The sequence below is a fragment of the Shinella curvata genome, from assembly GCF_022899935.1.
Taxonomy (GTDB): Bacteria; Pseudomonadota; Alphaproteobacteria; order Rhizobiales; family Rhizobiaceae; genus Shinella; species Shinella curvata.
The window spans coordinates 1-57671 of record NZ_JALJCJ010000006.1; the positions used below are offsets into that span (position 1 = coordinate 1).

At 61.3% G+C, this 57671-nt stretch carries 52 protein-coding genes and 1 pseudogene (1 of these 53 running past the window's edge); 20 read left to right on the top strand and 33 right to left on the bottom strand.

What is annotated here, in order from left to right; genetic code table 11:
• From MUU55_RS20840 to MUU55_RS20860, 5 genes and pseudogenes are all read right to left on the bottom strand, one after another.
• Window positions 1-137, bottom strand: a pseudogene (locus MUU55_RS20840) (electron transfer flavoprotein subunit beta/FixA family protein); the annotation flags it as partial.
• A 16-nt stretch (window positions 138-153) separates the two neighbouring features.
• Window positions 154-1011: a sugar phosphate isomerase/epimerase family protein gene (locus MUU55_RS20845; protein WP_244762705.1), complete on the bottom strand. Its 858-nt coding sequence runs from the start codon at window positions 1009-1011 to the stop codon at window positions 154-156.
• Between the two features lie 2 nt (window positions 1012-1013).
• Window positions 1014-2162, bottom strand: coding sequence for a dihydrodipicolinate synthase family protein (locus tag MUU55_RS20850; protein ID WP_244762706.1), 1149 nt, complete (start codon window positions 2160-2162; stop codon window positions 1014-1016).
• A gap of 11 nt (window positions 2163-2173) precedes the next feature.
• A complete protein-coding gene (locus MUU55_RS20855) occupies window positions 2174-2953 on the bottom strand; it encodes a 3-ketoacyl-ACP reductase (protein WP_244762707.1) in 780 nt (259 codons plus the stop codon).
• Window positions 2950-4092 carry an acyl-CoA dehydrogenase family protein gene (locus tag MUU55_RS20860; RefSeq protein WP_244762708.1) on the bottom strand — a complete coding sequence of 381 codons (1143 nt, stop codon included), beginning with the start codon at window positions 4090-4092 and terminating at the stop codon, window positions 2950-2952. The genes MUU55_RS20855 and MUU55_RS20860 overlap by 4 nt, the downstream gene beginning before the upstream one ends.
• A 156-nt stretch (window positions 4093-4248) precedes the next feature.
• Here MUU55_RS20860 and MUU55_RS20865 point away from each other — a divergent pair, with 156 nt between their 5' ends.
• Window positions 4249-5265, top strand: coding sequence for an aldo/keto reductase (locus MUU55_RS20865; protein ID WP_244762709.1), 1017 nt, complete (start codon window positions 4249-4251; stop codon window positions 5263-5265).
• Between the two features lie 106 nt (window positions 5266-5371).
• On the opposite strand, the gene MUU55_RS20870 is transcribed toward MUU55_RS20865, so the two are convergent.
• Entirely contained in the window at window positions 5372-6145 is a 774-nt protein-coding gene (locus MUU55_RS20870) for an enoyl-CoA hydratase/isomerase family protein (protein WP_244762710.1), read from the bottom strand.
• On the bottom strand, window positions 6142-7713 hold the full coding sequence (locus tag MUU55_RS20875; protein WP_244762711.1) for an acyl CoA:acetate/3-ketoacid CoA transferase: 1572 nt from the start codon (window positions 7711-7713) through the stop codon (window positions 6142-6144). Before MUU55_RS20875 ends, MUU55_RS20870 begins: the two co-directional genes overlap by 4 nt.
• Window positions 7714-7851: 138 nt before the next feature.
• Here MUU55_RS20875 and MUU55_RS20880 point away from each other — a divergent pair, with 138 nt between their 5' ends.
• Window positions 7852-8670: an aldo/keto reductase gene (locus MUU55_RS20880; RefSeq protein ID WP_244762712.1), complete on the top strand. Its 819-nt coding sequence runs from the start codon at window positions 7852-7854 to the stop codon at window positions 8668-8670.
• Window positions 8671-8723: 53 nt separating this feature from the next.
• On the opposite strand, the gene MUU55_RS20885 is transcribed toward MUU55_RS20880, so the two are convergent.
• From MUU55_RS20885 to MUU55_RS20915, 7 genes are all read right to left on the bottom strand, one after another.
• Window positions 8724-10319: a GMC family oxidoreductase gene (locus tag MUU55_RS20885; RefSeq protein ID WP_244762713.1), complete on the bottom strand. Its 1596-nt coding sequence runs from the start codon at window positions 10317-10319 to the stop codon at window positions 8724-8726.
• Window positions 10319-11815 carry an aldehyde dehydrogenase family protein gene (locus tag MUU55_RS20890; RefSeq protein ID WP_244762714.1) on the bottom strand — a complete coding sequence of 499 codons (1497 nt, stop codon included), beginning with the start codon at window positions 11813-11815 and terminating at the stop codon, window positions 10319-10321. Before MUU55_RS20890 ends, MUU55_RS20885 begins: the two co-directional genes overlap by 1 nt.
• Window positions 11816-11839: 24 nt before the next feature.
• Window positions 11840-12874 carry a zinc-dependent alcohol dehydrogenase gene (locus tag MUU55_RS20895; RefSeq protein ID WP_244762715.1) on the bottom strand — a complete coding sequence of 345 codons (1035 nt, stop codon included), beginning with the start codon at window positions 12872-12874 and terminating at the stop codon, window positions 11840-11842.
• Between the two features lie 9 nt (window positions 12875-12883).
• Window positions 12884-13825 (bottom strand): ABC transporter permease, encoded by a 942-nt coding sequence (locus MUU55_RS20900; RefSeq protein ID WP_244762716.1) that lies wholly within the window; start codon window positions 13823-13825, stop codon window positions 12884-12886.
• 8 nt (window positions 13826-13833) lie between these two features.
• Window positions 13834-15339, bottom strand: a complete 1506-nt coding sequence (locus MUU55_RS20905) for a sugar ABC transporter ATP-binding protein (RefSeq protein ID WP_244762717.1) — start codon at window positions 15337-15339, stop codon at window positions 13834-13836.
• 8 nt (window positions 15340-15347) lie between these two features.
• Window positions 15348-16313 carry an ABC transporter permease gene (locus tag MUU55_RS20910; protein WP_244762718.1) on the bottom strand — a complete coding sequence of 322 codons (966 nt, stop codon included), beginning with the start codon at window positions 16311-16313 and terminating at the stop codon, window positions 15348-15350.
• Between the two features lie 70 nt (window positions 16314-16383).
• Entirely contained in the window at window positions 16384-17499 is a 1116-nt protein-coding gene (locus MUU55_RS20915) for a sugar ABC transporter substrate-binding protein (protein ID WP_244762719.1), read from the bottom strand.
• A 274-nt stretch (window positions 17500-17773) separates the two neighbouring features.
• Here MUU55_RS20915 and MUU55_RS20920 point away from each other — a divergent pair, with 274 nt between their 5' ends.
• Window positions 17774-18427 carry a TetR/AcrR family transcriptional regulator gene (locus MUU55_RS20920; RefSeq protein WP_244762720.1) on the top strand — a complete coding sequence of 218 codons (654 nt, stop codon included), beginning with the start codon at window positions 17774-17776 and terminating at the stop codon, window positions 18425-18427.
• A 209-nt stretch (window positions 18428-18636) separates the two neighbouring features.
• Here MUU55_RS20920 and MUU55_RS20925 read toward each other — a convergent pair whose 3' ends face one another.
• From MUU55_RS20925 to MUU55_RS20995, 15 genes are all read right to left on the bottom strand, one after another.
• A complete protein-coding gene (locus MUU55_RS20925) occupies window positions 18637-19140 on the bottom strand; it encodes an RrF2 family transcriptional regulator (protein ID WP_244762721.1) in 504 nt (167 codons plus the stop codon).
• 387 nt (window positions 19141-19527) lie between these two features.
• Window positions 19528-20541, bottom strand: a complete 1014-nt coding sequence (locus tag MUU55_RS20930) for a metal ABC transporter solute-binding protein, Zn/Mn family (protein ID WP_244762722.1) — start codon at window positions 20539-20541, stop codon at window positions 19528-19530.
• Window positions 20538-21443: a metal ABC transporter permease gene (locus MUU55_RS20935; protein WP_244762723.1), complete on the bottom strand. Its 906-nt coding sequence runs from the start codon at window positions 21441-21443 to the stop codon at window positions 20538-20540. Before MUU55_RS20935 ends, MUU55_RS20930 begins: the two co-directional genes overlap by 4 nt.
• Window positions 21440-22135 (bottom strand): metal ABC transporter ATP-binding protein, encoded by a 696-nt coding sequence (locus tag MUU55_RS20940; RefSeq protein ID WP_244762724.1) that lies wholly within the window; start codon window positions 22133-22135, stop codon window positions 21440-21442. The genes MUU55_RS20935 and MUU55_RS20940 overlap by 4 nt, the downstream gene beginning before the upstream one ends.
• A gap of 59 nt (window positions 22136-22194) precedes the next feature.
• Window positions 22195-23142, bottom strand: a complete 948-nt coding sequence (locus tag MUU55_RS20945) for a metal ABC transporter solute-binding protein, Zn/Mn family (RefSeq protein WP_244762725.1) — start codon at window positions 23140-23142, stop codon at window positions 22195-22197.
• A complete protein-coding gene (locus MUU55_RS20950) occupies window positions 23139-23741 on the bottom strand; it encodes a DUF6162 family protein (RefSeq protein WP_244762726.1) in 603 nt (200 codons plus the stop codon). Before MUU55_RS20950 ends, MUU55_RS20945 begins: the two co-directional genes overlap by 4 nt.
• Complete coding sequence (locus MUU55_RS20955) at window positions 23738-24061, bottom strand: hypothetical protein (RefSeq protein WP_244762727.1); 324 nt, start codon at window positions 24059-24061, stop codon at window positions 23738-23740. The genes MUU55_RS20950 and MUU55_RS20955 overlap by 4 nt, the downstream gene beginning before the upstream one ends.
• Entirely contained in the window at window positions 24058-24603 is a 546-nt protein-coding gene (locus MUU55_RS20960; RefSeq protein WP_244762728.1) for a thiamine pyrophosphate-binding protein, read from the bottom strand. The genes MUU55_RS20955 and MUU55_RS20960 overlap by 4 nt, the downstream gene beginning before the upstream one ends.
• Window positions 24600-25805, bottom strand: a complete 1206-nt coding sequence (locus MUU55_RS20965; RefSeq protein ID WP_244762729.1) for a PepSY-associated TM helix domain-containing protein — start codon at window positions 25803-25805, stop codon at window positions 24600-24602. Before MUU55_RS20965 ends, MUU55_RS20960 begins: the two co-directional genes overlap by 4 nt.
• Window positions 25806-26161: 356 nt before the next feature.
• Window positions 26162-28666: a TonB-dependent siderophore receptor gene (locus MUU55_RS20970; RefSeq protein ID WP_244762730.1), complete on the bottom strand. Its 2505-nt coding sequence runs from the start codon at window positions 28664-28666 to the stop codon at window positions 26162-26164.
• A 149-nt stretch (window positions 28667-28815) separates the two neighbouring features.
• Entirely contained in the window at window positions 28816-29754 is a 939-nt protein-coding gene (locus tag MUU55_RS20975) for a FecR family protein (RefSeq protein WP_244762731.1), read from the bottom strand.
• An 81-nt stretch (window positions 29755-29835) separates the two neighbouring features.
• Window positions 29836-30363 (bottom strand): RNA polymerase sigma factor, encoded by a 528-nt coding sequence (locus tag MUU55_RS20980; protein WP_244762732.1) that lies wholly within the window; start codon window positions 30361-30363, stop codon window positions 29836-29838.
• Window positions 30364-30529: 166 nt separating this feature from the next.
• Window positions 30530-33025, bottom strand: a complete 2496-nt coding sequence (locus MUU55_RS20985) for a TonB-dependent siderophore receptor (protein ID WP_244762733.1) — start codon at window positions 33023-33025, stop codon at window positions 30530-30532.
• Between the two features lie 110 nt (window positions 33026-33135).
• On the bottom strand, window positions 33136-34149 hold the full coding sequence (locus MUU55_RS20990; RefSeq protein ID WP_244762734.1) for a FecR family protein: 1014 nt from the start codon (window positions 34147-34149) through the stop codon (window positions 33136-33138).
• Between the two features lie 145 nt (window positions 34150-34294).
• Window positions 34295-34810 (bottom strand): RNA polymerase sigma factor, encoded by a 516-nt coding sequence (locus tag MUU55_RS20995; RefSeq protein ID WP_280519060.1) that lies wholly within the window; start codon window positions 34808-34810, stop codon window positions 34295-34297.
• Between the two features lie 222 nt (window positions 34811-35032).
• Here MUU55_RS20995 and MUU55_RS21000 point away from each other — a divergent pair, with 222 nt between their 5' ends.
• The 3 genes from MUU55_RS21000 to MUU55_RS21010 all read left to right on the top strand — a co-directional run bounded on the left by MUU55_RS21000 (window position 35033) and on the right by MUU55_RS21010 (window position 39264).
• The gene (locus MUU55_RS21000) at window positions 35033-35539 is read left to right on the top strand and encodes an RNA polymerase sigma factor (protein ID WP_244762736.1); all 507 of its coding nucleotides are present in this window, start codon (window positions 35033-35035) and stop codon (window positions 35537-35539) included.
• Between the two features lie 93 nt (window positions 35540-35632).
• Window positions 35633-36631 carry a FecR family protein gene (locus MUU55_RS21005; RefSeq protein ID WP_244762737.1) on the top strand — a complete coding sequence of 333 codons (999 nt, stop codon included), beginning with the start codon at window positions 35633-35635 and terminating at the stop codon, window positions 36629-36631.
• 137 nt (window positions 36632-36768) lie between these two features.
• A complete protein-coding gene (locus MUU55_RS21010) occupies window positions 36769-39264 on the top strand; it encodes a TonB-dependent siderophore receptor (RefSeq protein WP_244762738.1) in 2496 nt (831 codons plus the stop codon).
• An 83-nt stretch (window positions 39265-39347) separates the two neighbouring features.
• Here MUU55_RS21010 and MUU55_RS21015 read toward each other — a convergent pair whose 3' ends face one another.
• The 3 genes from MUU55_RS21015 to MUU55_RS21025 form a co-directional block, all read right to left on the bottom strand.
• Window positions 39348-40418, bottom strand: a complete 1071-nt coding sequence (locus MUU55_RS21015; protein WP_244762739.1) for a DUF1176 domain-containing protein — start codon at window positions 40416-40418, stop codon at window positions 39348-39350.
• Between the two features lie 232 nt (window positions 40419-40650).
• Complete coding sequence (locus MUU55_RS21020; protein WP_244762740.1) at window positions 40651-42069, bottom strand: hypothetical protein; 1419 nt, start codon at window positions 42067-42069, stop codon at window positions 40651-40653.
• Between the two features lie 149 nt (window positions 42070-42218).
• Window positions 42219-43142 (bottom strand): AraC family transcriptional regulator, encoded by a 924-nt coding sequence (locus MUU55_RS21025; protein ID WP_244762741.1) that lies wholly within the window; start codon window positions 43140-43142, stop codon window positions 42219-42221.
• Between the two features lie 243 nt (window positions 43143-43385).
• Here MUU55_RS21025 and MUU55_RS21030 point away from each other — a divergent pair, with 243 nt between their 5' ends.
• The 9 genes from MUU55_RS21030 (at window position 43386) to MUU55_RS21070 (ending at window position 51320) form a co-directional block, all read left to right on the top strand.
• Window positions 43386-44816, top strand: coding sequence for an extracellular solute-binding protein (locus MUU55_RS21030; protein WP_244762742.1), 1431 nt, complete (start codon window positions 43386-43388; stop codon window positions 44814-44816).
• Between the two features lie 135 nt (window positions 44817-44951).
• A complete protein-coding gene (locus tag MUU55_RS21035; RefSeq protein WP_244762743.1) occupies window positions 44952-45830 on the top strand; it encodes a carbohydrate ABC transporter permease in 879 nt (292 codons plus the stop codon).
• The gene (locus MUU55_RS21040) at window positions 45827-46660 is read left to right on the top strand and encodes a carbohydrate ABC transporter permease (protein ID WP_244762744.1); all 834 of its coding nucleotides are present in this window, start codon (window positions 45827-45829) and stop codon (window positions 46658-46660) included. Before MUU55_RS21035 ends, MUU55_RS21040 begins: the two co-directional genes overlap by 4 nt.
• A 4-nt stretch (window positions 46661-46664) precedes the next feature.
• Entirely contained in the window at window positions 46665-46862 is a 198-nt protein-coding gene (locus MUU55_RS21045; protein ID WP_244762745.1) for a DUF2160 family membrane protein, read from the top strand.
• A 4-nt stretch (window positions 46863-46866) separates the two neighbouring features.
• A complete protein-coding gene (locus MUU55_RS21050; RefSeq protein ID WP_244762746.1) occupies window positions 46867-47907 on the top strand; it encodes an NAD(P)-dependent alcohol dehydrogenase in 1041 nt (346 codons plus the stop codon).
• 1 nt (window position 47908) lies between these two features.
• Window positions 47909-48679 carry an SDR family NAD(P)-dependent oxidoreductase gene (locus MUU55_RS21055; RefSeq protein WP_244762747.1) on the top strand — a complete coding sequence of 257 codons (771 nt, stop codon included), beginning with the start codon at window positions 47909-47911 and terminating at the stop codon, window positions 48677-48679.
• A gap of 66 nt (window positions 48680-48745) precedes the next feature.
• Window positions 48746-49816, top strand: coding sequence for an ABC transporter ATP-binding protein (locus MUU55_RS21060; RefSeq protein WP_244762748.1), 1071 nt, complete (start codon window positions 48746-48748; stop codon window positions 49814-49816).
• Window positions 49817-49841: 25 nt separating this feature from the next.
• Window positions 49842-50570: an SDR family oxidoreductase gene (locus MUU55_RS21065; protein WP_244762749.1), complete on the top strand. Its 729-nt coding sequence runs from the start codon at window positions 49842-49844 to the stop codon at window positions 50568-50570.
• A 21-nt stretch (window positions 50571-50591) separates the two neighbouring features.
• Window positions 50592-51320, top strand: coding sequence for an SDR family oxidoreductase (locus MUU55_RS21070; RefSeq protein WP_244762750.1), 729 nt, complete (start codon window positions 50592-50594; stop codon window positions 51318-51320).
• A gap of 253 nt (window positions 51321-51573) precedes the next feature.
• Here the strand turns inward: MUU55_RS21070 and MUU55_RS21075 are convergent, their stop codons facing one another.
• Entirely contained in the window at window positions 51574-52287 is a 714-nt protein-coding gene (locus tag MUU55_RS21075; RefSeq protein ID WP_244762751.1) for a GntR family transcriptional regulator, read from the bottom strand.
• 258 nt (window positions 52288-52545) lie between these two features.
• Here MUU55_RS21075 and MUU55_RS21080 point away from each other — a divergent pair, with 258 nt between their 5' ends.
• From MUU55_RS21080 to MUU55_RS21100, 5 genes are all read left to right on the top strand, one after another.
• The gene (locus MUU55_RS21080; protein WP_244762752.1) at window positions 52546-53430 is read left to right on the top strand and encodes a dihydrodipicolinate synthase family protein; all 885 of its coding nucleotides are present in this window, start codon (window positions 52546-52548) and stop codon (window positions 53428-53430) included.
• A gap of 4 nt (window positions 53431-53434) precedes the next feature.
• On the top strand, window positions 53435-54781 hold the full coding sequence (locus MUU55_RS21085) for an NAD(P)/FAD-dependent oxidoreductase (RefSeq protein WP_244762753.1): 1347 nt from the start codon (window positions 53435-53437) through the stop codon (window positions 54779-54781).
• 93 nt (window positions 54782-54874) lie between these two features.
• Entirely contained in the window at window positions 54875-55876 is a 1002-nt protein-coding gene (locus MUU55_RS21090; protein WP_244762754.1) for an ABC transporter substrate-binding protein, read from the top strand.
• Between the two features lie 132 nt (window positions 55877-56008).
• Window positions 56009-56896, top strand: coding sequence for an ABC transporter permease (locus tag MUU55_RS21095; RefSeq protein WP_244762755.1), 888 nt, complete (start codon window positions 56009-56011; stop codon window positions 56894-56896).
• On the top strand, window positions 56889-57671 hold the 5' portion of the coding sequence (locus MUU55_RS21100; protein WP_244762756.1) for a quaternary amine ABC transporter ATP-binding protein. The gene runs 252 nt beyond the window's last position; only the first 783 of its 1035 coding nucleotides appear in the window; it begins with the start codon at window positions 56889-56891; the stop codon falls past the right edge of the window. The genes MUU55_RS21095 and MUU55_RS21100 overlap by 8 nt, the downstream gene beginning before the upstream one ends.

The window sequence follows — 57671 nt, forward strand, 5'->3', positions numbered from 1 at the left end:
GCTTCCTCGACCGAGATCTCGTCGAACGGGTTCATCGACATCTTCACATTCGCAAGTTCGACACCCGAACCATCCGACTTCACGCGGATCTTTACGTTGTAGTCGACGACACGCTTGATCGGTACGAGCAGTTTCATAAAATTCTCCTTGTCGTCAGCAGAGGGTGCGAAAACGATCGACCATCACGTCGAGAACCTCGCCGGGATCGCGCCTCCACCAGTTGTTTGCGGAAAAAATCTCGACCTCGCAGGGGCCGGCATACCCTGCGCCTTCGACGCTCGCGCGGATCGCCTTGAGATCCGCGACACCATCGCCCATCATGCCGCGGTCCAGCAGCACGTCACGCGTGTCGGCAAGCCAATCGCAGAGATGATAGCCGAAAATCCTGTCCTTGCCGGCACGCCGCAACTGCGCGTCCAAATCACTGTCCCACCAGACATGATAGACATCGACGGCGATGCCAAGGTTGGGCGCTTCGACCGTGTCGCAGATATCCAGGGCATCCCGCACCGTTGTCAGGCAGGAACGGTTGCCGGCATAGACGGGATTGAGGGGTTCCAGCGCCAGTTTGACATTGCGCCCCGCCGCATAGGGCGCGAGGTCGGCGACGCGGTCCGCCACAATCTTCAGGCTCTCTGCCGTGCCCTTGCTGCCCGGATGCACGCCGCCCACCACGATCGTCAACACGGCGGCTCCGAGGCCGGCAGCCATCTCGATAGCGGCTTTCGCCTCATCGAGAACAGCTGCTTTATCAACGGCATCCGATCCGACCAGAAACGGTGTGCGGCAAAGGCCCGCGACGGAAAGACCCGCCTTGCGTGCACGATCACCGATCTCCAAGGCGCGCGAACCGATCTCCCGACGCCAGAAGACGATCGAGCCAAAACCGCGCGCTGCGCAAGCGTCGATGACACGCTCCGGTTCCCATTCGGCGCCATGGCCTTCGAGATTATGGCCTAGGCTGGCGGTGTTGAGCGCGAGCGCCGAATGGTCGTGTAAAAAATCACGCATCGTCACGCGCCATAGACGGCGAGCAGCTTCTTCATGCGCGTGATCGCACGTTCCGGATCACGCAGGAGCCCGCATTGATCAGCGAGGCGGAAAACCTCGACAAAATAGGGCAGCGGCCGCATGGCCTGGGCGCCGTTCAGCATCACGAAATGATCCTGGAAGCCGTTCAGCCAGGCGAGGAAGACGACGCCCGTCTTGTAGTATTGCGTAGGCGCGCGGAAAATCAGGCGGGCAAGCGGTACTGTTGGATCGAGTGTCGCGCGGAAGCCTGCCTTGTCGCCCTCGCCCAACCGTTCGACCGCATGGGCCGCGGCGGGTGCGAGCGGGTCGAAGATGCCGAGCAGCGCATGCGAAAACCCTTCGCTGTCGCCTTCGATGAGTTCAGGATAGTTGAAGTCGTCCCCCGTATACATTTTGACGCCGGCCGGAAGCCGGCGGCGCATCGCGATCTCCTTCTCCTTGTCTAGCAGGGAAATCTTGATGCCATCGACCTTGCCCGCGTTCGCTTCGATGACGGCAAGGGCCGTCTGCATGGCGGGCTCAAACGCCGTGTCGCCCCAGTAACCAGCGAGCTGCGGGTCGAACATATCTCCAAGCCAGTGCAGGATTACCGGTTCGTCACAGGCGGCGAGCACATCGGAATAGACCTTGAGATAGTCTTGCGGACCCTTCGCAACCCGCACCAGCGCGCGCGAGGCCATGAGGATCAGGCGGCCGCCGAGTTTCTGGATGGCCTCGGCCTGCTCCAGATAGGCGCGGCGCACGTCATCCAGGCATTTCACTGTTGATGGGTCGAGATGATCCGTGCCGCAGCCATTGGCGACGAGGGCATCCGGAAGCTCTTCGCGCGTGCGGCGGATCAGCTCCAGCGCACCCGGCCAGTCGAGCCCCATGCCGCGCTGGGCCGTGTCCATCGCCTCGGCAATGCCAAGGCCAAGCCCCGCGAGGTAGCGGCGAAACTCCATCGTCTTTGCCCAGTCCACCGTCGCGCGGCCCGAGGGGTCGTTCGCGGTAAAGGGGTCGGCGACGACATGGGCGGCGGAATAAACGACGCGCGCCGGGTTTTTGCCAAGCGTTGCGGCCGCAATCGGCGTGCCGGTCAGGACATAATCGGCGTAGCGACCGGCGGCGTCGGGAAGAGCGATTTTCATGGCGAAGGACCTCAGAAGCGCGGAACGAGCATGCCGGCATCGGCCGGGATAGACAGTCCGGTGGTGTAGGGAAGCCGCCCGGTGGCAAGCGACGCGATCAGCGTACCGACTTCGGCCGGCTCCCCGACGCGCGGGAAGAGCGTGAGACCCAGGGCGGCGCGCTCGCGGTAGGCCTCGATGACGGGGGCCGTCATTTCGGTCGCGATCAGGCCGGGCTGGACATCATAGACGGCGATGTTCTCCCGCCCGAGCCGAACGGCAAGTGTCTTGGACACCATCGAGGCGGCGGCCTTCGAGGCGCAATATTCAGCGCGCTGTTCTGCGACCGCAACGGCGTTCGACGAGGTGACGTTGACGATCGAATGGAAGTGGGAGGAGCGAGGAGGCGCAATCACGCGGCGCGCGAAGGCCTGGCTCAGGAAGAACATGGCTTTCGTGTTGACGGAAAAGCAGCGGTCCCAGCTTTCCTCCGAGACCTCAAGCATATCGCCGCGTCTGAGCACACCGACGCCGGCATTGTTGACCAGCGTGGTGAGTGGACCGAGTTTTTGCTCGATCGCATCGAGTGCCGAATCGTGGCCGCCGATCGCCGAGACGTCGAATGCGGCAGCAGCGACCGGAACATCATAGGCGGCGATGCGCGCTACGGCAGCTGTAAGCTCGGCGTCTTCGACCGGCCCATTTATGGCAATCGCAAATCCTTCGCGCGCAAGCGCTTCGGCAACGGCAAGACCGATACCGCGGGACGAGCCGGTGACCAGTGCAACCGGCCGAGCGTCTGACGCGCTCATGCCCTTGCCCCCTTCTTCAGGAGTTCGCGCGCGATGATCATGCGCTGGATCTGGTTCGTGCCTTCATAGATCTGCGTGATCTTCGCATCACGGTAAAGACGCTCCACCTCGAAGCCGCGGATGTAGCCCGAGCCGCCAAAGACCTGCACGGCATCTGCGGTGCGCTGCACGGCCATATCGCCTGCAAAGCACTTCGCGATGGAGCAGGCTTTCGTCGCATCCGCACCGCTGTCGATCTTCGATGCCGCGGAATGGACCAGCAGGCGCGCGGCCTCGATGTCCTTCGCCATGTCGGCGAGAAGCCACTGCACACCCTGAAAATCGGAGATCGCCTTGCCGAATTGCTTGCGCGTGCCGGCATAATCGAGCGCGGCCTCAAGACCGGCCTGCGCGATGCCGACAGCAAGCGAGGCAATACCGACACGCCCCTTGTCGAGCACCGACATCATCATGTGGAAGCCACGGCCCTCCGTGCCGAGCAAGGCATCGGCCGACAGGCGAACATCCGAGAAGTTCAGCGCGCCTACCTGGCTCGCGCGCTGGCCCATCTTGTGTTCCTTCGGCCCCTTTTCGACACCGTCAGCATGCAAATCGACGATGAAAATCGACATGCCGCGGTTGCCGGCATCCTTGTCGGTCCGAGCCAGAACGAAACCGTAGTCGGCCACCGGCGCGTTGTGAATCCAGATCTTGCCACCGTTCAGCCGCCAACCGTTTCCGTCACGCTCCGCGGTGGTGCGAATGCCGGAAACATCCGTGCCGGCTTCGGGCTCCGTGATGCAGTAGGCAACCTTTGAGCGCATGCCGAGAATTTCGGGCAGCAGCGCCTGCTGGCTTTCCGTGCCGTGGCGCACCAGGAGGCTCGATATCAGCTCGATCAGTCCGCACTGGTCGGCGACAGAGGCATAGCCGCGGCTCAATTCCTCCATCACGAGCGCGTAGGTCAGCGTATCGAAGCCAGGCCCGCCAAGGGCTTCCGGCACGCCGATCCCGAAAAGACCGAGCTTCGCCATTTCGTCATAAAGCTCGGCGGGAAAGCGCTCTTCCCGGTCAAGTTCCTCGGCCAAAGGACGGATCGTTTCGTCGGCAAAGGCGCGCGCCATCTCGCGCACCTGCTCCTGCGTTTCGGTGAGATACATTTGCCTCGTCTCGCAACTAGTAACTATCTAGTTACATACATTCGACCAATGGAGAACGTCAAGACGGAAAAATTCACGCGGGCTGAATGTCACTGCTTGCACAGCCCTTTGAGGCTGTGCATATTATTCACTATTCAGTTACTTAAGGAGGAAGACATGCACCCTGGAGAAAAGCGGAAATTTGGCCGGACAGACCTTGAGATCACCGCCTTCGGCTTTGGCACGGCGCCGCTCGGCAACATTTTTCGCGAGATCGACGAGGTGACCTCTCAGGAAATGTTCGCGCGCGCCTGGGAAGCTGGCGTGCGGTTCTTCGACACCGCCCCAATGTACGGCCACGGCCTTGCCGAACTGCGGACAAGCCATGCTCTCCGCTGGAAGAACCGGGACGATTTCGTGCTCGCCTCCAAGGTTGGACGCCTGCTGCGTCCGGCGCGCCGTGACACGATCAACTTCGCGCCGTGGACGAATGCCGCCCCCTTCACCATGCATTTCGACTACAGCTACGATGGCACCATGCGCGCCTTCGAGGACAGCCTGCAGCGGCTGGGACTGGAGCGGATGGATATGTGCTTCATCCACGACATCGACGTTTTCACGCGCGGGAGCGAGCAGCCGGATGTTTTTGAGCAGGCCATGGACGGCGCCTGGCGGGCGCTGGAGCGGCTCCGCTCGGAGAAGGTTGTGAAGGCAATCGGTGTCGGCGTCAACGAATGGCAGGTCTGCCATAAAGCGCTTCTACGCCACGATTTCGACTGCTTCCTGCTGGCTGGCCGCTATACCCTGCTCGAACAGGAAGCGCTGGACGCCTTTCTTCCGCTCTGCGAAGCACGTGGTGCGGCAGTCGTTGTCGGCGGCGGCTTCAACTCGGGTATTCTTGCTACGGGGGCAAAGGACGGCGCGAAGTACAATTATGCACCCGCACCCCGCGAGATCATGGAAAAGGTCGCGAAGATCGAAGCCGTATGCGCGGCGCATGGCGTGCCGCTTGCCGCAGCAGCGCTGCAATTCGTCGTCGCTCATCCCGCCGTGCCGTCCTTCATGGCGGGCACGCGTACAATCGAGCAGCTCGACCAGAATCTCGCTTGGTTCTCCCACGCAATCCCAGCCGACTTCTGGGCGGACCTCAAGAAGAAGGGGCTGTTGCGCGAGGATGCACCTGTTCCGGTGTAAATAGACATCAGCCCGCGTTGCGAGAGCGAGGCGGGCTTCCAGCGGGGCGCAATTGCCCCGAAATTTCAGTGTAGCCGCAAGGATTTGGATTTCGGATCGCTGGAAGCTACTTGCCAAAACGGGCAGGCCGCTTCTGCCGATAGGCAGCAAGTCCTTCTGTCAGATCGTCGGACGCTGCCGCCACGGCGCCGGCCAGGGCCTCCACGACCCGTTCGCTCTCCTCGCCTTCTGCGGCATTGATCAGCATCTTGGTCAGTTCTGTCGCGCGCGGCGAGCGTCTCAACACACGCGCCGCGGCGGCCTCAGCAGCAGCAGCCCCCTCGCCCGTCGCCACGACCTGATCGACGAGACCGAGCGCAAGCGCCTCCTGCGCCGCATAGACCTCGCCGAAAAGCGCCATGCGGCGAACAAGCTGCGCGCCAAAGCGGCGTGATGCGCGTTGCGTGCCGGACCAGCCGGGAATGATACCGAGGCCCGGCTCGGGCTGGCCGATCTTCACATGCGACTCGGCGATGCGCAGGTCTGCACAGGCGGCAAGCTCCAATCCGCCACCGAGCGCGTGCCCATTCAGCACCACGATCAGCGGCACGGTAAGGCGTGCCAGTGCGTCAAAGGCACCATGCCCGTCACGTAACCAGCGGCGCGAAAACGTTTCAGCGTCGAGGCTGCTCCACGCTTCGATATCACCGCCCGCACAGAAGGACTCGCCGCCCTCGCCCGCAAAAATTGCGACCCGTGCATCCGAGCGTTCGATGATCCGGCACGCCTTCAGCAGCGCGTCGATCATCTCCTCGTCGATCGCATTCAGCTTTTCCGGACGGCGCAGAGTAATCCTTGCGACATGGTCCTCCACGGAAAGATCGACACGCGGATCGCTCACAGCACCAGCCCCATGGGCTGCGCACGAAACAGCGCATCGTCCATCACCTTGAGCGACGTCGAAACCCGCAACGGGGTTGCTGCCTGATTGAGAACATCGCGCTGGAGATCAAGACCCGGAGCGATCTCGGTAACGATCAGCCCATCCGTATCGAGCTCGATCACGCAACGTTCGGTGACATAGGTGATCTCCTGCCCCTGCGCACGTGCGCGCCTGCCGGAAAAGCTGACCTGATCGACCTTCGACACGAATTTGGCAATACGACCTTCCTTGTCGATCACCAGACGGCCATCCTCGATATGCATCTTCGCGCCGGCATTGAAATTACCCGAGAAGACGATCTTTTTCGCGCGTGAGGTGATGTCGACGAAGCCGCCGGCTCCCGCCGTGCGGTGCGGCGTTGCCGCGAGGCGGCTGACATTGACCGAACCTTCGGCATCGATTTCGAGGAAGGACAGAAGCGAGCAATCAAAGCCGCCCGCCTGAAAATAACAGAACTGGTGGGGCGAGGCGACGAATGCTTCAGCGTTGGAGGCGCAGCCAAACTTGAAATCGAGAAGTGGCACGCCACCCACAGCGCCCTGCTCTATCACCCAGGTGACCTTGCCGTGCAGTCCCTCCTCGATCAGGATACGCGGCACATTGGCAGAAATGCCGAAGCCGATATTGACGGCCCAGCCATCCTTCAGTTCCTGCGCCACACGACGCGCGATGACCTTGCCCACATCGAGTTCCGGGAGGCGGAACGTTTCGAGCGGGCGGAAGAGTTCACCCGAGATTGCAGGATCATAAGGCGTCGCTGTCGTCTGCAGCTGGTCGGGCGCTTCGACGATCACATCGACGAGAATACCGGGGACGCGAACATCATGCGGACGCAACGTGCCGCTTGCCGCCACGCGCTTGACCTGCGCGATAACGATGCCGCCGGAGTTGCGCGCCGCGAGCGCCATTTCCATCGCGCCGAGCGTCGCGCCTTCCTGTTCGAAGGTGAGATTGCCCTTTTCGTCTGCGGTCGTTGCGCGGATGATCGCGACATCGGGACGGATCGCCGGAAAATGCAGCCAGTCCTCGCCTTCGAAGGCAATGCGCTTGACAAGCGGAGCGGCACGCGCGCTGGCGTTCATCGCGCAACCGTCCTGATCGGGATCGACGAACGTTTCCATGCCGACCTTCGTCAGCACGCCCGGCCGCTTAGCCGCCCCTTCGCGCAGCATGTCGAATACGATGCCAGACGGCACGTTCCAGGCGGCCAGCTCCTCCTTGAGGATCATCTGCCAGATGAGCGGCGGCTCGGCATTGCTCGGGCCGGAAGGATAGGAACCCCCAATGATCTTCACCAGCATGCCGGGCTTGGCGATGTGATCCACACCGCGCGTGCCGAAAAAGTCGCCGGCGGCAATCGGATGGATGGAGGTCAGGCCACGCGGATGACCTTCGTTATCGAAGCGCTCACCCAGTGCCTTCAGCACGGCGTCGGGGCAGCAAAGGCCGGAAGAAGAATTCACAGCAACGACCGCCCCATCCCTGACAAGCCGGACAGCCTCCTGCGCAGTCTTCACCTTCTTCATCGCCGAAATCTCCGTTACCGATTGCCTTAAGTAACTAACTAGTTATAGATTAATCGCAGATGAGGCAATCCGGCAAGCGAGATTTTCGTGCTGGATGAGAACCGGAATGGGACCAGATCGGTCCACAAAGGAGGAGGCATGAACATCTATTTCCAGAAGGGTTTTCAGCGTGGTTTCGGCACCTATCCATTGAAAGGAGAGGAGCTCCGCAAGGCCATCGACGCTGCGATCGATGCCGGCTATCGGGCTTTCGATACGGCACAGATGTACGGCAACGAGGCCGAGACGGGCACTGCCCTCGCAGCCTGCGGTGTTGCACGCGAAGAACTGTGCATCACGACGAAGGTGCATCCGGACAACTATTCGGAAGAGAAATTCCTGCCGTCGGTCGAGGCCAGCCTGAAAGCGCTGCAGATCGACCGCGTCGATGCGCTTCTGCTGCATTGGCCGCCCGTCGGGGGAGACGTGGCGCCATCCTTGCGCCTGCTACAGGCTGCGAGGGATCGGGGCCTCGCGGACACCATCGGCGTGTCGAACTACACGGCGCGTATGATGCATGTGGCACGCAATGTGATCGATGGGCCGCTCGTCACCAACCAGGTCGAGTTCCACCCTCTCGTCGACCAGCGGAAACTGCTTGCCGCCGCATCGGAGACCGGCATTCCGCTGTCGTCCTATGCTTCGATTGCCCGCGGCGAAGTGTTCAAGCACGGCCTTTTCGCCGAAATCGGCAAAATATATGGCAAGTCGGCCGCGCAGATCGTCCTGCGCTGGATCCTTCAAAAGGGTGTGCCGCTGAACACGATGTCGACGAAACAGGAAAACATCAAAGCGAATTTCGACATCATGGATTTCACGCTGTCATCGATCGACATGGACAGAATCGATGCTCTGAACACCACCGGCTACCGGATCATCAAGCCAGGGCAGCTCCCCTGGGTTCCCGAATGGGATTAACGCAAAAGGGCGGCCGCAAGGCCGCCCTTTCACGTGCAGGCCAGCGGGCACAATCAGGCGTTGCCGCGGATCATGTCCGAGGCCTTTTCCCCGATCATGATCGTCGCCGCATTGGTGTTGGAGCCGACAAGGCTCGGCATGGTGGAGCTGTCGCAGATGCGGATGCCGTCAAGGCCGTGCACACGCAGTTGCGGATCGACCACTGACATCTCGTCGCGGCCCATCTTGCAGGTGCAGGTCGGATGATAGGAGGTGCGGCCGTACTGGCGCGCATAGGCCACATAGTCCGCTTCCGTCCGCACATTGCGGTCCGGGAAATGCAATGTCTTGATATATTTTTGCAGCGACGGCTGCGCGAAAATCTCCTGGCTGATCTTCACGCCCTCGACCGAGATTTTTACATCGTCCGGGTCCGCAAGGAAATTCGGATCAACGATCGGCAGGGCGCTCGGATCGGCCGAGCGAAGGCTAACCGTTCCACGCGATTTCGGCCGCAGCGTGTAGGAGTTGAGCGTGATGCCGGAAGACCCCTTCGGCACACCGGGAACGCCGGCCTCAGCGCCTGCACCTGCGAGGAAATGGAATTGCAGATCGGGCGTCGAGTTTGCCTTGTCGCCATACCAGAACGCACCGCCCTCAACGACGTTCGACGTGATGGGGCCGGAATTGAAAAGGGTATATTGAATGCCCGCCCAGATCGACCAGTGCAGCTTGTTGTACTTGTCCAGGCTGTCGTGGTTCTTCAGCTCTGCGACGATATCGACACCAAAGTGGTCCTGCAGGTTCTGCCCGACGCCAGCCATATCCTGCACGACATCGATGCCTTGGCCGCGCAGATGATCCGCCGGCCCAACGCCCGAGAGCATCATCAGCTTCGGCGTACCAATAGCGCCTGAGGTGAGAAGCACTTCGCTGTCCGCCCGCGCCACCGTACGGCTGCCGCCGGCTTCATATTCAACACCAACGGCACGACGCCCTTCGAAAACCACACGCAGGACAAGCGCACCGGTGACGACAGTCAGGTTTGGACGTTTCAACGCCGGCCGCAGATAGCCGACGGCCGCCGAGCAACGCCGGTTGTTGCGCGTGGTCGTCTGATAGACGCCCGCCCCCTCCTGCACCGGACCGTTGAAATCCGGGTTGTAGGGAATCCCGGCCTCCTGGCAGCTCTGCACGAAGGCGCGCGTCATACGCTGTGGTTCGGGAATGTTCGAAACGCCGAGCGGACCATCCGTTCCATGCCAGGTGCCGGAAAGGATCGAATTGCCTTCCGAGCGCAGGAAATACTTGTGGATGTCCTTGAAGCCCCAGCCTTCGGCGCCCTCTTCCACCCAGCGGTCATAGTCACCGGGAACGCCGCGGGTAAAAACCTCGGCATTGATCGACGAGCCGCCGCCGAGCACCTTGGCCTGCGCGTACAGGATCTCACGGTTGTTCGCATGCTTCTGGGGCGCGGTCTTAAGACCCCAGGTGAGCGGCCCCGTCGTCATCTTGGCGAAGCCGACGGGCATGTGGATCAGTGGATTCGTGTCACGCCCGCCCGCCTCGATGAGGCAGACCCGAACGGATGGATTTTCCGAAAGCCGCGCCGCCAGCACACAGCCCGCGCTGCCGCCGCCAACGATCACATAATCATACCCCGTGGCCATCATGCGATCCAATGCGTGCGCTTGCCGATTTCGACATGAACGGACTTCACCTGCGTATACTCCTCCACCCCGTAAATACCGGCCTCGCGGCCCCAGCCGGACTGCTTGAAGCCCCCGAGCGGCATTTCGGGGCCACCAGCCATGATCGTGTTGACCCAGAAGCGTCCGGCACGCACACGGCGGCTGACCGTCAGCGCCTTGTCGATATTCTTCGTCCAGACGCTCGCGGCAAGCCCATAAACGGTATCGTTCGCAAGCTGGATGGCTTCTTCCACCGTATCGAAATGCATGGAGCACAGAACGGGGCCGAAAATCTCGTCGCGGGCAATCGCCATGTCGCGAGAGACGCCGGAAAAGAGCGTCGGCGCGATGTATTGGCCGCGGCCGAGATCGATCACCTCGCCGCCGGTCAGCAGCTTGGCACCGGCCGCCTTGCCCTTTTCGATATAGTCGAGGATCGTCGCATTCTGCGCTTCGGTGGTAATGGCGCCGACCTGCGTGCGCTCATCGAGCGGATCGCCGACGCGGATCTTCTTCATCTTCTCGACAAGCAGTTTCTCGAATTCCACAGCGACGGAACGCTCGACAATCAGGCGCGAAGACGAGACGCAGCACTGTCCGGTGTTGAAGCTTATCCCGAAGGCCGCGCCATCGGCGGCGTCTTCGAGATCGGAGTCGGCGAAGACGATGATCGGGTTCTTGCCGCCCAACTCCAGGCCGAGCTTCTTGAAGTTGCTATCGGCGGCGGCGTGAACGCAGGAACGGCCGACGGCCGTCGAGCCGGTGAAAGAGAGCATATCGACGTCGAGATGCTCGGACAGCGCCTGGCCGATCGTACGGCCGGAACCGGTGACGACGTTGTAGACGCCGGACGGCAGACCCGCCTCGGCCAGCACTTCGGCAAGCAGCAGCGTCGTTGCAGCGGTGACCTCCGAGGGCTTCACGACCATCGTGCAGCCCGATGCCAGAATGAAGGGTACGCGCTCGCAGAGGATCAGGAACGGGAAATTCCACGGCGTGATGAGGCCAACGACGCCGATCGGCTCGCGCAGCACCATGCCGAAGAGATCGTCGCCGAGCGAATTGAAGCTGTCGCCATGCAGCATGCGGGCGGCACCGGCGCCGACTTCGAAGCAGGCAATGCAATGATCGATCTCGCCACGCGCCTGGGAAATCGGCTTGCCGTTTTCCAGGGCTTCCCAATAGGCGATCTCGTCGCGGCGACGGCGCAGGATTTCAGCGACCCGCAGCAGAACGCTGCCGCGTGCCGCGCCCGAAAGGCCGGCCCAGCGGCGATCTTCGAAAGCCCGGCGTGCGGCGGCGACGGCGGCATTCAGATCATCGACCGTGCAGCGAACCGTCCGCGTGACCGCCGTGCCGTGTCCGGGCGACGTGCGTTCGAAGTGCTCCGCGCCGTCCTTCCATTGCCCATCGACAAAAAAGCCGAAGGTGCGTGCCGCGGTCGGGGCAGAAAGAAACTGGTTTTTCTGGTCCATGAAATAGCTCCACTTCGATAGGTCTTACGCCGCGATGGCGATCTGTGTCTTCAGGTCCCGCGGCCGTTCGCCGAGGGTTTCGAACGCCTCCTGGATCCTGTCCAGGGAATAGCTCGCCTTGGTAAAATCATTCGTATGGAAACGGCCGTGCGACAGAAGGGTCAGCGCATCGTGCATATCCTCCCCCATGCCGGCGACGGACCCCTTGAGGCTGCCCTCTTCCAGAACCGTGCGGAGGATATCGACGGGGACGGTTTCGCCCGGCGGCGTGATGCCGAAAAAGGCGACATGTCCGCCACGGCGCGCCAGATCGAAAGCCTGCTCATAGAGTTTTCGATTGCCGACGCTTTCGATGACGACATCCGCACCGCGTCCACCGGTCATCCGAAGTACGGTCGCCTTCAGTTCTGCAGGATCGGAGACGGCGGCATCCGCGCCGGCTTCGAGCGCCATGCGGCAACGATCGGCCGAGAGATCCGCGACGATGATGGGGGCGGCTCCGACAAGCCGCATCATCTGCACATGCAGGTTACCGATCGGCCCGGCACCGAAGATGACGACGGACTGGCCGAAGGCGACCCCCGCCTTGCGCGCGGCCCGAACGACGCAGGCAACCGGCTCCGTGAGAGCCAGAACCTCGTCGGAAATAGCGCCATCGACCGGAATTGCGAGGCGCGCGGGCACGGCGACGAATTCGGCGAAGGCACCATCCCGGCCGATACCGACCTGCGTGACTTCGGCACAATTCAGCACCTCGTTGCGACGGCACCAGAAGCAGGTGCCGCAGCCGATATTGATGTCGACGACGACACGCGTACCGACCGCGAGATGACGAACATTGCTGCCACACTTCGCGATCGTCCCGCAGAACTCATGCCCCGGTATGAGCGGCAATTTGTCAGAGGCGTAGTGACCATTGAAGATATGAATATCCGTGCCGCAGATACCCGTGCGCGTCACCCGCACGAGGACATCCTCCGGCCCGACGGCTGGCACAGGGACATCGCGCAGTTCAAAACGCTTCGGTGTGGTCAGGACGGCAGCGCGCATGGTGCTCATCGCCATCCCTCACTTTACCGTGCGCAGCTTGGCGCGGTCGATGGTCAGTGCGATGGCGACGATCAGCACGATGCCAAACACGATCTGCTGGCGTGTCGCATCAATCTCGAAATAGAGCATCGAGGCGCGGATGACGGCGACGATGAGCGTGCCGATCACCGTATTGACCACACCGCCCACACCGCCCGTCAAAGGCGTGCCGCCGACAAGAACGGCAACGATGGCCGGCAGCAGAAAGCCGTTGGCGATGGTTGGCGCGCCGCCCGAGAGTTTGACCGCGAAAAGGAGGCCGGCAATGGCCGCAAGCGCACCCGAAATCGCAAAGGCGAGTATCTTGTAACGTGCGACGTTGAGGCCGGAAGCGGCAGCGGCGAGTTCGCCGGCACCGACAGCTTTCAGGGCACGACCGAGCGTCGTGCGGCGTTCGATGAAGAGGCAGATTGCTACAAGCACGGCGGCAATCAGCAGTTCGTTCGGCACGCCCCAGGTGTGGCCGATCATCCAGCCGAAGGTCTCGTTGCGCTGCGTCGCATCCATGTTGAGCGCCCGCTGGCCGGAAAGCCATTGCGCGATCGAGAAGGCGACGCCGCCGACGGCGAGCGTCGAGATGAACGACGGCACGAAAAGGCGCGTCGTCACATAGCCGGAGAGCATGCCGAGCAGGAAGCCTGCGAGCACGCAGAACACGGCGACCCAGGCTCCCATCGAAGCAAGATAGACAGAGGCAACGACCGTTACCATGTTGGCCACGGACTGGGCCGAAAGGTCGATGCCGCCGATATAGATGGCGAAGGTGAGCCCAAGCGCCATGATGAACAACGGCACGATATCGCCGGCAATACCGAGAAGGTTCGAAGGGCGCAGGAAACCCGGATCGTTGATGCCGACGATCGCGACGAGCACGACAAGCGTGATCCAGGGCAGGTGCGGTTTGAGGCGCTGAATATCCATCTTGTCCCTCAGATCATGTAGTGCAGCAGGTCGAAGGGCGTGGGCTTGGCGCCCGGTTCGCAAGCGAATTCCTTCTGCATGCGCCCATCCTTGACGACGATGATAGTGTGCGACAGGCCGATGGCCTCTTCCAGCGTATCGGCGACGAGAACGATGCCGACGCCAGCCGCGCTCATCGCACGGACCATGTCGTAAACATCTTCCTTCGCGCCGATGTCGAGACCGCGTGTCGGATGGTCGAGCAACATGATATCCGACCCACCCGAGCGCCACTTGGCGAGCACGACCTTCTGCTGGTTGCCGCCCGAAAGGTTGCCGCAATCGGCAAATTCCGAATGTGCCTTGATCGAGAGCTTCCTGATCCACTCGCGCGCCAGCGCCCGCTCTTCCCCAACGCGCAGAACACCGCTGCTGGAATGGTTCTTCATCTGCGAGAGCGTCATGTTCTCGTAGACGTTCATGCCGGCAACGATGCCTTCGATCTTGCGCTCGCGCGGTACGTAACCCACACCGCTCGCAACCGACTGACGCGGCGAATAGCCGTTGGCATCCCTGCCCTTGATCTTGAGGCGCCCCGTCACTGGTGTCAGCATGCCGTAGATCGTGCGCAGGATCGCCTCACGTCCGGAGCCTTCCGTGCCGACGAGGCACAGGACTTCGCCGGCATGCACTTTGAACGAAATATCCTGGATACGCCCCGGCAGGCCGACACCAGTCATCTCGACCAGCACTTTCGAACGGTCGAACGGCGTCTGCAGGTGTTCCCTGTAATATTGCTTGTCGACGTTACGGCCGACCATTTTGTGCTGGATGGCCTCCGCGGTCGCGCCGCCACGCTCCACCACGTCGACCACCTCACCGTCCTTCATGACATAGATGCGGTCGGACAGTTCCATGACCTCATCCATGCGGTGCGAGACAAAGATGAAGGAAGCACGGGTCGTCAGTTCACGAACGAGCTTGAAGAGCAGTTGCACCTCGTCCTTGGAGAGCACGGAGGTCGGCTCATCGAGCAGGATGACGAGATCGCCCTTGACCCGCTCCTCCAGCGTCAGAACCTTGGCAAGTTCAACGAGCTGTCGCTGAACGAAGGACAACTTCGACGTCACCGTCGCGGGGTCGATATCGAGCTTCACCTTGGCGAGCTGTGCTTTGGCCGCCGCCGCCATCGCCTTCCAGTCGACGATGCCGAAGCGCACGAACTGGCGCTCGTAGCCGAGGAAGATGTTTTCCATGACAGTCAGGTTGGGGATCAGGGACTGCTCCTGGAACACCATCCCGATGCCCTTTTCCATCGCCTGACGCGGATTGGAAAAACGCACGCCCGCACCATTGATGAGGATCTGGCCGCCGTCCGGCTGATAGGCTCCGTAGATGACCTTCATCAGAGTGGATTTGCCGGCGCCGTTCTCTCCCACAAGCCCGACGATCTCGCCGCGCTTGATATGAAAGTTGATGGACTTGAGTGCGTGGACACCGGGGAACTTCTTATCGACAGCCTTGAGTTCGTACATGGCGCGCCTCACTTCACAAAGGAAACCATCTTGCGGTCGGTCGAGAGCACCACCGCAAGAATGACGAGGAGACCGAGCACGCCGTCCTGAAGGAAATCGGGCAGGCCGATAACGACCATGCCATTGTCGATGACATTGACGATGAGCACGCCGACAAGGGCGTTCCAGACGCCGCCGATGCCGCCCCACAGCGCCACGCCGCCAACGACCACCGAGGTGATGGAGACGAACATGAAGTTTGCGCCGGTCACGGATTCAGCCTGTCCGATGCGGGCAACGACGAGCATCGCGGCGATGGCGTAGAAGACGCCGGCAAGTGCAAAGCCGGTCACGCGGACACGGGTGACGTTGAGACCGGAGGCGTGTGCGAGGTCTTCGCCGCCACCGACCGCGTAGAAGTTGCGGCCAAGCGTCGTGTGGGTCTGGATGAACCAGCCGACGAAGAGAAAGAAGGCCGCGACATAGACCATCAGCGGGAATCCGAGCCAGCGGACCGTGAGCAGGCCGCGGAACGTCGCATCACTCACCTTCACAATGTCGCCGCCGGTGAGCAGGATCGCCGCGCCCGTGCCGACGAAGCCCATGGCAAGGCTCGCCATGAATGACGGGATCTTCAGTTTCACATGCACCAGCCCGTTCAAGAGCCCGATCACGCCGCCAATAACGAGCACCAGCGGAATGGCAATCCAGCCGAGACCCGCAAGCGAGCCGCCGAGCTGGGCGAAGATGAAGGCGAAGGAGACGGCCGTGAGCGAGACCGTGCCCTCCATGGAGAGATCAATCGACCCCATGACGATGATGAAGGTGACGCCGACGGCGACCATGAGCGCTGGAGCCGCGGCAATCGCGATACGGGCGAAGTTGCGCAGCGAAAAGAACGTCGGGTTGAGCGCGGTGAAAAAGATCACAAGCGCGATCAGCACCAGGAGCGGCGCCCATTTGATCATGGTTTCGCGCGATAGGCGACGTGTCACGTCAGACACCCCTCTCATGAAAGTTCGCAGGAGATGTGGCGGCAGCACCCATGGCCGCCGCCCTGCCCAATCAGGCCTTGTACTGAATCCGGCCGTTCGACGGCCCCCAGAAGTCCTTCCAGTCATAGGCCGGAACGGAATCGAGGTACTTCGCCTTGAACTCCGCAGCATCCTTGGCCGTGATAAGGATCGTCGGGCCGTAAAATTCGCGATGTTCCTTGGGCTCTTCGGACGGCTTAAAGGTGCCGATGGCGGCATGATAGGCAAGGGCTGCACTGATGCCGCCGCCCCAATGCGGATTGGTGAAGACGGTGGCGAGCAGCTGGCCGTCCATGACCATCTGTACAGCTTCCGGATTGCCGTCATAGGCAACGATCGGCATGTTCTCGATGCCCTCGGCACGCAACGCCTCGATCACGCCATAGGCGATGTTGTCGGCGGCGCAATGCACGCCCTTGATCTTGTCGCCGTAGCGCGTGAGGAACGAGGCCATGAGGGCCGCGCCCTTCTGGGTGTCCCAATCGGCCGGCTGCGCGTCGAGCAATTCGATCTTCGGAAAATCCTTCAGCGCATTCTTGAGGCCGGCAAGGCGCTCGACCGCGGGATTGTTCGCCGCAATACCGCCGAGATGAACCACGCCGCCCTCGCCGCCCATGGCTTCGAAGAGGATGCGTGCGGTCTGTTCCGCCGGCTTCTCGTCCGACCAGGTCATGTGCGAGACGTAGTTGTCGCCGAAATCCCAGGGATGCAGGTCGTCGGTCTTGTTCCAGATCGTCGAGACATAGGCGCCGGCAGCCTGAACGGCCTCAACGATGGGGCGCGCATTCGGGCTGTCATTGGCGTCGCACGCAATAGCGCAATTGCCATTGTTCTTCGCGAGGAAGGCCTTGATGTCGGACAGCGACTTTTCCGTGGAACCTTCGTTGATCAGACTGACCAGCGCACTTTTCGGCTTGCCGAGCGATTCCACAAAGGCCTCTCCACCCGAAACGACCGAGTTCCAATAGGCCGAAGCGCGATCACGGTAGCTCCAGGCAATCGCCGGATCCGTCAGCGCGGCACGCGCACTTCCGCCACCGAACAGACCGGGCACCGCAACGGCGCCCATGCCGGCCGCAGCGGCGAACAGAAAATTGCGGCGACTGACCGTCTCGCGCTCGATGAAATCCTTGATAAAGGTCGACATTCTTTCCTCCCAAATCCCCGATTGAAACGCTTCCCGCGTTACCGCTCGCCTGATTGCCAGCAAGGAGAACATCCCCTCGGGCGTGACGCTCCAGAGCGCCTCCCGCCGCAATTAACGCACTAACTAGTTACTTCTTTAGTTTTGCGCAAGTCAAGTGGTTTTCAGCGGGATGGCAACAGCCAATCGCACCACCCGGCTTTGACGGATGGCAATACGTGCGTGTATGAGTTGCAGGAAAGACATCACGACTGCGCCAAAAGGACAGGCTGAAAACATGAGCGGCGAACAGACAGAAAAACCGGGACGCAAACCCCGCATTCGCGACGCCGAGGCCACCAAGGCACGCATTCTGGATGCCGCAAAAAAAGAATTTGCGAAGAATGGCTTAGGTGGCGCCCGCGTCGACGATATCGCCGAGAAGGCGAAAGCCAACAAACGTATGATCTATCACTATTTCGAGAGCAAGGAGGGCTTGTTCCAGACTGTTCTCGAAGACGCCTATCTCGACATCCGCAGCGCAGAGCAGAAGCTGCATCTGGAAGATCTCGATCCCAAGGGAGCGCTTGAAAAGCTGGTGCGTTTCACCTGGGAATATTATCTCAAAAACCCGGAATTCCTGACACTGGTCAACAGTGAGAACCTGCACCGCGCGAAGCACCTCAAGAAATCTGAGATCATCAAGGTTTCAAGCCGCAAGCTCGTCAGCCTGGTCTCGAGCATCCTGGAGCGTGGCGTGACGGCGGGCGTCTTCCGGGACGGCGTCGATCCCGTGCAACTCAACATCACCATTGCCGCAGTCGGCTACTATTATCTGACGAACCGCTTCACCGGCACGATCATCTATGAGCGCGATCTCATGGCGAAGGATGCGCTGGAACAGCGCATCCAGTTCAATATCGATACGATCATGCGACTCGTCACGATTTAACATGACCTGTCGTTAAATCATGCCACGAAACGCTCTCGGATCGAGAGAGTCGCAGCCGGCGTATCGGTTGTTATTCAAGCGGTTCGACGATGCGAGCGCGGTGCTTGAAAGCAGGTCAAAAATTGATTTTTCAGTCAAATTAAAGAGTACCTGGATCTGCGGCCCCTCGACAAACGCGCCCGCAGCCACAAAAAAGGGGGCAAGGAGCACTAATTGAATTGATCGACGACTTCCTCCTGCCGCAGCCGCCGCATGTTCGGCTGAGCCCAGATGATCTCATGCAAACGATGATCCGCCCTCTCCAGCGGCGTCTCCTTTCGACAGTCGAGGAGATCGGCGACACAGAACCGATCCATGAAAGCGAGAAAGGTCGCTTCCGCCGCACCGACGATCATGCTGAAGACAGCAGCCGGCGCATCGGTCCCGGCATTGCCTTCCCGCGCACAATTCTCGAACAGTTCCGGCTGGATGCGACGGAGAACGTCTCCGAGCAATATCTCACGGGGTGGCAACGCCAGCGCCACGCCGCCGAACCTACCCCGCGTCGTGGTGAGAAATCCCTCCCGCGAGAGCAGCAGGATGACCTGGGCGGCGCTATCCTTGCTCGCATCCGCCCGTATGGCGATCTCGCTGGTGCGCATTGTCCTGCCGGAGGAGCGGGCACAGGCGACCAGAATGGCGATTGCGATTTCGGCTTGGCGATTGAGCCTCATGGCTTCCCCTTTGATTTCAAACCGCGCACCGCCTTGCTCTGAGATGCTTCATCGGTGCTCATTCATTAAGACGATTGAAGAGGCCATTTCTCCCACCCACGACACAACTTTTTGTTGGTCTGGATACCCTCGTCCTGGAGTTTTCGTATCGATCATCGCTTTGCCGCCACCGCGAGAGGCCGCCATCACGGGATGACTTCAAGGGATGGAAGACCAATCTGGAGGTGAGCGGGCGTGGCAATCAGGCAACGGCCCTGGAGAGATTGACGCACCCTGCACCCTCGATACCGTCGTCCGCCCCTTTGGCGCACACCTGCGCCGGGCCTTGGCAAATCGAAAACCTACGGCCGTTCGCAGTGGCCTGTAGGGACGCATGGCGAAAATGTCTTACCGATGGCAGATCAAGGACGGAGTATAGGGGATCCGGCACCCAGATCGCGACGGCTTATGGTAGCGGAATGCAGCCCGAAGCGCGCCGATGTTGCGCTCCACCGCGGCGACAATATCGGGTTCCTCCCCTTCAACGATGGAAAGCCTGACGAGCCTGTATTCTTTAAGGGCATCCACGAGCGCCGGTTCAGGCTGGGTATCGAGGAGGACGACCGATACGTCATTGGCCTTCAGCCAGTCTGCCAATCTGGTAATTCGTTCCGCTGTCCACTCATTGGGCGCGGCGGTGATCGACGCCCGCAGGTCGATACCGAGATCGGCGGCGAGATAGGCGAAGTGCGGCGAGAGTGCGATGGCGGAGAGGTCGTCGGCTTCCGCAAGCGCCGTGTCGGCTTCAGCTTTGAGCACGAGGAGTCTCTGTTTCAGCGCGGCCACGTTGGCTGCGATAGCCTTGGCGGAAGAGGGATCCAGGCGAGAGAGGTCGGCTGCGAGCACGTCGGCCATGCGGCCGAGGCTGCTCGGTGCGAGCCATGGTGCGGATCCTTCGCCCGTCGCCGGCATCGGTGCCAGATCGAGCGCAGCATAGATCGCACCATCATCCGATGGCTCGGCGATCGCGATGCCGTTGAGTGCGCCATCGAGCGGCCGGCCGGCGTCGATCTCGACGATGCGGATATTGCTGCGGCGCGCGTGCGGATAAAGCGGATCCTCCGGCCAGAACGAGCGGAAAGTGATGACCGCATCGGCATTGGTGGCCGCCGCTTCCAGGGTCGTCTTGCCCCGCCCGGCAAGGTAGGATGCGAGCCGCGTCGCCGGCAGCTTCGCCGGCTGGATCGCCTCAACGGTGATAGCGCTGTTTCGGGCCAATATGGAGGCGAGCGAGAAGGCTGCGGGATGGGCGGTCAGCACGCGGATGATGACTTTAGGGTCCGACGCCGCGACCGGCCCGCTCAGGACAGGTGCGGCGATCATGGTGGACAGCATCGTCCGGCGAGAGAGCAATCCGCTCATGCCGCATCTCCTTTGAGGGCGGGCAGCGCAGCGCGGATGGCCGCGCATCCGAGGAAGATGATGCCGGCCGACAGGATGATCGCCGCGCCCGAGGGGATCGGCAGGTCGAGTTCCATGGGGATCAGGATACCGGCGATCGTCGCGGTGAGAGCAAAGAGGACGGAGAACATGAAGAAACCTTTGAGAGAGCCCGACACGGTCCGCGCCGCAGCGGCGGGGATGACGAGCAGTGCCCCGACGAGGATGGCGCCGATGATCTTGACGCTCGCCACCGTCACCACTGTCACAAGCATGACGAAGAGATAGTCGAGCGCCTTTACCGGCACGCCGCGCACCGCAGCCAGCGTCGGATTGAAGCTCGCCACCATGAAGCGATTGAAGAACAGAACCGTCAGTGCAAGCACCATCAGGCCGACGCCGGCGAGAATGGCGATATCCATGCCGGAGACGGTGAGGATCGAGCCGAACAGCACATTTTCCAGAATATGGATGTTGATGCGGCCCGCCAGCACGAGAAGGATGCTGGCGCCGAGTGCGAGCGACATCGACAGGAAGACGCCGATCAGCGTATCGGCCGAGAGACCGGTGCGGTTGCGCAGATAGTTGAGCGCGATACCGAAGATCAGGCAATAGCCGAACAGCGAACCATAGGGGCCGGTATAAGGCTCGCCCAGCAGGATGCCGATCGCCACGCCCGTCAATGCCGCATGGCCGACGGCCTCGGAGAAGAAGGCGTGGCGCTTGACGACGACGAGCGTGCCGAGCCCGCCCAGCACCGGCCCAGCGATAAGGCCGGCCAGCAGCGCATTGACCGCAAAGCCATAGGCCAGCGAGGGCGGCAGATACCCTTCCGCCGCCAGGGCCATCACGGCCTCACGGAAAGCATCGAACCAGGGGCTCATGCCGCACCTCCCGCCCGGTGCGAGAACAGCGCGAGCACCCGTTCCGGGGTTAGTTCCGCCTCCGGCGGACCATCGAAAAGCAGGGTGCGGCTGAGGCCGGTCACGCGATCGGCCAGGCGCCGGACAACGGCAAGGTCATGTTCGACCCAGAGGATCGTGGTGCCGCGCGCCTTGAGCGTGCCGATCAGCCGTTCAAAGATCTTTGCACCCGCCTCGTCGAGGGCTGCCATCGGCTCGTCGAGCACGAGGAGATCGGGTGCCGGCATCAGGCCCTGCGCCATCATCACGCGCTGGCGCTCGCCGCCCGACAGCGCCCCCATGCGCCGCCCCGCCTTGTCCTCCATGCCGACCTCGGCAAGAGCCGCAAGGATCGTCACCTTCACCGAAGGCCTCGGCGCAAGGAAGGCCGGGCGATCGGCAACGAGCGCGGCGAGGAAATCCATCACCGTCATCGGCAAGCCACGGTCGAATTCCAGTGCCTGCGGCACGTAGCCGATGCGGCCCTGCTCGCCCGGCCAGTCGATGGCGATTGATCCCGCGTGCGGCGCCTGGCCGAGCAGGCAGCGGATCAGCGAGGATTTGCCGCCGCCATTGGGGCCGACAACCGCATGCACCTTACCCGGTTCGGCTCGAAGCGAGACCTCGCAAAGAACCTCGGTGCGCCCGAGCACCAGCGAGACCCCGTCGAACACGACGGCGGGACCTGATCGAATGCTCGTCCTGGCTGGCACAGGCTGTGGAATGACTGCATTCACGGGTTGGCCTCCGCACCGCCCTGCTCGCGGATCGCCTTCACCACGGTCGAAAAGTTCTCGGCCATCTCGACCTCGAACTTTTCCGGGCGATACGCGCCATAGATGATGTGGGAGAGCGGATAGAGCCTGATGCCCGTCTCGCGCTCGATGGTCTCGACATAGGTCGAGGGAAAATTCAGCTCGGAGAAGATGGCCTTCACGTCGAGCGCCTTGATGGCGTCGATGGTCTTGGCGAGCTGGGCCGGGCTCGGTTCGATGCCATGCGCCGGCTCGACCACCGCCGTCACCTCGAGGCCGAATTCGCGCAGGAGATAGTCATAGGCGCCGTGGATCGTCGCGACGCGGAAGCTCGCGCCGGGCATGGCGGTGAGTTCGGAGAGTGCCGCAGCCCGGATCTTGCGCAGGCGTTTGGCATAGGCGCGGGCATTGGCGGCATAGGTGGCTGCGTTGTCGGAATCGAGTTTGCCCAGCTCGCGGGCGATCGTCTGCACCTGCTGGATGGCACCGGCAATCGACAGGAAGGTGTGCGAGTTGACCACCTGACCGGAGATCGTGCGGCTGTTGCCCATGCGGCTCGAAACGCCGCCGACGGCGGCGAGCAGCGGCACGTCGCGGTTCGCCTCGATGACGGGTATATCGGGGTTCTCCGAGGCCGCGATCATGCGTTCGGCAAAATCGTCATGGCCGATGCCGTTCAGCACCACCACGTCGAGTGTGCCGATCCGGCGGATATCCTCCGCACGCGGCTCATAGGCATGCGGATTGAAGCCGACCGGGATCAGCGGCACCACCTCGGCCCTGTCGCCGACGATGTTGACGACGTAGGAATAGTAGGGATGCAGCGTCACGCCGATCCTGAGTTTTTTGCCGGACGCGCGCGAGGCGGTGGCAGCGAACGCCATGGCACCCACCAGAAGCGTACGGCGCGAAACTAGAATGTTCATTGGCCGGCTCCTCGTGTCACCGATGCATCGTATCGACTGACGATCTTCTTCCAGCCGGACGCGATCAGCGCATCGTTGGAAAGCCCGGAAACGGCAGCGTCTTTTGCCCTGTTGAGCCAAACGGAAACGCCAGCCGCGTCGTGCGCATGCCCGTCCTTCGGTGCAATGCGCAGAAGCAGCGAACCGGCAATGTCCGTGGATGTGGTCCTGCCCAGCCAGCCGGAAAAGCCGTCAACGGCAGGCACGATGCTCCACGCATGGCCGCCGCGGGCTGCGCGCGTGGCGTCCATCGCGAAGGGCGGCAGACCTTCGTCGGCTAGATCCTGCGGCGATGGCGCAGAACCGCTTTCAAGCGCGAAGGCGATGTCATCGGCCGCCACCGTCAGGTCGGCATTGAGGCCCTGCTCGGCCGCCGTCAGCCCGTCGCGGGCATCGACCTGCCATTCGGCGATCGACACCACGTCAGGTGCCCGCGTGCGCAGGCCAACCACCGTTCCCGCGGCAAGCACGATGACGGCACACAGCAGCGCGACAAACAGCGTCTCCCGCTCGGCGCCAGCAGGGCGGACGAGCACACGGGTTGCGTTCTCCACCGTCATGGGGTGAGCCCGTCTATATCGCGCCAGTCCACTTCCACGACATGGCCAGGACCGGCATCGAAGAGCACGTAGAATTCACCCGAGGGCTTGTCGAAGCGCACCACGGAATCAGCCCCGAACTTGCCGGGAACGAGGATCTGCTCATCATAGGAAATGACATCGAGCGTCACGCCTTCAGCGCCCGTCCCGTCGGAAAAGCCGCCCTTGCAGGCCACCTTGCCATCCTCGAGCGCGCAGGTGCAGTAAGGGTAGTGAGCGAGGGCCGGTGAGGCGGTCGCCGAAGACAGCGCCGCGACCAGCCAAAGAATCTTGTTTCTCATCGCGTTTCTCCGCGCTGCTTCAGCCACGCGATCGTGGCGGGGGATGCTTCATCGAGGGGGATAGCCGCCTGATGCACCGTGCCATCCCATCCCTCGACGGTGAGCCATAGGGCGTCAGTGGGTTTCACGCGCTCGGGGATCGGCACATCCGCCATCTGGCGATAGGGACCGCCCGACAGGACGACGCCGGCAGCACGCAGCGAGCGCGGCTTGCCGATCCGAAAATAGCTCGCCTTGATATGATCCGCGTCTTCGGCGTTCCAGCGGATCGCGAAGGTCTTCATATGGCCGGCAAGGCCCTGATCGGTCGGCGCATTGGCCATGTATTCCGCAACATGGACATGCCAGGGGCCAATCGCCTTCTCGCCGAGCTCCCGCTGGCCGAGACCGGAATCGCCGAAGAACAGCGCCTCCTCCCGGAAGAATTTCGGGCTGAGCACGATGGGGATGACAAGCAGCAGCACGCTCAGATGAAAGCGCCAGCGATGCCGCCCCCCGGGAAGGCCGGCATGCGGGTTGGTCTTGACCTTCACGCCCGTCATTCCGCAGCCTCCCGCACGCCTTCGACCGATGGCAGGGCCCGCTCCGCGTTGATGTCGCGGACCAGCTTGGCCGTCGCAAGCGCCGTGCGCTTCAGCCAGATCATCATGCCGGAGAACACCATCATGGTGAGCAGCAGCCCGAAGAGGAAATAGACGAGCTTCAGCCAGAGGCCCGCGAAATCACCTGTGTGGAGCGGACGCATGCTCTCGGTGACGAGTTCGAGCGCCGAACGGTCGGAGACGCGGCGCGTCCATTCGACCTCGCCGTTGTACGGGTTGACGTTGGCTGTCTCGAAGATCAGCGGATAGGCCCCTCGCCCGCCGACGACGATATGACTGAAGGCATTGCTCGGCAGCGCAACGAAATCCGGGCTCAGATCCGGAAACTTCTCCCGCACCAGTTGCCCGGCCCGGTCGAGCGAAATCCAGGGCGCCTTCGCGCCCCCCTCGGCCGGAACGTCCTCGCGCGCCACCACGGGCGGAACCCCGGCGGTCGACACGGTAATATTGTTGTCCGCGAGAATATGCTGGATCAGGAACCATCCCGCCGTCACCGCCATGATGGCAATGAACGGCACGGACCAGATGCCGGCGAGGCGATGGAAGTCGCCCCAGAAGATGCGCGCACCATTGCGCAGGCGCAGGCGCGGATTGAGGTAGCCGCGCCAGAATTTCTTGTAGACGACGAGGCCCGTCACGAGTGAGCCCAGCATCGGGATGGACAGGGCGGAGACGAGATACCACCCCCAGCTCGTCGCGCCGACGAAGGGCACGAGCAGCCAACCGTGCAGCGCACGCATGAAATAGCGGAAATCGAACACGCCGCCCACACCCTGGATCGCCCCCGTATAGGGATTGACGAAGAGCGAGCGCGTGCGCCCGTCCGGGTAGCTCACGAAGACATCCAGCGCGAAAATCGATTTGACCGGCCGCGAGATGAAGCTCACCGCCACGCCCGGCTCGGCCTTCTCGACGGCTGCGAGGATGGCATCGTACCCCAGGGGCACGGCATCGGGCGTCGGCCGGTTCGCCCGCACTTCCGGCTTGGCCAGCCAGACGATTTCCTGGCTCACCGTGGCGATGGTTCCCGTCAGACAGACGAAGAAGATCAACACCCAGAGCGGCAAGGCCAGCCAGCTATGGACGATCAGCCACAGGCGCGTCGCCTTCTTCTTTTCCTTCGCCGGCCGTGTCGTTTCCATCAATTCCAAGCTTCCAAGATCATAAGTGGACGGTGCCTCTCCTGTATTAGACGAACAGAGGCCCGCCGCGTCCCACCTCCAGAAGTGAAATAATTTTCCAAGATTCCGCGATATCCGGCGTCACCGCGTGTCGGTGACGCCATGCTCAGGAGTCCGCTTCAGCACTATGAGCTCTTGGAGAATTTGAATATAGGAGCGTCACCAGCGATCATCTCGCAGGTCCCGACCGCTGATTATCAGACGTTACAACGCGGACGGCGATCGATTCCACCTGGTCCCGCTCGCCAGTGTAACGGCCGCCAAGATCAAGACGCATCCGTATATCAAATACCGAAATGACGCGTCGGCTGTTGTCGCTACCATTTATATGAAAGCGTCGCGTTCACCGCGCGACGTTGGCCAAAGAACACCGTCCTGGGCATGAACCCCGGCGTAAAGTATCTCTCATCGGTCAGATTTGTACCGCTCACGAGAAGATTAAGACCTTTCAGATCGGGGTTTTTAGCGCCGAAGTCGTAAGACAGGGTTGCATCGAGGAGGGTATACCCCGCAACCTCAACCTGCGATCCATCGCTGTAATCGTGTGCGTCCAACGAACTTCCGACATAGCGCACACCTGCACCAAGGCCCAATCCCAGAAGGGCATCGCCCTGGAATTGATAGTCGAGCCACAGCGAGGCTTGATGATAGGGTACACCCTCCGCCCGTTTGCCGACCTTGCTGTACCCCAGATCATTCTTGTTACCCTTGGTAATACGGGTATCGGTATAGGAATAACCCGCCGCCAGATTCCAGCCTTCGGCAATCTCCCCCTTGGCCTCGAATTCGAAACCGCGCGCACGCTCTTCGCCTTGCTGCACCGCATATCCGATATTGACCGGATCTGCTGTCGATACGTTTTGCTGGGTAATCTGGAACACGGCGGCAGAGAGAAAACCATTCCAGGATCCGGGCTGATATTTGACGCCCGCCTCCCATTGCTGCCCCGTCGTCGGCTCGAAGGGTGAGCCACTGAAGTCCGTTCCCGCGACCGGATTGAACGATGTCGAATAGCTGGCATAAGGCGCCACGCCGTTGTCGAAGAGATAACCCAAGCCAACGCGTCCCGTGAAGGCATTGTCGCGTTGTTTTGCCACGACGTCCGGACCGCCCGAGATCGTACGCGAGTTGTAGTCGTTGGATGTTGCGCGCGCGATGTCGTAACGCCCGCCAACCGTCAGGACCCAGTTGTCGAATTTCACCTGATCCTGTGCATAGAGCCCCACTTGGGACATTCTGCCAGCCGTATCCGAACCCGCTCCGCCGTACACGAAATCGAAATTTCCATATTTCGGGTCCAGGACGTCGATCACAATATGGTTTGTCGAGTTCGTCCGCGTTTCCCGGTCCGAATAAAAGCCGTAATCGACGCCGATCAGCAAATCGTGCTGTAGCGGCCCGATATCAAGTGTGCCACCAACATTGCTATCGATCACAAATGAGTTCGATGTCTTGGGACGCTCCTGAGCCATCATGCGTGCATAATGGCCGTTGTAGAGCGCCGCGGGATAGTCATAGAAAAAGGCCGATGAAAAATCGATATCGGAATGGGTGTACCGCGCGCTCTGCTTGAACTCCCATCCGTTATCAAATGCATGTTTGAATTCGTAACCAAGCGAAGTGTTTGCAACGTCGTAGTGGCTCTGTCCGGGAACGCCGCCATAGAAATTTGAGGGAATGCGGACAGGATCGTCGAAGATCGTATTTGCCATCGGGAAATTCTGACTGGAGCCGCCATTCTCCGTCTTCTGATAGCTTCCCAGAATGGTGAAGCTGGTTGCATCGTCTGGCTGCCAAGTCAGGGCCGGCGCGAAATATCGGCGATTGTCCGGGGAGTGATCGACCATCGTTCCGCTATCGCGCCAAAGCCCGGTCAGGCGATACAGAAATGTCCCGTCGCCATCCAGCGCCTCACCAAAATCCAGGCCGACCTGTTTGCGGTCATAGGTACCGTATTGAACCTGAACCTCCCGGACAGGCGTCTCGGTCGGCCGCTTTGTCACCATGTTCACGAGGCCGCCGGGTTGCATGCGACCATAGAGGACGGACGAGGGACCTTTTACGACATCGACACGTTCCAGGGCAAATTGCTCGACAACGGTATCGTAGGGGTTGAAGCTGTTGCGCAGACCGTCTCGGTAGTAGGCGGCGTTCACATCATAAAAGCCCCGGATGTACGTGTCGTTCATGCCCTGGCCACCGGGCTGATCCTTGACCCGGATACCCGGTGTGTAGGAAACGATGGCGTTGAGGTCCGTCGCACCGCGCTTGTCCATTTCTTTTCGCGTGACGACATTCACCGTTTGCGGAACTTCCAGTAGAGGCGTGTCTGTTTTGGTCGCGGACATGCCGCGTGTGGCAACGATGCCGACCGTGCCATCCGAGGCACCCTCCACCGTGACGGCTTGAAGCTCTGTCGAACCGTCATCGACGCGCCCCGTGGCCCCTGTCGCTGCCGGATCGATGATCGTGACCGTGCTCGCATCGGGAAAACGGTAGGTGAGACCGGTGCCGCTGAGAAGGCGAGCGAGCGCCTGCTCACGGGTCAGTGCGCCCGAGACGGCCGTGCTTTTCTTGCCACCGACAACACTCGAAGGCAGCAGCAGGCGCAGCCCGGCGCGATCGGAAAAGAGCGTCAGCGCGGCGCCGAGATCCTGCGCGGGAATGTCGAATGCCGCGGTCGCCGACCGGGCCGTCTTGGCCTGCGCTCCGGCAATGCCGGGCGCTCCTGCCACCGCGACGCAAAACGCGGCCGTGGCAAGCCATCCCTTTTTGCGCCACGACGCGCGCGCGTCCACCTTCGTTGCTGTCATCTTGCCCATGAAACTGTGTCCCCTGCTCTCATCGCTGCCAGGGACCTTCGTGCCCGCCGATCGGCTGGCCTCGCGTCCCCTCATAGCCAAGGACGAGGCGGCATCGGCGAACTTGCAGCGCAAATTTCAAGAAAGATGATTTTTCCAGTCAACAACCCTCACCGCAGGATCGTGACGAGCGGCAGATAGGAGATGCGGACCGGAAGCGTCGCCTCGATGGTGCGCAGGATCGCGTCAGGATCGGACAGATCGAACACACCCGTTACCTTCAGCGCGCGCAGTCGCTCGCTCAGGATAATGATCTCGCCACCGCGATAGCGCCGGATTTCGGCAACGACCTCACCGAGAGGCTTGCCGTTGAAGATGAGTTTGCCGCGGCGCCAGGCTGTTTCACTCTCCGCATCCACGGCCTCAGCGTGCGGTGCCTGGCCGGCAGCGTAACGGACCTGATGATCGGCGCTCGCCATGACCCGTTCGCCGCCGGCCTCGTCCGTCGAGACGGCGACGGTTCCTTCGACCACCGTAACGACGACTTCAGCGGGGCGCATGTCCACGTCGAAGACGGTACCGATGGCCTGCGTCCAGCCATTCGCCGCAGCGACCACAAAGGGGCGGCTGGCATCGTGCGCCACGGAGAACGTCGCCTGGCCGTGATACAGGGTAAGCGAACGCCGGCCGGCGGTGAAATCAACGGACAGGGCCGTGCGCGCATTCAACCGCACCGTCGAACCGTCCGGCAGGGTTTCCGTCCGCTGCTCACCCGTCCCGGTCGTGTAATCGGCGAAGAGCGCAGAGCCGACAAGGCCCGACCGATAGGTTGCGAAACCAAGGAATACGACACCGGCGGAGCCGAGAAGCGCCCGGCGGGTGGTAACACGGCGTTCCCTGCCCCGCGCCTCGTTGCCGACGACACCAAGACCATGCCAGATGGTTTCGGCCTCCTCGGCCGCAAGGGCGTGTTCCGGTGAGCGCTCGCGCCATGCGGCAAAGGCCGCGTGGTCGGCATCACCGGCCTTGCCGGAACGGAGCAGCACAAGCCATTCGATCGCCTGATCGCTCAGTGCAATATCTGCCTGTTTCCGTTTTTTCCCGGACACGTCTCGCCCTCTTCCGACTTGCATCTGCCTATAACAAGGACGATGCCGCCTGTCCCGATTTGCAGCGGAAGAACAAAACGATCATGCGGCCGCGCGAAAATGATCACGGCAATGGCGCAGCGCCTGCGCCAGATATTTCGCCACCATGCTCTCGGAAACACGCAACTTTCCGGCGATCTCGCGATGGGAGAGGCCATCGCAGCGGCTGAGTAGCAGGGCCTTGCGGGCTTTCGCCGGCAACTCCGCCAGCGCCAGCGCAAGAAACCGCAGCTGATCCCGGTCGATCGCAAAGACCTCCGGCGAGGGATAGGTATCGGCGATCGCCTCGTAAAGCGCGTCGTCGCTCACGCAGCGGGCGCGATGGCGGTTTTCCCGACGGGCAAGATCGATGGCGATATTGCCCGCGATGCGCAAGAGAAGCGCCTGATGATCATGAATGACGGCAGGTTCGTCCTTCATGCGCGACAGGCGAATCCAGGTCTCCTGCATCGCCTCCTCCGCCAGTTCATGCGAACCGGTGCGGCGCTTCAAGGCGCTGCGCAGCATCTTCCAATGCCGCAGATAGACCGACATGAGGTCGTCTTGAAGGTCGGTTGCGGAGGTGGTCATTGCGTCGGGCTCGTGCGGGAAATCGGTGCCGAAACCGCCGATCCGATCGTACACGTCCTGACGGTTGGTGCCCGACCCTATAAAGTTGCATTAAAATGTCAAGTTTATAGGGTCGGGATTCTTTGCTCTCTCCCCAGACAGGCGTCCCGGCGTGTCGCCCTCAGCGCTAGAACTTGTAGGTACCGGTGAACATGAAGCTGCGCGGCGCGCCAATTATGTTGGCATTGTCCGTATAGCCGACGCTCTTGTAATAGGACTTGTCAAAGAGATTGTAGACGTTGAGCTTGAACTCGGTGCGCTCATTCGGCTTGTACGCCGCCATGAGATCGACAAGGCCATAACCTCCCTGTCTGGCGTTCGTATAACCGCGCACGTTGCCTTCGATTGCGCTCTGGAACCGCGCAGAGGCACCGACACGCCAGTCTTCCAGTTCCCCGGGAAGCGTGTAGACCGTCGACAAGGTCAGCATATGCTGCGGCTTGTCGCGACCATAGCGGTCGCCCTTGAGCCCCGTCGTCGAATCCTTCGCGAAACGCGCATCGACATAGGTGTAGCCTGCAAAGACCTGCCAATCGTCGGTGATCAGACCGGAGACTTCCGCCTCGAAACCACGGCTGCGCACCGCTCCAGCGGTCGAATAGCACTCCGGCGCGCCACCGCACGCACCTATCGGAAGCTGCACGGGTAGATTCGTCTGGTCGATCTGGAACAGGGCAAAGCTCGCATTGAACCGGCCGTCCAGCGTCTCCGCCTTCACGCCGACCTCGTAGTTGGTACCCTCGACCGGCGCCAGTAGCCCGCCTCCCGCAGCCGTATAGTTCTGCGGCTTGAAGATCGACGTCACGCTGCCGTAGACGGTGAACATGTCGGTGACGTCATAGGTCGCGGCAACATAGGGCGTGAACCTCGCATCCGCCGAGAAGGCCGAGCTTTCCGTGTAGGTCGCGCTGCGGAAGAACGACTCGCTGTCGTACCAGCTGACCCGGCCACCCAGGAAGAGGTTCAGCGGATCCGTGATATTGAACTTTGCTGTGGCATAGGCGCCGTAATTGACGGCATTGGCCTGCCGCTCCCAGAGATAGTTGAAGTCCGGCATCGGCACGTCGATCGACGTCTGCCAGTTGAACGGATCGAACTGATAGGGGAAGGAGGACGGCCAGCCGCCCGGCCCGTCTTCATGATTGTCGCGCCGGTAGTTGGCACCGACCGACAGTTCGTGCGTGCGGCCCAGGAGATCGAACGAACCCTGCAGGTTCGCATCCAATGCGGTCTGCTTGTGGTGATAATGATACTTGCCAACATTGTACTCCAGCACGTCCTTGGTCGGATCGAGCCGATAGAGCGAGGCACCGAGCATGTCCATCTCGGCATCGACATAGCTGCCCTTGAGATTCAGCACCCAGTCGTTTTCGAATTCGTGCCGCACCTCACCGAAGACATTGGTATTCTCCTTGTTCCAGTAGGTCCAGGATGGGCTGGAGCGGACGGAACGGTCGAAATCATAGAATGAGCCGTCCGGCCGGGTCGGCAGGCCGTTCCAGTCGGCGCCCGGGTTCTTCTCCTTGTTGTAGAAGCCGCCGAGCGTGAGCGTCGTCGCCTCGGTCAGGTCGGCTTCAAGAACACCGTAATAGAGCTGACGTTTGTGCTCATAATCCTGGGTGAACGTGTTGGCGTCCTGCAGAGAGGTGACCATGCGGCCGCGCAACGTACCCGCCTCGTTGAGCGGGCCGCTGGCGTCGAGCATGCCCATGTAATCCGCCCAGCTGCCGACGGAACCCGAAACGGAGATCTGCTGCGTATCTGTCGGGCGCTTGCGCACCAGATTGATCGACGCCGAGGGGCTTCCGGCCCCCTCCAGCAGCCCGGTCGCCCCGCGCACCACCTCGATATGATCGTACATGGCAAGCGTCGCCGAGCCGACCGTATCGGAATCGTGGCTGATAGGCAGGCCATCGACCATGAGGTTCTCGACCTGGAAACCGCGCGCATAATAATTGCTGCGCTCGCCACCCGTGGCGGAGACGGTAATGCCCGTGGTGCGGCTCAGCGCATCCTCGACGGTTGTCATGCCGCCGTCCTTGATGCGCGCGCTCGTCACGACGCTGACGGATTGGGGCGTCTCCTTGATCGACAGCGCAAGCCCCGTCGCCGAACGCATCTCGCCGATCGTGTAGGATTCCGTTCCCTCCGTCATGGCACCGGTGCCTTGAACGGTGATGGGTTCCAGAACCGTCGAGCCATCCGCCGCCGCACCGAGATCGGTAAGTTCGGAGGCATCGACCAGCGCAGCGCTCGCCGGCCCGGTCACGCGAATGCGCACATTCGTGCCGGCCAGCATCGTCTGGAGGGCTTGTGCAGGCGACATCGCCCCGGACACCGCACGCGTCGTGGTGGACCGCGCGACCTGCGAGGAATAGCCGACCTGCCATCCCGTCACACGGCTGAAGGCATCGACGGCCGAGGACAAGGGCTGCGCTGGGATTGAAAAACGAACGACAACAGCACCGGCTTCCTGCGCCCACGCAGCCGGCGCCGGCGCTGAGACGGCGATAACCCCACCCAGCATCGTCGATCCCGCAAGCGCAACGAGCAGCCGCGATCCCGCCACGGCTCCACGCCCGCTCACCTTGCCGCCCAATGCCCCAAGCCCCCGATACACCATGTCTACAGCCCTCAAAATTCCGGTTCGAAGGCTGTGTCGCACCGCGCGGATACATGCCTTCGATACTGAGGACGATCGAGTTTCGGGTCGTCACAAATAAAGTTGAGTTTTTAACGCAAGATCAAAACACCACCCGGAAGCCGGGTGACGGAAGCGCCGGCAGAGGCCGCCAGCGTGCGGATCGCCGCCTCCGGATCATCAACGCGGTAGTTGCCGCTGACGAGACGGTTCGCGAAACGTCCCGAGACGAGCAGCACCTGTCCGTCATAGTAGCGCTGAAGCTCGGAAAGCGCGGCGCGGAAGGCCCTGTCGTGGAAGACGATGCGCCCTTCCCGCCAGGCCAGCGACTGGGCGGGATCCGCACCCGTCACCGCGGAGAGCCCCTCATCGGTGGCGATGACCATCTGGCCGGGCTCCAGTATCGCCCGCTCCCCCCGCTCCGCCCGGCGCGTAACATCCACGCGTCCGCGTTCGAGCACGATCGTATCACGCGCATCTTCCGCCAGGACGCCGAAGGCCGTGCCCTTCACTTCGACATCGGAAAAATGCCCTGCCACGATGAACGGGTGTTCCGCATCATGCCTGACGTCGAAATAGGCCTCGCCTCCCAGCAGCGTCACGCGCCGGGCACCCTTGTCGAAATCGATCGCGATGGCCGATGCCGTGTTGAGCACGACGGAAGAGCCGTCCGGGAGGGTGATCGTCTGACGCTCGCCGGTTGCCGTCAGGTAGTCGGACCGCCATTGCAGGAGAAGGCCGGGGATCTGCTGCCAGGCCATGGCGGCAAGAACGATTGCCGCCATAGCGGCATATCCGAGCCGCCATGGCCGGATAGGCCGACGCGCTACCGTGGTCCGGCCGGCCTGCCGGCGTTCTTCACGCTGACGATCCCGATCCGCGAGCGTCGCCAGGCGCAGCGAGGCCATGCCCTGCATCCGCACGATCTCGTCGAAGGCCTGCACCCGGTCGGGACGCCCCTCGCCCCACGCATCGAAAGCCCGAAGGGTTTCCGGCGTATCCTCGTCCTGCAAACGCAGGAACCAATCCAGTGCCTCGTCCACGGCCGGATCCGGGTGTGTGTAGGTGCCGGCCCGCTGGCGGCTGTCTGCCTGTTCGTATCCCACTCAAGCCACCCGAAAATCGACGAGCCGGACGCTCGTATGATGGAGACGATCAGCCGTGCCCATCGTCACAAAAATCTCCGGCCGACAGCGCGGTACCGGCGTCAGGGAACAAGTGGGAAGGTCTGCTTCAAAAGCCATCATACCGCTATCCCCTTTCCAGACGCGCCAATGCATCTCGGCAATACCCCATCGCCATCTTGATGTCGTTGTAGACCGTATTGCGTGAGACGCCGAGGTGATCGGCGATTTCCTGGTAGGTGCGCCCCCCTATATGGGAAAGCGCCCAGGCCTGGCGGGCGCGTAACGGCAATTCCGCCAACGCGGCCGCGAAAAGCCGCTGGCGTTCCCGCTCGATGAGCGCCTCTTCCGGCGACGCAATGTCCTGCGGAATGTTCTCGAGGTCTTCGGCGCTCAGCCCGGCATCCTCGAACCGGTCACGCACCTTGCGATGCCGCTGATGATCGAGCGCGAGGTTCCTGGCTGTCTGATAAAGATAACTTTCGAGATGCTCGATCGGTCGCGCGTCCAGAGCCTTCCGTGTCTTCACGTAGGTTTCCTGCGCGAGATCCTCCGCCGTCTGAGGGTCGCGCACGATGCGCATGACGGTCCACAGGAGCGAACGGCGGTGCCTTGCGAATATCGCATTGAGCGCGGCTGACATGCCCTATTCCAACACTGTGCCGTGCGAAAGCCATCGGCCTCGAAAAACATGATTATTACATGCATGTTTTGCCTATTGGCGGATTTCGAAAAAGAAGGCAAGTCTCCAGCCGCTCGGCATGCGCCGTGTCGAATTGTCGGACTTGCCACGGATTGCGAACGACGCGAAATCTGGATAATGCAATTCAAGAAATCCCATGATTGGAAGAACTGACCAGCCAAAGTGACGGTTAAATCGCTGAAGGGGCTGTTCCTCGCGCATCGGCGGGAGCTGCAAGCCTATCTCACCAACAAACTCAAGGACGCGGAAGCGGCCGCGGATCTGACGCAGGAGGCGTTCCTCCGCTATGTCGAACAGGATTCGGCGGGCGGCGCGACGGTCCTGCACAGCCGCTCCTACCTTTACCGCACGGCGCACAACCTCGCAGTCGATCATGTTCGCCAGCAGGCTCGCCGCAGAACAGACGCGACAGCCGTCGATGACATGGCCGACATAGCCGACGACCGCCCGACACAGGAAGACGAGGCCGACGCGAGGCAGAGGCTGGACCGACTGCGCTCTGCTGTGGCCGAACTGCCGGAGCGAACCCGGCAGGTCTTCGTTCTCAACCGGATCGAAGGGCTGAGTTATGCCCAGACCGCCGAACGCCTCGGCGTATCGGAAAGCTCCGTACAGAAACATCTCGCCAAGGCGCTGCTGCATGTTACGCAACGCCTTCGGCCGCAATAGAAAAAAGCTGCCGGATATTACCGGATCGCGCCGAGTTGCACGTCCTATTGTGGACAGCGCCCGGCTGGCGGCACATAAGACATGGACCAGGGCGTGAACGACAAAGAGCAGATAGAAGCGGAAGCAGCGGAATGGGTGATCCGACTCGGCGCAGACACGTCGAGCGATCAGGATCACCACGCCTTCGAGCTCTGGCGATCCCAGAGTTTGCGCCACGCCCAGGCATTTCACTTCGCGCAGCAGACGTGGGGCGCGCTGGCCGCCCTGCGGGATGCGCCGGGTTCACTCGCCGCCGACATGAGACAGCCCACCGTCAGGCGCACAGCGCCACGCGGCAACCGACAGGGAAGACGGCTACGGCTTGCAGCAGGCGTGGCAATGACCTGTCTCGTGGCCGCGATCGGAATGACAAGCTTCTGGTACGGCAATCCCTTGACGCTGATGGCTGCCGATTATCGAACGGCGCCGGGAGAGCAACAGACTGTGACGCTCCCCGATGGAAGTGTTGTCGAACTCGCCTCCGGCAGCGCCATTGCGCTGCATTTCAGCAAGGACGAACGGCGCGTCGAGTTGCTGGCCGGCGCCGCTTATTTTACCGCAGTTTCGATGGGAGGCCAGGAGCCTCGTCCCTTTGTCGTGGAGGGCGCCGGCGGCACGGCGACAGCTCTCGGCACGCAATTTCTCGTGGACCGCTTGCCGGAGGCCGTCGAAGTCGTGGTGGCCGAACATGAAGTTCGTGTCGCACTGATTGATCGTGACGGCCCTGGTGGGGCCATCACCTTGTCTCCGGGCCAGTCCGTTCGCTATTCGTCGCAGAGTGGGCTTGGGGAGATCTCTGCCAAAAACGTCGATCAGGCGACAGCCTGGCGGCGCGGGAGACTAGTCTTTGACCAGGTCTCACTTGCTGACGTGGTTGCCGAACTCAACCGCTATCGTCGTGGACGTATTGTCATTGCCAATGCCGCTCTTGCAAGCCGGCAGGTAAGTGGTGTTTTCGAAACCAGAGATCTCAACCGCGCGCTCGATACCATCGCACGCGAACTGGGGCTGAGATCCACGTCGCTGCCAGCGCTGGTGACCGTGCTCTATTGACCGGCGCGAGCCTTTTCAGGCGCTCAGAAAAACATCAAAAAAAGCTTACCGGAAAACCTGACTGGATTCGTCTTATTTGCGAACACGCGGAAGAGGCCTTTCGCAAGCACCGCAGATAAGACGGAAAGGGATTTACAATGGGGCCACATGCCAACAGAGCGCACAACGCGCGGCGGCAACTCGGATCGACGGCGAGCCTGATTGCCCTCTTGGTCGGCATGGTGCTCTCCGGGTCGCCGGCCAAAGCGCAGCAGGCGACGACCGGTAGGGTTGCCACACAGGAAGCAGTCGCATTCGACATTCCCGCTCAGGACCTCAACACCGCGATTCTCGCCTTCGCGGACCGCGCAGGGGTGCAGGTCTTCTATGAAGTATCGCGCGTCAACGGGCTGCGCAGCGTGGCCGTTCGGGGGAACTACTCTCGTGAGCAGGCGCTCGCGCAGTTGCTGGCGAACTCCGGTGTAACCTATCGTTTCTCGGGCAACACGGTTTCGCTGCAAAGCCCGTCGAATGCCGGTGATTCAGCGCCTGTTGATGACGGCTCGACCGCTCTCAACACGATCACGGTGGACGGCGAAAACGCCTGGGGGCCGGTTCAGGGCGTGGTTGCGACACGGTCGGCCACCGGCACGAAGACCGATACGCCCATCGAGAAGATCCCGCAAACCATCAATGTCGTAACGGCCGACGAGGTCACCGCGCGCGGCTCGGTAACGGTCTCCCAGGCTTTGCGCTATACGCCGGGCGTCAACGTCAATGGGTTTACCGATGCCAACAAGATCGCCGACGAAGTCACGTCGCGAAGCTTTGCTCCGGCACCGCTCTATCTCGACGGCGCATACCTGCCCTATGCCGGCAGCCTGGGCGGGGCACTCCAGATCGAGCCCTACTGGCTGGAGCGGATTGAGGTTCTGAAGGGACCGAGTTCCGTTCTCTACGGCCAGAACCAGCCGGGCGGCCTCGTCAATCTTGTCACCAAGAAACCGCTTGAAGCGCCCTATCGGGAAGTAAAAATCGGGTATGGCAGCCACGATCAGAAAGAAGTCGCGGTCGATTTCAGCGGACCATTGAACGCCGACAAGTCGGTGCTCTATCGCTTGACGGGCCTTGCGAAAGGCGGCAACGAGCAGATCGATTTCACAGAAAGCAGCCGCGTCTTTCTCGCGCCAAGCGTCACGATCAAGGCTGATGAAGACACGTCGGTCACACTTTATGGTTCGTACCAGCGTGACAATGGCGTGCCAGACTATCAGCCCCTGCCCTATATCGGCACCGTGGTTCCCGGTCCGGACGGTAAATACATCGATCGCGATCTCTTCACCGGAGAACCGGGTTGGAACGACTTCAAACGGGAACAGTATGTTCTCGGCGCAGATCTCGACCACGCGTTCAGCGATCAGGCAAAGCTGCGGTCCCGCATACGTTATGTCGACGTCAAGGATGACTACAAAGGGTTTTATCTCCGCTATTTCGTCGTCAACCCGGATGGAACGAGCGATTACTCCAGGGCCGTGCGCAACAAGCTGAATTGGGCCCAGCACAATTCGGTGTTGTCGCTCGATAACAACATGGAGTTCGAATACGATACGGGACCGGTGCAGCACACAACGCTGGTTGGCATCGATTATCGTCGTTTCGGTCGCAAATACGATGGCTACAACGACTATGAGGCAGATCCGATCGACCTCTACAATCCCGTCTATGGCGGTGCGACGGAAGACCCGCCGCTCACCACCCGCTGGGACAATACGCTCGATCAGGTCGGCATCTATGCCCAGGACCAGATGGAATGGGACAGGTTCGTTTTGACCGTCGGCGGGCGATATGACTGGGCGTGGATCAACAACAAGACCTTGCCGGTCACCGATGGCGGAACAACGGTCGTCGACAAACAGAGCGACGGCGCCTTCACCGGCCGGATCGGCCTGACCTATCTCTTCGACAACGGCATCGCCCCCTATGCCAGCTATTCGGAATCCTTCCTGCCGCAATTGGGCACGACCTTCGACGGCGAATCCTACAAGCCACTGACCGGGCAGCAATATGAGATCGGAGTGAAATACGCGCCTCAAGGCATGAACGCACTGTTCACGCTGTCGGCTTTCCAGATTACCCAGCAGAATGCCCTGACGGACGATCACGATCACCCCGGCTACTCGCTTCAGCAAGGCGAAACGCGCGCGCGGGGCATCGAATTCGAGGCCAAGGCGGAAATTCTCCCTCATTGGCAGGTCATTGGCGGCGTCACCTATACGGATGCGGAATACACCGTAGATTCCTACTATCAGGGCAAGAAGACCACCTATCATGCCCCCTGGTCCGCCTCCCTGTGGAGCAACTACGAGATCCAGAACGGCGCCCTCGAAGGTTTGAATGTCGGCGCAGGTGTCCGCTACACCGGCCGGAAGTTTGTGGACGGCGCGAACACGATCAAGACGCGCGCCTTTACGGTTGTCGATGCCGCATTGAGCTACGATCTCGGCAAGATCCAGCCCCGCATGGAGGGGATAAAGGCCACCCTCAACGTCGAGAACCTGTTCGACAAGACCTATGTCTCGGATTGCGGCTACGCGTTCGGCTGCTCCTACGGAAAAGCACGAACGATCAGCGCCGGCCTCTCCTTCCGGTTCTGATACGATCTCGCGTGCTGCCCTTCGGGGCAGCACTGGTCACACGGGGTCGGCACCTACACTTCGAGGTGCCGTCATCCCGCGCCCTACTTCACCAAGCTGCGATAGAGTGGGATCCAGTCAGTCGAAGCGATGCCACGGCATTCGCCCATCATGCTGAAGCCGGTTCGCGTGAAAGCCTCACCCGTCCAGGCAAAGCTGCCGATAATGCCGCAATCGCCAATGCCGCGCCCTCTTGAGAAGAAGTCCATCCGGCCGGTCTTCGGGTCGAAATTTACATTGACCAGCGTGTTGTCCGTATCGCTTTCGCCGTGCGGAAGACGGACCGGCTTTGCCGTCGACACATCCTTGCCCTTGATGAGCCAGAAGGCCGTCGTGAGATTGTAGGCGCCGCGCGAGCAGGCAAGACCGATCAGGTGGCGCCCGCCGTCCAGCGGCCAGGCTTCGTCCGAATCGATAAGAACCTCGTCGTCCTCGCAAAGGTCCTCACCTTGCCGCGTCAGCTCCTCACGCATCGCAGTGGTGAGCGCCTTGTTGTCCGCGTTCGAAAGCGTGCCGGCAGCGGCCTTGGCTGTCGTCACCGGCAACGGCAAGGCCGCGGGAACGTTCGTGCTCTTGCCCTTGCGGATGAGGGCTGAGGTGGTATCGAGCCGGCCCTGCTGCTCATCAATCCACAGCATCGCGGCGACGGAGCCCGAGAGGGAGACGGTTGCCGTCATGCCGGGAGCATCGACCGTCAGCTGCGTCGCCTTGCGGGCAGCATCGAGGAAGGCTGCGACCTCGGCGGGCTGGAAGGCCAGGGAAAGCGTGCCGTTCTCGTCCGCCACGGCCTGCGCGCTGACGGGGAAAACGACACCATCGAGCTTGAGATCGAGGGGAACGGACGGCGTCTTCCAATCACCGAGCACGCGCAGGACAAGCGCCGCCGGCGCATCCGCACCCGCGCTTCGTTCGAAATGCAGGTAAGCGATCGAGCTGTCGTCTTCTTTCGGCAAGGAAAGCGCCGTGCAGTGCATGATGTTGTCGCAACCGGCCCGCCAATCGCGAAACTCCCTCACCTCCTCGGCCATCGCCTCCATCGACAACAACGTGAAACCGACGGCCAGCACCTGCGGCTTGAATATGCCTCTGATATTTTTTCCAGTTCTGCGCCGCATCGTTACCGTTTCCTCTGCTTCGGGCACCGCCATGAGCACCACGCGCAGCCACGCCCATATATTCGGCAGGAGGAAGACCTCCCCCTTCGATTCTGCCCTTCTGGCGACGGAAGTTGGGCTTGTCTCTTCGTCATAGGCATCAGCGCGCTCAGCCTGTCGGCGCGCCGAGCGATGCGGTTTCCGGCGAAGCAATACGCTAGAAAACGGCACCCATAGAGGGCCGCTCCCATTCTCAATCGCCGTTGAGCGACACGGTGGCAATACGGCTGCCGCGGAAAATCTCGTGGAAGGTGGCCGAAGGGATCGGTTCGTCGACATCCTTGTAGAGGCAGCGCGCCTCAACCACGATGTCGTAGCCGATGGTCGCCGTCTTTTCGCCGAGGGTCAACGACGGCAGGAAGCCATTCCAAACCTCGCCGTCACAGTGGAAGGGCAGCGCCTGCGGCCGTTCCTTCTGGGGCACCGCGATCTCCTCGGCCAGATCAGCCGTCCATTGCGGCGCGTCCGTTTCGCACGCATCGGTGCAACGCGCGATGGCCGCTTGGCCATTGGCGGTCAGCATCGCGATATGCGGGCGACCTTCCTTGTCGAGGACGAGGTCCGTTCCCTCACCAACGCCCTTACCGGGATTGACGGCGTTGGCCGACCAGCCATCCTCCGTATCACATTTCTCGTTGCACCAGGCATAGAGAAGCTGGTGTGCGAGCCCCTCGACCTCGGTGCCGTCGCCGGCAAAGAGGGCAAGGCGCGGCTTGCCCTCAGGCGTGAAGGCCAGGTCCCAGGTCGGGCTGGGGATAGATCCGCCACCCGGTTGCACGATGAAGGTCCGCCGCCAGTTGGCCTTGTCGGTGCAATCGGCTTCGCAGCCATAATAATAGAGGCCCTGCTTCAGCTGGGTGCCGTCTTCGGCGAAGGGATAGAGACCCGCAACCACGCCCATCGCGCCGTTCTCGGCCACCGCGAGCGCCGGCTTGCTGAAGGATTCGGTGCTGTAGCCGACATGCAGGGCAAGGTCCGTCTCGGTCCAATTCTGGCGCTCGGTGCAGCCGTCGTCGCAGGCCATGACGAATGCGCCGTAGTGGTCCGGTTCGATGATGTAGTTGCCATCGGTGTAGATGAAGCGCGGATTGCCCTTGCCGTCGAGCACGAAGGTGCGGTCCGGCACGCGCGGCGTCAGCGCGTCGCTGATGAGATTATCGCCGCTTTCGGCGATGCGCGTGAACGTCCAGTTGTCCGCCTCCGCGCAGTCCGTATCGCATTCGCCGTAGGAATAGGTCCGGTTATAGTTCGTCTCCTCGGTCGGAGGCCGGGCGACGATATAGAGGCGTGGCTTGCCGTCCGGTGTCACGGCAAGTTGCAGCTTGATGGCGCTTGGAAAGGCGATGGTCGCGACCGACCATTCTTTCAGACTCGTGCCGCAACCGGCACCCTCGCAGACGCCGTAGTAGATCTCGTTCTTCGTCTCGCCGTCATAACCGGTGAAGGCCATGTGCGAGCGGCCATCCGCGCCACGTGCCAGAGCGACGCTGGACGATTCCTGCAGCGGCGCGGGAAAGAAGCCGCCAGTCTCAGGGGCTGAGGAGCTGTCACAGGAAACAAGAAGGAGCGAAACGAGAGAGACGGCCGAAAACGCCGCGAACATCCTGAACATTATACGGAAATGCCTGTCGAATATGGTTGCGAATGCCGGATATAACGGCCCTCCGCCTCCTCGTATTCTCGCCTCATGCACAAATAAGCCGCCACTAAGACAAGATCAGTGTCCGGACAGAATGAAGAGCACGGAGAGAATACATCCCACTATACAGGCAGATGGTCTGCCGCGATCTGAGGTAACGGAACGGTTCTACGGTTGGTGGACAATTTCCGATACCTTGTCGGTGTTAAATTGTGGTGGCGGAGAAAGACCCGGTTGAAATTTGACAGATTGCGATAGCCCACCTCAAAGCAGATGTCCGTTATCGGCATAGAGGTATCGGTCAAGAGCTGACCCGCCTTCCAGATACGAAGCTTGTTGACGTGATCGGTGAAGCTGTGGCCACTGTTTTTCTTGAAGAACCGCGAGAAAGCGCTGTCGCTCATGCCGACCATGCGCGCCATGACCGGCAACCGGATGTCCTCCGACAGATTGGCAAAGAGATAAGCGAAGACCTGTTGCAGCGCTTCGAGCGATCCATAACTCAGGTCCGGAACATAAGCTTCTGACGACAGCGTATCGAACTCGTCAGTGTCCCGCAGCAGGGAGAGCAATGACAGGAAGGTCGAAAGCCGCACCGAGCCGGTCTGGAATTCCATGTCGAGTATCAGTCCCTCCGCCCGTTCCCGCGCCCGGCCCTTGAAGGAGAGCCCTCGCTGCGCGCGGGTGAGAAAGTCATGCAGCCCCGCCAGCTCCGGAAGGAAGGCCGAAGCCTGCTCCAGCTTGGCCGGCAGAAACTGAATGACGATGTCGCGTCCTGGAATTCGCTCATCCGGTCCAAGCGGCGTCACCCAGTCGTGCGGCAGGTTGCTGCCGATGACGGAAATATGGCCTGGCGTAAACGCGCCGACGTGATCGCCTGCAAGCAGGACCCCGCTGGCGTTGGCAATGTAGTGGATCTCCACCTCCGGGTGGAAATTCCAGACGTTGCGCTCCCACGGATAGTCGTCGCGGCGCCACAGGAATGACTCGTCCGCGCCGGTCAAGACATATTCAAATCTGGCGACCGTTGGCGAAATAACGGACATTGCAGCCATCCTCCCGTGGTTCCGAACATGCTCGTTGCACCGACAATCAATATTACATTGTGCAACGCACACAAGATTTCATGGATATTTTGGGCATTTCGCGCATGAGAGTATCAGTATCGCGCAACGGCCGCTCTTGTGTCCACCAGTTCTTTCTACAACGATTAAGGTCCGTTGAGCGTGTCGGAGGAGAGTTTAGAGCGCGCAACCGGACCGATTTTGCGATCCAAATGGAGGAGAACAATGAACAGTTTCGTCAAAGCCGTAGGCGTCGGCTTCATCTCGCTTGGCCTCTGGAGCTCCACCGCTCTTGCTGAAGATTCCTGGTGGAAAACTGCCGCCCAGCCTTATCAGGGCGCGACCATACGGGGCATTTCGGAATCGACCCCGGCGTCGAAATATGTCGAACAGGTCCTCGGTCCGAAGTTCACCGAGGAGACCGGCATCAAGGTCGAATTCGAGGCTACATCCTGGGACCAGATGTACGACAAGGCGATCAAGGACATGGAGGCCAATACCGGCATCTATGACTTCGTCTACATCGAGCAGGACATCGTCTATACCTATTTGGCCCGCAACTTCCTGGTCGACATCACCAAGTCGCTTGCCGACAATGCAAAGATCGCTTCGCCGGATTTCAAGCCGGAGAACTTCACCACCTTCCTGAACTATTTCAAGGATCCGAAATCGGGCAACGTAATGGGCGTTCCGATGGAAGCGTTCATCAAGCCCTACCTCTACCGCAAGGATCTTTTCGATGATCCAGCGATCCAGAAAGCCTACAAGGATGCGACCGGTGCGGATCTGAAGCCCGCGACGACGCATGACGAGTATGCCCAGATCGCCAAGTTCTTCACCGAATACGGTGCAGACAAGGAACTCTGGGGAACCACAGTCCAGGCTTCGTCGAGCCACCCTGCTGCCTTCTACGAGTTCTTCGAATCCATCGCACCAACCTTCGGAGTCTACAACTGGGGCATCGACGGCACGACCTTTGCAGCGACGGAAGCCAATGGCGGCCAGATGAACTCCGCCGCCGCGAAGAAGGCGCTCAACTACTGGGTCGGGCTCTTGAAATACGCCCCGCCGGAATCGACGTCATCCACCTGGGACGAGGTTGCTGGCACGTTTGCCGCAGGCCGCGCGGCCCAGGGGCTTGTCTATGGTGAAAACGCAGCCTGGATCGCGACGGACGAAAGCAAGTCCACCGTGGTCGGCAAGGTGGGAGTGGCACTGCCTCCGGTCGAGGCGGGCGTCATGGAAACAGCCGAATCCGGCAAGGGATATATCGGCTATTATGATGGTGGCGCGTTCGGCATCCCGCATTCGTCCAAGAACAAGGACGCGTCGCTGCTGTTCCTGCAGTACATCGGCCAGGCTTCGGTGCAGACCGATTGGGCACTGGCCGGCTCCCGCATCGTCATGAACTCGACCTACGAGGATCCCAGGATCGTCGATCAGGACAAGAAGATGAACGGCTACTACACGCTGATGCGTGAGGATGGAAAGCTGTTCGCCGGTGCTCCGCCGTTCCCGTTCCACGCGCAGGTCCTGCAGGTGGTTGCGCCGTTCATCTACAAGGCGATCGTCGGCGAGATCAAGCCGGACGATGCGCTGGATCAGGCCGCCACCGCTGCCGAAGCTGAACTCGTGAAGCTCGGCTACCGCAAGTAAAGACCGCAACCTCCCGGCGGTTGGCGGTCGCCTTCAGCAAGGCGGCCGCCCCTTTCCTGACGACGCATCGCGAGCCAGCTCGCGAGAGCGATAGTCGGGCGAACAAGGCTCAAGGACGATCTGACGGAGCACAAGATGAGACAATCCAACATCGGATGGCTGTTTCTAGCACCAGCCACGCTAATCCTGCTCGTTGTCGGGTTCATTCCCTTCATCTACATTCTTTATGTCGGCTTTTTCGACTGGAACACCAACGCAGTCGATCCTACCCTGCGCTGGGCCGGCCTGCAGAACTATCGCAGCCTGGTTTTTGACACGACCTTCCTGAACTCGCTTGCACGCACGCTGGTCTTCGCATTCTTCGTCGTCGTGAGCGAATTGTTGCTCGGCTATGTTCTCGCTCGCGCGCTGATGGCAGACCGTCTGTGGGTTCGACAGTTCTTCCGCACGATCCACACATTGCCGATCGTCGTCGCGCCCATTGCAGTCGGCGCCACCTGGCGGCTGCTTTGTGTTCCGGGCTTCGGGATCGTACCCTACTACCTGAAACAGTGGTTCGGCATCGACTACAACATCTCGACCAATGCCTACCACGCCTTCGCCACGGCGATCATCATGGACCTGTGGCACTGGACACCGTTCGTCACATTGTCACTTATGGCGGGACTGACCGCGCTGCCGAAAGAGCCGCTCGAACAGGCGCAGATCGACGGCGGCAACAAGCTGCAGATTTTCTGGTACGTGATCGTTCCGATGTTGAAGCCGGTGCTGCTGACAACCGTCTTTATCCGGTTGATGGACGCGCTGCGCTCGGTCGACGAAATCTGGATGCTGACAAAAGGTGGCCCAGCAGAAGCGACCCGGTTCATCGGCCTTCATATCTGGATCAACGTCTTTCCGAAAACCGACTACGGCTACGGCGCGGCCATGTCGCTGCTGACGCTCTACGTCACGATCGTTCTAAGCTGGCTTCTGTTCGTCGCCATGACCGGCCGCAAGGGAGATGCACAATGAGACGCTCCGGTATCGCCTCCTTCGTCCTTTGGATATGCCTGACCATTCTGACGCTGCTTCCAGTCTGGTGGATGCTGGTCGTTTCAATGCGCCCCCGCGTGAAGCTTTACTCGAAGTCATTCCTCATCGATGATCTGTACTGGGACAACTTCCTGGCGGTACTGAACAGCTCGACCTTCCTGCAGTATCTCTGGAATTCCCTGATCGTGGCGACATCGAACGCGGCGCTGGTCTGCGCGCTCGGCCTGCTCGCCGCGTTTGGGCTGTCGCGTTATAGGATCAGCGGCGGTGACAACGTCTTCTTCTGGCTGATCACCAATCGTATGGCGCCGCCGGCCGTATTTCTGCTGCCGCTCTTCCTGCTGTTCACCAAGTGGTTCGTGTTCGGCGATTTCATGCTGTTCGACACGAAGATCGGCCTCATCCTGCTTTATTGCGTTTTCAACCTGCCCTTCGCCATCTGGCTCCTGAAGGGCATGCTCGACGGAATTCCGTTGGAGCTTGACGAAGCGGCGCGGGTCGATGGTGCGACAACCGGTCAAGTGCTGTCCAACGTCATCCTGCCGCTGGCGCGACCGGGGTTGGCCGTCACCTTCATTCTGACCTGGATTTTCGCCTGGAACGAATACCTGTTCGCAGCGACCCTGACATCGTCGGCTGACGCCAGAACCGTGACAACGGCGCTTGCCGAATATGTTTCGGTCACCGGCACGAACTGGGGCGAGATGGCAGCGATGGCATTCCTGACCACGCTTCCGGCCCTGGTTGTGCTCGGCTTCGTCCAGAAGCACATCGTGGCCGGCCTCACGTTCGGCGCACTGAAAGGATGAGATAATGGCTGGTGTTCCACTTAAAAAAACCGGCGGTTTCCTCCCCATCCGAACCAACGGCTTCGACCGGGGCTTCATCTCGGTCGTGATCCTGATCCTGGTGCATCTTCTGTGGATGCGCTTCCTGGAGGGCGTGTTGCCCCTATGGGTGGCGACCGGGCTCTGCCTGGCGCTGGCCGTGTTCATTATCCGCAAGGGCTGAAGACATGAGATCACTCGTTCTCGAACGTAAAGACGAACTGCGCATTCGCGACCTGGACCCCAAGGAGTCGCTCGGCCCCACCGACGTGCGCATCGCCATCAAGACCGTTGGCGTCTGCGGATCGGATGTTCACTACTATACGCATGGCGCGATCGGGCCTTTCGTCGTGCGCGAGCCGATGATTCTCGGCCATGAAGCCGCCGGCGTCATCGAAGAGGTCGGCAGCGCAGTCCAGAACCTGAAAGTGGGCGATCGCGTCTGCATGGAGCCCGGGATTCCCGACCCTCAAAGTCGCGCGTCGCGACTGGGTCTTTACAATCTCGATCCGGCGGTGCGCTTCTGGGCGACGCCGCCCGTGCATGGCGTCATGAGACCGAGCGTGGTCCATCCGGCGGCCTTCACTTTTAAGCTTCCGGACAATGTCTCCTACGCCGCCGGCGCGATGGTCGAGCCGTTGGCTGTAGGCTTTCACGCGGTCTCCAAGGCGCGGCTGACGCCCGGTGCGATCGCGCTGGTCACGGGGGCAGGACCGATCGGCATGGTGACAGCGATCGCGGCGCTGTCGGCCGGCTGCGCCAAAGTTATCGTCACCGACGTTGTCGACGAAAAGCTTGCCGTGGCGCACAAGCTTGGCCCCGCCATCATGACCGTCAATGTCCGCTCGCAGGACCTGAAGAGCGTCATAGCCCGCGAAACCGATGGCTGGGGCGTCGATGTCGTCTTCGAATGTTCCGGCGCGGCCGACGTGATCGCAGACACGATAAACAATGGTTGCCCGGGCGGCTCCATCGTTCTTGTCGGTATGCCCCTGAAGCCGGTACCGCTCGATGTCGTCATCGCCCAGACGAAAGAGCTGCGCATCGAACACGTGTTCCGTTACGCCCATGTCTACCCGCGTATCGTCGCGCTCCTCGGATCGAACCAGATCAATGTCGATGCCCTGATCACAGATACCTACGCTTTTGAAGATGCCGTCGAAGCTTTCGATTACGCCGTGCGGCCGAAGCCATCCTCGGTGAAGATCCAGATCGAGCTTGGGAGGTAGCATGTATCTGCAGAAGTTCGACCTCAGCGGAAGGGTCGCGGTCGTTACCGGGGCGGGTCGCAACATCGGCTACGCCTGTGCCGATGCCCTTTCGGAGGCCGGTGCGCATGTCGTGCTGACGGATATTGATGAAGTGCTCGGTCAGGCGGCCGTATCGAGGCTCGCCACGATGGGTCGCAAGGTCGAATTCGTCCGTCTCGATGTGACCGATTCCGGCGAAACCGACCGTGTCGCTGCGGCGATCGTCAGCGAGCTTGGCCACGTGGACATTCTGGTCGCCAATGCCGGCATTGCCTCGCATAGCCCTGCAGAGGACATGTCCGATACGGACTGGCTGAGGGTCGCGGACGTGAATGTCAACGGCGTGTTCTGGAGCAATCGCGCCTTCGGAAAGCTGATGCTGCAGGCAGGTAAGGGCTCGATCGTCAATATCGGATCGATCTCCGGCATCATCGCCAACCGGCCGCAGCCGCAGTCCGGTTATAACGCCTCGAAGGGTGCCGTTCACATGCTGACAAAGTCGCTTGCAGCCGAATGGGCCGAGCGGGGCGTCCGCGTCAACGCCGTCGCGCCGACCTATATCGCGACCGACATGACGAAGACCGCGGTCGAAAAGACCGGTTGGGACAAGGACTGGACGTACATGACGCCGATGAAGCGCATGGGAGAAATCGAGGAGATTGCGTCCGTCGTCCTGTTCCTGGCTTCCGATGCCGCCAGCCTGATGACGGGCAGCATCGTCGTTGCGGATGCAGGATACACGACATGGTGAAGCTTCTCGTTCACCCATTCCGAATGATCGGCGGCCCCGCCGCGACAACTGACTGAGGATTGACACATGGCGACGATCGAGCTCGACCAAGTCGACAAGCATTACGGCTCCTACCACGCATTGCGCAACATCTCCTTCGATATCGCCGACGGTGAGTTCGTCGTCCTGGTCGGTCCCTCCGGTTGCGGCAAGTCCACGCTGCTGCGATCGCTCGCCGGCCTCGAGGAGATCACCGGTGGCACGATCAAGCTTGGCGGACATCGCGTCGACAACATCGCCGCCAAAGACCGTGATGTGGCGATGGTGTTCCAGAATTACGCGCTCTATCCGCACATGACGGTTCGGGAGAACATGGCCTTCGCGCTGAAATTGCGTGGTGAAAATCTTGCCGATCGCAACGTCAAAGTCGACAAGGCTGCCGAGATGCTGCGGCTGACGCCCTATCTCGAGCGATATCCGAAAGCGCTCTCCGGAGGCCAGCGGCAGCGTGTTGCCATGGGGCGTGCGATGGTTCGCAGCCCGAAGGCGTTCTTTTTCGACGAGCCACTGTCAAACCTGGACGCAGCGCTGCGTGTTGACATGCGTTCGGAGATCAAAGCTCTCCACCAGCGCCTCGGCGCGACGTCCGTCTATGTCACGCATGACCAGATAGAAGCCATGACGATGGCGGACCGCATCGTCGTGCTGCGCGACGGCAAGGTGGAGCAGATCGGTGCACCGCTGGAGCTTTACGACAGGCCGGCAAACACCTTCGTCGCCGGTTTCATCGGATCGCCTGCCATGAACATGCTGCCGGCCACGATCGATTTGTCTGCGAACGCAGCACGGCTCGCCGACGGCTCGGCCCTGACACTTCCACACGGCATGCGGGCACGTGAAGGCCAGGAGGTGACATACGGGGTCCGCCCTGACCAGTGGATCCTGGCAAATGGTGAAGCCGGGGTGCCGGCGACTGTCGAGCTGATCGAACCGACGGGGGCCGAAATTCTGCTGGCAGCCCAATTGGCTGGCAAGCGGGTGTTGTGCGCCTTTCGCGAGCGCCACGCATTGAAGCCGGGCGACCGGATAAGGCTCGACGTCGATCCTGCCGCCGCGCATGTGTTCGACAAGCAGACAGACCAAAGACTTGCATTCTGAGCAACAGGCATCGGAAGGATCAACCGTGTCGGACTTCACAGGCAAAACAGTCATCATCACGGGTGCTGGTAAGGGTATCGGTCGGGCGTGTGTTGAGCTGCTCACTCACCGCGGCGCACGGATCGTGGCCCTGTCGCGTTCGCAAGCCGATCTGGATGATCTGGCCGCGAAATTCGGCGCAACCGTCATATCCGTCGATCTCGCCGACAATGTTGCAGCACGCGCTGCCATGAAGAAAGCGGGGCTGGCAGACGCGCTGATCAATTGCGCGGGAACCAACGTGCTTGAAAGCGTCATCGACATGACGGAGGAGGGCTATGAGCAGGTTCTTGGCATCAACCTGCGGGCCGCGCTGATTTGCGCGCAGGAGTTCGCGCGGGCTCGCATTGCGCACGGCGGCGGCGGCACGATCGTGAATGTGACCTCGATCGCCGGACATCGTGGTTTCGTGGATCACGTGGCCTACGCCGCCTCCAAGGCGGGACTGGAAGGCGCGACACGCGTCATGGCCAAGGAACTCGGCGCCTATGGAATCCGGGTCAATGCAGTGGCGCCAACCGTTACGATGACGGAGCTTGCCGCGAAGGCGTGGTCCGCCCCCTCCAAACGTGACCCGATGATGGTTCGCCACCCGATGGCGCGTTTTGCAGAGGTGGACGATGTCGCACGCTCAATTTCACTGCTTATCTCAGAGGACGCGGCCATGATCAGTGGCGCGGTCCTACCAGTCGACGGCGGCTTCCTTGCTGTCTGAAACCAAGAGGGGAGACAAAAGATGACCAAATCACTCGAAGGAAAAATCGCTGCGGTAACCGGCGCGGCCTCCGGTATAGGGCTGGCGACGACCCGCGCCCTGATCGATGCCGGCGCCAGGGTCGTGATGGTGGACTATAACGGACAGGCGCTGGAAGCATACGCTGCCGAGTTCGGCGACGCTGTCGTTACTCAGGTCACCGATCTTCTGGACGCCGCAAGTTGTGCGGCCATGGTGCCGGAAATCCTGGCAAAGGTCGGCCACCTCGACATCCTGCACTGCAATGCCGGATCCTACATTGGCGGGGATCTCATCGACACCGATACCGCGGCAATGGACCGGATGCTGAACCTCAATATAAACGCCGTCATGAAGAACGTTCGCGACATCGCTCCGCATATGATCGAGCGCGGGACCGGGGACATTCTGGTCACTTGCTCCGTAGCCGGCCATGCGCCGATTCAGTGGGAGCCGGTCTATTCCAGCTCCAAATGGGCGATTACCAGTTTCGTCCAGATCATGCGCCGGCAGTTGAAAAACCACGGCATCAGGGTCAGCCAGGTCTCGCCCGGCCCGGTCGTCTCCGCTCTGCTTGCCGATTGGCCCGCGGAAAACCTTGAGAGAGCAAAAGCCAACGGAAGTCTGATCGAGCCTTCCGAGGTCTCCGATGCCATCATCTTCATGCTGACACGCCCGCGAAACGTCACGATCCGGGACATGATTGTCTTGCCGACCAATTTCGACGTTTAGACAATCATATCAAACCGTTACGGTAGCTCAAGTCCAAGCTTTACGCATAAGACAAGCGACAACGAACAAACGACCGCACCCGATCAGGCCATCGGCATCTCGTACGGTGGCAGAACCAGCAAGCTTGCGGCCGCCGCTGCCGGGCGCTTCGGCCGGCTCATCGCAGACGGCGGCTACGACACCAATGCCATCCGCGACCCTGTCACTGCCCGAGGCGCATCGGTCATTCGCCAAGCCTACAAGGCCCATGAACCTAAACGCCGATAGCGACAGGCATGCCCTCGGGCGCGGCATACATCGCCATATTCCTCCGCGACAGGTCGAGATGTGCGCGCACCAGTGCTTCGGCACGGTCGGCATCGTGGCCGGCAATGGCGTCTATGATATCGTCATGCTGACGGCAGGCCTCTTCAAGGTTGTCCTGCATCTGTGCGCTGGCGGGTCTGTAAAAGATTTTCCCGATGCGCGCGTGGTCGATCAGCAGACGGCGCAGGCTGGGCAGAAGATAGGGGTTCCTTGCGACCTCGCCGATACGCAGGTGAAATTGGTCATTGTAGAAAACACGGCCATCAACGTCATCGCCGTCCACGGACTCGCGGAAGCTCGCCTGGATTTCCTTCAGGTTTGCGATGTCGGCTTTCGTCGCGACCTCTGCGGCAAGCCGGGTCGTCGCAGCATAGATCAGCGGCGCCACCAGGAAGAAGTCCCGCAGCGACTGATAGCTCATAGACGTCACGCGCGCAGGCCGGTTGGCTTCGAGCTCGATAAAGCCCTCGCCGGCAAGCTGGCGCATGGCCTCGCGTACCGGCGGGCGTGACAGGCCGAATTCCTCGCTGAGCGCAATCTCGTCCAGCACGGACCCCGGCGCAATCTGCATCGTCAGGATGCGATGGCGCAAGCTCGCGCTCAGAGCAGTCTTGCGATCGCCTCCCGCACCTGCCTCGGTCGGAATTTGTTCTACGGCCATAGTGAACTCCTTTTGGCGGCAATCTGTCTACAATCGGTAGGCGGGTCAATGCAAAGCCGGCTTTTCATCGCGCGCCGCACCGAAATTGCGAGCTCTTTCGCAGGTCTTTCGAGTGCGTTGCCGAGACAAGATATCAGCTCTCCCCTTGACAGTCTATCAATTGTCTACTTAATGTCTTTTAAAGATAGCATTGCATGACGACACCGTTCAGCCGGCGCACGCAGCCGGACAACCTCAATGAACCGCGGACCCGCTGCCATGACCGAATTCCTTTTTTCCGGCCTGAACCTCGCTATTGCCACACCCTTCGATACCGAAGGTCGCATCGACTATGCGCGGCTGGAACAAAACCTCGAACGCTACCTGGCACTCGGCGTCCCTGGCTTTGTCCTCAGCTCAGGCACGGGCATGCATGTCTATCTTTCACGCGAGGAATCGGACGAACTCGTGCGGCGCGGGTCGAGAATCATCAATGGGCGTGCGAAAGTCATCGCCCAGACATCCGCGCTTCTGTCCAGCGACGTCGTCGCCCGCACGAAACATGCGGCCGATTGCGGCGCGGACGGCGTGATGGTCCTGCCGCCCTTTTTCGAGGGCCCGACCGACGATCAGGGCATCATCGATTTTTATACGGAGGTTGCCGCCGCCGGATTGCCTGTCATCGGATACAACGTCCCGCACGCAGTCGGCGTCACGGTGACGCCCTCGCTTTTGCAGGATCTGTGCGCGATCCCGAACTTCTGCGCAGTCAAGGACAGCAGTGGCGACCTCGGCCGGCAGGCCTCCCTTATCCGCACCGGCCTTCCCGTCATGAACGGCGCTGACAATCTGGTGCCCTTTGCGCTGTTTTCAGGCGCGCGCGGCCTCATCTGGGGCGGCGCGAACATCGCCCCACGCACCTGCCTTGCGCTGGTGGCGGCGGCAGAGGCGCGGGACTGGAACACGGCGCGCGACATCTGGACAATTCTGGAACCCATTATGTCGTTGCTCTGGGAAGGCGACTACGTGCAATCGGTTTATGCCGCGGCAGCCCTCACCGGCTATGGCGCGGGCGACCCGCGCAAGCCGCTGCGCGGCCTTCCAGCCGAGCGGATCAAGACGCTGCGCACTACGCTTGGCCAGCTGATCGAGCTGGAGGGCTAGACCTTTGGCATCCTCGGCGAAAAAGGTTTTCGCAGCCTCGCGACTCCCCCGGCACACCGGGCTGTCCGCCTGGGTGGCGATGCTGCCGCGACGCAAGGAAAAGCCGCACCTCGAAGGACACGCCACGGCCGACGTCGTGGTCATCGGCGGCGGCTTTGCCGGCCTTTCCGCCGCGCGCCGCCTGCGGGAACTGGATCCTACACTCAAGATCACGGTGCTGGAAGCCGGCGTGATCGGCGAAGCGGCGGCCGGACGCAATTCCGGTTTCATCATCGACCTGCCACACGACGTCTCCTCGCAGGATTACGGCAGCGATACCGTAGCCAGGAGCCGGGAGGCGATCGAAATCAGCCGCACCGCCATTGCCCTCGCAAGCACGGTCGCTGCCGAAGAGGGTTGGAGCCGCGATGTTTTCGATCCCTGTGGACGATACAGCGTCTCTATCGGCAGCGAGGGCGACCACCATCTCGCCGACTACGCTAAAGCGCTGGTAAAGCTTGATGAAAAACACCAGCTGATGACTGCCAGCGACATCGCGGACGTAACCGGCACGACCACCTACACGTCGGCCCTGTTCACGCCCGGCACCGTCATGGTGCAACCGGCGGCCTATATCCGCGGGCTCGCCGACAGCCTTCGAGACCCCGTCCGAATCCATGAGAAAACCCCCGCGGTGCAGATCGAGGAGGCGGGCGCCGGGTGGCTGGTGAAGACACCGCAAGGCTCGATCGGCTGCGGCAGGATCATCCTCGCGAACAACGGTCATGCGGAAAGCTTCGGCTTCTTCAAGAGCCGGCTGCTTCACATCTTCACGTTCGCCTCCATGACGCATGAATTCGATCCAGTCCGGTTGCCGGGCCAGCGCAAATGGGCCGCGACACCCGCCCTTCCCATGGGCACGACGGTCAGGCGCGTCGAGGGTGGGACCGGCGACCGCATCCTGGTCCGCTCCCGCTACACCTATCATCCCAACATCGAAGCCGGCGAAGGAACGCTGCGCCGGGCCAGTGCCAAACACGATGAAAAATATCGGGCACGTTTCCCGGCGCTCAAGGATATCCCCATGCAATTTCGTTGGGGCGGCGCGATGGCTGTGACGTTGAATGCGGTACCAGCGTTCGGTGAGATCGAGCGGGGCATCTTCGCCGCCTGCGGGTGCAATGGCGTTGGCGCGACGAAGGCGACGGCGAACGGTATCGCGGCAGCCGAGCTGATGCTTGGTCAGAAGACCAGAATGACCGAAATTTTCGCGCGGTTCGATGCGCCCAGATCCCTGCCGCCGCAGCCCTTCCGGACGATCGGCGCGAAGGCGAACCTTGCATACCGAGAATGGAGGGCTGGCGCCGAATAGGCGCTGCCCGCCCGCACTCATTGGTGAGATTCCGGTCGGATGTCGCGGCACTCCGGCGTTCACGGACCAAATGCCGCTGCAGAGGGAACGATAATGAAGAAACTGCTTGCATCGACGTGCCTCTTTTTTGGAACGGTTGCGGGGGCCTCGCTGGCCCAGGCTGCCGATTGCGGGGATGTCACCATTGCCAGCATGAACTGGCAGAGCGCCGAGGTGATTTCCAATCTCGACAAGATCATTCTCAACGAAGGTTACGGCTGCAATGCCGAGATCACGATCGGCGACACCGTGCCGACGATCACCTCCATGGCCGAGAAGGGTCAGCCGGACATCGCGCCGGAGGCCTGGATCGACCTGCTTCCCGATGTCGTCAAGAAGGGCACTGACGAGGGCCGCATCGTGCAGGTCGGCTCGCCGCTGCCCGATGGCGGCGTGCAGGGCTGGTGGATGCCCAAATACTTCGCCGACGCCCATCCCGACATCAAGACGATCCAGGACGTGTTCAAGCATCCCGAACTGTTCCCCGATCCGGAAGATCCGAGCAAGGGCGCCATCTACAACGGTCCGCAGGGCTGGGGCGGCACGGTCGTGACCGCCCAGTACTACAAGGCCTACGGCGCCGACAAGGCGGGCTTCACCCTGATCGACACAGGCTCCGCCGCCGGTCTCGACGGTTCGATTGCCAAGGCCTATGAGCGCAAGGAAGCCTGGGTCGGCTACTATTGGGCACCGACCGCCCTTCTCGGCAAATACGAGATGGTCAAGCTCGAATACGGCGTGGAAAACGACCCGGCCGAATGGAAGCGCTGCAACACCGTGGCGGATTGCCCTGACCCCAAGCCGAATGCATGGCCAGTCGACACAATCGTGACGCTGGTCGCCAAGCCCTTTTCCGAAAAGGCCGGTCCAGAGGTCATGGACTATCTCAAGAAGCGCTCCTGGAGCAACCAGACGCTCGGCCAGCTGATGGCCTGGATGACGGACAACCAGGCGAGCGGCGAGGATGGCGCAAAACACTTCCTCGAAGAGAACAAGGATATCTGGAAGGACTGGGTCTCTCCGGAAGCCGCAGAAAAAATCGAGGCTGCGCTCTAAGCCTCGCCTGAAGGGCTGCATGAAGGCAGGCCTTTGAGAACCGGTGCGATGTGTCTGCGGGCGCATCGCACCTCATTTGCCGCGACAACAAGAAGAACAGGCAATCGGCTTCTTTCCGGATTGGGGAACAGGATGGACTGGTTTTACAAATTTCCGCACATGGACGACAATTCGCTCAGGGACCTCAAGAAGGTCATCGACGATGGCTTTCGCGGCTTCACCCGCAGCTATGGCGACATCATCGAGGGTTTTTTCACGCCCCTGCAGCACTTCCTGATCGCAGCCGAGCGCTTCATGCTGAAGACGCCCTGGCCGATTATCACGCTGCTCATCCTCGCCATTGCCTATGCCGCGACGCGCAGCCTGAAGATTGTCGCCGGATGTCTCGCGACGCTGATGCTTATCGGCTATTTCGACATGTGGGACGATACGATGCGGACGATCTCGATGATCTTCGTCTGTACCGTGCTGTCGATCGCCATCGGCATCCCGATCGGTATCCTGATGGCGCGCTCCGACAGGATGCAGCGGGTCATCAATCCGGTGCTCGACGTCATGCAGACCATGCCGAGTTTCGTCTATCTCATCCCGGTCGTCATGCTGCTCGGCATCGGCAAGGTGCCCGGCCTGATCGCCGTTGTCATCTATGCCATCCCGCCGATGATCCGCCTCACCGACCTCGGCATTCGCCTTGTCGACAAGGACGTGCTCGAAGCCGCCGATGCGTTCGGCGCCGACAACAGGCAGAAGCTCTTCAAAGTCCAGCTGCCGCTGGCGCTGCCCACCATCATGGCCGGCATCAACCAGACGATCATGATGGCGCTCGCCATGGTGGTCATCGCCTCGATGATCGGCGTCCAAGGCCTCGGCCAGCCGGTCCTGAAAGCCATCGCCAACCAGTATTTCACACTGGGCATCTTCAACGGCCTTGCCATCGTCGGCATCGCCATCATGTTCGACCGCGTCAGCCAGGCCTATGGCCAGCGCCTTCAGAAGCACCGGGAGATCGTCCATGGCTGATCAGGTCTTCGGCGGCATCAAGATCCGCCACCTCTACAAGATCTTCGGACCCAATGCGGGCGCCCATGTCGAGGCCGTGAAGAACGGCCTCACCAAGGCCGAACTCAACGCCAAATACGGCCATGTGCTGGGCTTGCGCGACATCAATATCGAAATGCCCTCCGGCTCCATTCAGGTCATCATGGGCCTGTCCGGTTCGGGCAAGTCGACGCTCATCCGCCACATCAACCGGCTCATTGATCCGACGGCCGGCGAGGTCCTCGTCGACGGTGTCGACGTGGTGAAAATGAACGAGGCGGACCTGCGCGAATTCCGCCGCCACCAGACGGCGATGGTGTTCCAGAAGTTCGCGCTGCTTCCGCACCGCACCGTGCTCGACAACACGATCTTCGGGCTGGAGATCCAGGGCATTGCGCGCGACAAGAGCCTCGATATCGCCATGCGCTGGCTGGAGCGGGTCGGGCTCAAGGGGTTCGAGGAAAAGTATCCCAACCAGCTGTCGGGCGGCATGCAGCAGCGTGTCGGCCTGGCTCGGGCGCTGGCCAATGACGCACCTGTCCTCCTGATGGACGAGGCCTATTCCGCCCTCGATCCACTCATCCGCATGGATATGCAGACGGTGCTGCTCGATCTGCAGAAGGAGATCAGGAAGACCATCGTGTTCATCACCCACGATCTCGACGAGGCGCTGCGTCTCGGCGACCAGATCGCCATCCTGCGCGACGGGGAGGTCATTCAGCAGGGCACCAGCCAAGACATCGTGCTGCGCCCCGCC

Excerpts from the sequence above, each read along its gene's own strand:
- MUU55_RS21025 (WP_244762741.1), bottom strand. The coding sequence starts at position 43,142 with ATGTCCGTTATTTCGCCAACGGTCGCCAGATTTGAATATGTCTTGACC.
- MUU55_RS20890 (WP_244762714.1), bottom strand. The coding sequence starts at position 11,815 with ATGGACCAGAAAAACCAGTTTCTTTCTGCCCCGACCGCGGCACGCACC.
- MUU55_RS20905 (WP_244762717.1), bottom strand. The coding sequence starts at position 15,339 with ATGTACGAACTCAAGGCTGTCGATAAGAAGTTCCCCGGTGTCCACGCA.
- MUU55_RS20850 (WP_244762706.1), bottom strand. The coding sequence starts at position 2,162 with ATGAAAATCGCTCTTCCCGACGCCGCCGGTCGCTACGCCGATTATGTC.
- MUU55_RS21060 (WP_244762748.1), top strand. The coding sequence starts at position 48,746 with ATGGCGACGATCGAGCTCGACCAAGTCGACAAGCATTACGGCTCCTAC.
- MUU55_RS21055 (WP_244762747.1), top strand. The coding sequence starts at position 47,909 with ATGTATCTGCAGAAGTTCGACCTCAGCGGAAGGGTCGCGGTCGTTACC.
- MUU55_RS21075 (WP_244762751.1), bottom strand. The coding sequence starts at position 52,287 with ATGGCCGTAGAACAAATTCCGACCGAGGCAGGTGCGGGAGGCGATCGC.
- MUU55_RS21070 (WP_244762750.1), top strand. The coding sequence starts at position 50,592 with ATGACCAAATCACTCGAAGGAAAAATCGCTGCGGTAACCGGCGCGGCC.
- MUU55_RS20950 (WP_244762726.1), bottom strand. The coding sequence starts at position 23,741 with ATGACGGTGGAGAACGCAACCCGTGTGCTCGTCCGCCCTGCTGGCGCC.
- MUU55_RS20865 (WP_244762709.1), top strand. The coding sequence starts at position 4,249 with ATGCACCCTGGAGAAAAGCGGAAATTTGGCCGGACAGACCTTGAGATC.
- MUU55_RS21030 (WP_244762742.1), top strand. The coding sequence starts at position 43,386 with ATGAACAGTTTCGTCAAAGCCGTAGGCGTCGGCTTCATCTCGCTTGGC.
- MUU55_RS20980 (WP_244762732.1), bottom strand. The coding sequence starts at position 30,363 with ATGACCACCTCCGCAACCGACCTTCAAGACGACCTCATGTCGGTCTAT.
- MUU55_RS21090 (WP_244762754.1), top strand. The coding sequence starts at position 54,875 with ATGAAGAAACTGCTTGCATCGACGTGCCTCTTTTTTGGAACGGTTGCG.
- MUU55_RS21045 (WP_244762745.1), top strand. The coding sequence starts at position 46,665 with ATGGCTGGTGTTCCACTTAAAAAAACCGGCGGTTTCCTCCCCATCCGA.
- MUU55_RS20995 (WP_280519060.1), bottom strand. The coding sequence starts at position 34,810 with ATGTCAGCCGCGCTCAATGCGATATTCGCAAGGCACCGCCGTTCGCTC.
- MUU55_RS20930 (WP_244762722.1), bottom strand. The coding sequence starts at position 20,541 with ATGAGCGGATTGCTCTCTCGCCGGACGATGCTGTCCACCATGATCGCC.
- MUU55_RS20895 (WP_244762715.1), bottom strand. The coding sequence starts at position 12,874 with ATGAGCACCATGCGCGCTGCCGTCCTGACCACACCGAAGCGTTTTGAA.
- MUU55_RS20925 (WP_244762721.1), bottom strand. The coding sequence starts at position 19,140 with ATGAGGCTCAATCGCCAAGCCGAAATCGCAATCGCCATTCTGGTCGCC.
- MUU55_RS21050 (WP_244762746.1), top strand. The coding sequence starts at position 46,867 with ATGAGATCACTCGTTCTCGAACGTAAAGACGAACTGCGCATTCGCGAC.
- MUU55_RS20945 (WP_244762725.1), bottom strand. The coding sequence starts at position 23,142 with ATGAACATTCTAGTTTCGCGCCGTACGCTTCTGGTGGGTGCCATGGCG.
- MUU55_RS21095 (WP_244762755.1), top strand. The coding sequence starts at position 56,009 with ATGGACTGGTTTTACAAATTTCCGCACATGGACGACAATTCGCTCAGG.
- MUU55_RS20855 (WP_244762707.1), bottom strand. The coding sequence starts at position 2,953 with ATGAGCGCGTCAGACGCTCGGCCGGTTGCACTGGTCACCGGCTCGTCC.
- MUU55_RS21035 (WP_244762743.1), top strand. The coding sequence starts at position 44,952 with ATGAGACAATCCAACATCGGATGGCTGTTTCTAGCACCAGCCACGCTA.
- MUU55_RS20955 (WP_244762727.1), bottom strand. The coding sequence starts at position 24,061 with ATGAGAAACAAGATTCTTTGGCTGGTCGCGGCGCTGTCTTCGGCGACC.
- MUU55_RS20965 (WP_244762729.1), bottom strand. The coding sequence starts at position 25,805 with ATGGAAACGACACGGCCGGCGAAGGAAAAGAAGAAGGCGACGCGCCTG.
- MUU55_RS21040 (WP_244762744.1), top strand. The coding sequence starts at position 45,827 with ATGAGACGCTCCGGTATCGCCTCCTTCGTCCTTTGGATATGCCTGACC.
- MUU55_RS20985 (WP_244762733.1), bottom strand. The coding sequence starts at position 33,025 with ATGGTGTATCGGGGGCTTGGGGCATTGGGCGGCAAGGTGAGCGGGCGT.
- MUU55_RS20900 (WP_244762716.1), bottom strand. The coding sequence starts at position 13,825 with ATGGATATTCAGCGCCTCAAACCGCACCTGCCCTGGATCACGCTTGTC.
- MUU55_RS20860 (WP_244762708.1), bottom strand. The coding sequence starts at position 4,092 with ATGTATCTCACCGAAACGCAGGAGCAGGTGCGCGAGATGGCGCGCGCC.
- MUU55_RS20920 (WP_244762720.1), top strand. The coding sequence starts at position 17,774 with ATGAGCGGCGAACAGACAGAAAAACCGGGACGCAAACCCCGCATTCGC.
- MUU55_RS20845 (WP_244762705.1), bottom strand. The coding sequence starts at position 1,011 with ATGCGTGATTTTTTACACGACCATTCGGCGCTCGCGCTCAACACCGCC.
- MUU55_RS20880 (WP_244762712.1), top strand. The coding sequence starts at position 7,852 with ATGAACATCTATTTCCAGAAGGGTTTTCAGCGTGGTTTCGGCACCTAT.
- MUU55_RS21010 (WP_244762738.1), top strand. The coding sequence starts at position 36,769 with ATGGGGCCACATGCCAACAGAGCGCACAACGCGCGGCGGCAACTCGGA.
- MUU55_RS20885 (WP_244762713.1), bottom strand. The coding sequence starts at position 10,319 with ATGGCCACGGGGTATGATTATGTGATCGTTGGCGGCGGCAGCGCGGGC.
- MUU55_RS20915 (WP_244762719.1), bottom strand. The coding sequence starts at position 17,499 with ATGTCGACCTTTATCAAGGATTTCATCGAGCGCGAGACGGTCAGTCGC.
- MUU55_RS20970 (WP_244762730.1), bottom strand. The coding sequence starts at position 28,666 with ATGGGCAAGATGACAGCAACGAAGGTGGACGCGCGCGCGTCGTGGCGC.
- MUU55_RS20875 (WP_244762711.1), bottom strand. The coding sequence starts at position 7,713 with ATGAAGAAGGTGAAGACTGCGCAGGAGGCTGTCCGGCTTGTCAGGGAT.
- MUU55_RS21080 (WP_244762752.1), top strand. The coding sequence starts at position 52,546 with ATGACCGAATTCCTTTTTTCCGGCCTGAACCTCGCTATTGCCACACCC.
- MUU55_RS21020 (WP_244762740.1), bottom strand. The coding sequence starts at position 42,069 with ATGTTCAGGATGTTCGCGGCGTTTTCGGCCGTCTCTCTCGTTTCGCTC.
- MUU55_RS21015 (WP_244762739.1), bottom strand. The coding sequence starts at position 40,418 with ATGCGGCGCAGAACTGGAAAAAATATCAGAGGCATATTCAAGCCGCAG.
- MUU55_RS20935 (WP_244762723.1), bottom strand. The coding sequence starts at position 21,443 with ATGAGCCCCTGGTTCGATGCTTTCCGTGAGGCCGTGATGGCCCTGGCG.
- MUU55_RS20960 (WP_244762728.1), bottom strand. The coding sequence starts at position 24,603 with ATGACGGGCGTGAAGGTCAAGACCAACCCGCATGCCGGCCTTCCCGGG.